General features: G+C 42.3%; 48 protein-coding genes (1 of these 48 running past the window's edge). 30 read left to right on the forward strand and 18 right to left on the reverse strand.

Going from position 1 to position 57671, the window contains the following annotated elements:
* Window positions 1-85: 85 nt before the first annotated feature.
* From NWP17_RS04520 to tpiA, 3 genes are all read right to left on the reverse strand, one after another.
* Window positions 86-1201, reverse strand: coding sequence for a type III PLP-dependent enzyme (locus tag NWP17_RS04520; RefSeq protein WP_280653722.1), 1116 nt, complete (start codon window positions 1199-1201; stop codon window positions 86-88).
* Between the two features lie 356 nt (window positions 1202-1557).
* On the reverse strand, window positions 1558-2406 hold the full coding sequence (folP, locus tag NWP17_RS04525) for a dihydropteroate synthase (protein ID WP_280653723.1): 849 nt from the start codon (window positions 2404-2406) through the stop codon (window positions 1558-1560).
* An 81-nt stretch (window positions 2407-2487) separates the two neighbouring features.
* Entirely contained in the window at window positions 2488-3225 is a 738-nt protein-coding gene (tpiA, locus tag NWP17_RS04530; RefSeq protein WP_280653770.1) for a triose-phosphate isomerase, read from the reverse strand.
* A gap of 117 nt (window positions 3226-3342) precedes the next feature.
* On the opposite strand from tpiA, the gene NWP17_RS04535 reads away from it, so the two are divergent.
* The 4 genes from NWP17_RS04535 (at window position 3343) to NWP17_RS04550 (ending at window position 8774) form a co-directional block, all read left to right on the forward strand.
* Window positions 3343-4803, forward strand: coding sequence for a GTP-binding protein (locus NWP17_RS04535; RefSeq protein WP_280653724.1), 1461 nt, complete (start codon window positions 3343-3345; stop codon window positions 4801-4803).
* Window positions 4804-5111: 308 nt separating this feature from the next.
* Window positions 5112-5564, forward strand: coding sequence for an SRPBCC family protein (locus tag NWP17_RS04540; protein WP_280653725.1), 453 nt, complete (start codon window positions 5112-5114; stop codon window positions 5562-5564).
* Between the two features lie 141 nt (window positions 5565-5705).
* The gene (locus NWP17_RS04545) at window positions 5706-7178 is read left to right on the forward strand and encodes a TldD/PmbA family protein (protein ID WP_280653726.1); all 1473 of its coding nucleotides are present in this window, start codon (window positions 5706-5708) and stop codon (window positions 7176-7178) included.
* A gap of 255 nt (window positions 7179-7433) precedes the next feature.
* On the forward strand, window positions 7434-8774 hold the full coding sequence (locus tag NWP17_RS04550) for a TldD/PmbA family protein (protein WP_280653771.1): 1341 nt from the start codon (window positions 7434-7436) through the stop codon (window positions 8772-8774).
* 135 nt (window positions 8775-8909) lie between these two features.
* Here NWP17_RS04550 and NWP17_RS04555 read toward each other — a convergent pair whose 3' ends face one another.
* The 3 genes from NWP17_RS04555 to NWP17_RS04565 all read right to left on the reverse strand — a co-directional run bounded on the left by NWP17_RS04555 (window position 8910) and on the right by NWP17_RS04565 (window position 12249).
* A complete protein-coding gene (locus NWP17_RS04555; RefSeq protein ID WP_280653727.1) occupies window positions 8910-9953 on the reverse strand; it encodes an aspartate carbamoyltransferase catalytic subunit in 1044 nt (347 codons plus the stop codon).
* A 213-nt stretch (window positions 9954-10166) separates the two neighbouring features.
* Entirely contained in the window at window positions 10167-11213 is a 1047-nt protein-coding gene (locus tag NWP17_RS04560; protein WP_280653728.1) for an N-acetyltransferase DgcN family protein, read from the reverse strand.
* A complete protein-coding gene (locus tag NWP17_RS04565) occupies window positions 11197-12249 on the reverse strand; it encodes a dipeptide epimerase (protein WP_280653729.1) in 1053 nt (350 codons plus the stop codon). Before NWP17_RS04565 ends, NWP17_RS04560 begins: the two co-directional genes overlap by 17 nt.
* An 85-nt stretch (window positions 12250-12334) precedes the next feature.
* Between NWP17_RS04565 and NWP17_RS04570 the strand changes: the two genes are divergently transcribed.
* The 4 genes from NWP17_RS04570 to minE all read left to right on the forward strand — a co-directional run bounded on the left by NWP17_RS04570 (window position 12335) and on the right by minE (window position 16033).
* On the forward strand, window positions 12335-13675 hold the full coding sequence (locus tag NWP17_RS04570) for a four-carbon acid sugar kinase family protein (protein ID WP_280653730.1): 1341 nt from the start codon (window positions 12335-12337) through the stop codon (window positions 13673-13675).
* Between the two features lie 113 nt (window positions 13676-13788).
* Entirely contained in the window at window positions 13789-14826 is a 1038-nt protein-coding gene (minC, locus tag NWP17_RS04575; protein ID WP_280653731.1) for a septum site-determining protein MinC, read from the forward strand.
* Between the two features lie 44 nt (window positions 14827-14870).
* Entirely contained in the window at window positions 14871-15677 is an 807-nt protein-coding gene (gene minD, locus NWP17_RS04580) for a septum site-determining protein MinD (RefSeq protein WP_280653732.1), read from the forward strand.
* Window positions 15678-15709: 32 nt separating this feature from the next.
* Window positions 15710-16033 carry a cell division topological specificity factor MinE gene (gene minE, locus NWP17_RS04585; RefSeq protein ID WP_280653733.1) on the forward strand — a complete coding sequence of 108 codons (324 nt, stop codon included), beginning with the start codon at window positions 15710-15712 and terminating at the stop codon, window positions 16031-16033.
* A gap of 243 nt (window positions 16034-16276) precedes the next feature.
* Here the strand turns inward: minE and NWP17_RS04590 are convergent, their stop codons facing one another.
* Window positions 16277-17557 carry a hypothetical protein gene (locus tag NWP17_RS04590; protein WP_280653734.1) on the reverse strand — a complete coding sequence of 427 codons (1281 nt, stop codon included), beginning with the start codon at window positions 17555-17557 and terminating at the stop codon, window positions 16277-16279.
* A 498-nt stretch (window positions 17558-18055) separates the two neighbouring features.
* On the opposite strand from NWP17_RS04590, the gene fmt reads away from it, so the two are divergent.
* On the forward strand, window positions 18056-19057 hold the full coding sequence (gene fmt, locus NWP17_RS04595) for a methionyl-tRNA formyltransferase (RefSeq protein WP_280653735.1): 1002 nt from the start codon (window positions 18056-18058) through the stop codon (window positions 19055-19057).
* Between the two features lie 11 nt (window positions 19058-19068).
* Here fmt and NWP17_RS04600 read toward each other — a convergent pair whose 3' ends face one another.
* The gene (locus tag NWP17_RS04600; protein WP_280653736.1) at window positions 19069-19440 is read right to left on the reverse strand and encodes a DUF6464 family protein; all 372 of its coding nucleotides are present in this window, start codon (window positions 19438-19440) and stop codon (window positions 19069-19071) included.
* Window positions 19441-19753: 313 nt separating this feature from the next.
* On the opposite strand from NWP17_RS04600, the gene psaC reads away from it, so the two are divergent.
* Entirely contained in the window at window positions 19754-19999 is a 246-nt protein-coding gene (gene psaC / locus NWP17_RS04605; protein ID WP_015215228.1) for a photosystem I iron-sulfur center protein PsaC, read from the forward strand.
* Between the two features lie 109 nt (window positions 20000-20108).
* Here psaC and NWP17_RS04610 read toward each other — a convergent pair whose 3' ends face one another.
* The 4 genes from NWP17_RS04610 to NWP17_RS04625 all read right to left on the reverse strand — a co-directional run bounded on the left by NWP17_RS04610 (window position 20109) and on the right by NWP17_RS04625 (window position 22965).
* Window positions 20109-20738 (reverse strand): Uma2 family endonuclease, encoded by a 630-nt coding sequence (locus NWP17_RS04610; protein WP_280653737.1) that lies wholly within the window; start codon window positions 20736-20738, stop codon window positions 20109-20111.
* A 117-nt stretch (window positions 20739-20855) separates the two neighbouring features.
* Window positions 20856-21683 carry a type I methionyl aminopeptidase gene (gene map / locus NWP17_RS04615; RefSeq protein ID WP_280653738.1) on the reverse strand — a complete coding sequence of 276 codons (828 nt, stop codon included), beginning with the start codon at window positions 21681-21683 and terminating at the stop codon, window positions 20856-20858.
* Between the two features lie 173 nt (window positions 21684-21856).
* A complete protein-coding gene (locus NWP17_RS04620; RefSeq protein ID WP_280653739.1) occupies window positions 21857-22270 on the reverse strand; it encodes a VOC family protein in 414 nt (137 codons plus the stop codon).
* A gap of 185 nt (window positions 22271-22455) precedes the next feature.
* Window positions 22456-22965, reverse strand: coding sequence for a TIGR02652 family protein (locus tag NWP17_RS04625; RefSeq protein WP_425332642.1), 510 nt, complete (start codon window positions 22963-22965; stop codon window positions 22456-22458).
* Between the two features lie 242 nt (window positions 22966-23207).
* On the opposite strand from NWP17_RS04625, the gene NWP17_RS04630 reads away from it, so the two are divergent.
* The 3 genes from NWP17_RS04630 (at window position 23208) to NWP17_RS04640 (ending at window position 25523) form a co-directional block, all read left to right on the forward strand.
* Entirely contained in the window at window positions 23208-23735 is a 528-nt protein-coding gene (locus NWP17_RS04630; RefSeq protein ID WP_280653741.1) for a gamma carbonic anhydrase family protein, read from the forward strand.
* Between the two features lie 222 nt (window positions 23736-23957).
* Complete coding sequence (locus NWP17_RS04635) at window positions 23958-24083, forward strand: photosystem II protein Y (RefSeq protein ID WP_280652054.1); 126 nt, start codon at window positions 23958-23960, stop codon at window positions 24081-24083.
* 189 nt (window positions 24084-24272) lie between these two features.
* The gene (locus NWP17_RS04640; RefSeq protein ID WP_280653742.1) at window positions 24273-25523 is read left to right on the forward strand and encodes a bifunctional folylpolyglutamate synthase/dihydrofolate synthase; all 1251 of its coding nucleotides are present in this window, start codon (window positions 24273-24275) and stop codon (window positions 25521-25523) included.
* Here NWP17_RS04640 and NWP17_RS04645 read toward each other — a convergent pair.
* Window positions 25506-26801, reverse strand: coding sequence for an ABC transporter substrate-binding protein (locus NWP17_RS04645; protein ID WP_280653743.1), 1296 nt, complete (start codon window positions 26799-26801; stop codon window positions 25506-25508). The two genes, NWP17_RS04640 and NWP17_RS04645, sit on opposite strands and share 18 nt — an antisense overlap.
* A 133-nt stretch (window positions 26802-26934) precedes the next feature.
* Here NWP17_RS04645 and pilM point away from each other — a divergent pair, with 133 nt between their 5' ends.
* The 7 genes from pilM to NWP17_RS04680 all read left to right on the forward strand — a co-directional run bounded on the left by pilM (window position 26935) and on the right by NWP17_RS04680 (window position 35391).
* Entirely contained in the window at window positions 26935-28041 is a 1107-nt protein-coding gene (gene pilM, locus NWP17_RS04650; RefSeq protein WP_280653744.1) for a pilus assembly protein PilM, read from the forward strand.
* 4 nt (window positions 28042-28045) lie between these two features.
* Window positions 28046-28816 (forward strand): PilN domain-containing protein, encoded by a 771-nt coding sequence (locus NWP17_RS04655; RefSeq protein ID WP_280653745.1) that lies wholly within the window; start codon window positions 28046-28048, stop codon window positions 28814-28816.
* Complete coding sequence (locus NWP17_RS04660) at window positions 28813-29583, forward strand: pilus assembly protein PilO (protein ID WP_280653746.1); 771 nt, start codon at window positions 28813-28815, stop codon at window positions 29581-29583. The genes NWP17_RS04655 and NWP17_RS04660 overlap by 4 nt, the downstream gene beginning before the upstream one ends.
* 27 nt (window positions 29584-29610) lie before the next feature.
* Window positions 29611-32046 carry a type IV pilus secretin family protein gene (locus NWP17_RS04665; RefSeq protein WP_280653747.1) on the forward strand — a complete coding sequence of 812 codons (2436 nt, stop codon included), beginning with the start codon at window positions 29611-29613 and terminating at the stop codon, window positions 32044-32046.
* A gap of 410 nt (window positions 32047-32456) precedes the next feature.
* Window positions 32457-32789, forward strand: coding sequence for an HU family DNA-binding protein (locus NWP17_RS04670; RefSeq protein ID WP_280653748.1), 333 nt, complete (start codon window positions 32457-32459; stop codon window positions 32787-32789).
* Window positions 32790-32815: 26 nt separating this feature from the next.
* Complete coding sequence (gene cobD, locus NWP17_RS04675) at window positions 32816-33901, forward strand: threonine-phosphate decarboxylase CobD (protein ID WP_280653749.1); 1086 nt, start codon at window positions 32816-32818, stop codon at window positions 33899-33901.
* Between the two features lie 35 nt (window positions 33902-33936).
* Window positions 33937-35391: a dihydrolipoyl dehydrogenase family protein gene (locus tag NWP17_RS04680; RefSeq protein ID WP_280653750.1), complete on the forward strand. Its 1455-nt coding sequence runs from the start codon at window positions 33937-33939 to the stop codon at window positions 35389-35391.
* An 85-nt stretch (window positions 35392-35476) separates the two neighbouring features.
* Here NWP17_RS04680 and NWP17_RS04685 read toward each other — a convergent pair whose 3' ends face one another.
* Together NWP17_RS04685 and NWP17_RS04690 are read right to left on the reverse strand one after the other, a co-directional pair.
* A complete protein-coding gene (locus NWP17_RS04685) occupies window positions 35477-37282 on the reverse strand; it encodes a DUF3685 domain-containing protein (protein ID WP_280653751.1) in 1806 nt (601 codons plus the stop codon).
* Between the two features lie 273 nt (window positions 37283-37555).
* A complete protein-coding gene (locus NWP17_RS04690; RefSeq protein WP_280653752.1) occupies window positions 37556-38002 on the reverse strand; it encodes a Fur family transcriptional regulator in 447 nt (148 codons plus the stop codon).
* A 262-nt stretch (window positions 38003-38264) separates the two neighbouring features.
* On the opposite strand from NWP17_RS04690, the gene NWP17_RS04695 reads away from it, so the two are divergent.
* Both NWP17_RS04695 and NWP17_RS04700 read left to right on the forward strand, forming a co-directional pair.
* Entirely contained in the window at window positions 38265-38732 is a 468-nt protein-coding gene (locus NWP17_RS04695; protein ID WP_425332643.1) for a CRR6 family NdhI maturation factor, read from the forward strand.
* Window positions 38733-39553: 821 nt separating this feature from the next.
* Complete coding sequence (locus NWP17_RS04700) at window positions 39554-43855, forward strand: DUF4347 domain-containing protein (protein ID WP_280653753.1); 4302 nt, start codon at window positions 39554-39556, stop codon at window positions 43853-43855.
* Between the two features lie 42 nt (window positions 43856-43897).
* Here NWP17_RS04700 and NWP17_RS04705 read toward each other — a convergent pair whose 3' ends face one another.
* A complete protein-coding gene (locus NWP17_RS04705) occupies window positions 43898-44035 on the reverse strand; it encodes a hypothetical protein (RefSeq protein ID WP_280653754.1) in 138 nt (45 codons plus the stop codon).
* Window positions 44036-44090: 55 nt separating this feature from the next.
* Here NWP17_RS04705 and NWP17_RS04710 point away from each other — a divergent pair, with 55 nt between their 5' ends.
* Both NWP17_RS04710 and NWP17_RS04720 read left to right on the forward strand, forming a co-directional pair.
* Window positions 44091-44480, forward strand: a complete 390-nt coding sequence (locus tag NWP17_RS04710; protein ID WP_280653755.1) for a hypothetical protein — start codon at window positions 44091-44093, stop codon at window positions 44478-44480.
* 452 nt (window positions 44481-44932) lie between these two features.
* Window positions 44933-47290: a WD40 repeat domain-containing protein gene (locus NWP17_RS04720; protein ID WP_280653756.1), complete on the forward strand. Its 2358-nt coding sequence runs from the start codon at window positions 44933-44935 to the stop codon at window positions 47288-47290.
* A gap of 12 nt (window positions 47291-47302) precedes the next feature.
* On the opposite strand, the gene NWP17_RS04725 is transcribed toward NWP17_RS04720, so the two are convergent.
* Window positions 47303-47683: a DUF6335 family protein gene (locus NWP17_RS04725; protein ID WP_280653757.1), complete on the reverse strand. Its 381-nt coding sequence runs from the start codon at window positions 47681-47683 to the stop codon at window positions 47303-47305.
* Between the two features lie 413 nt (window positions 47684-48096).
* Here NWP17_RS04725 and NWP17_RS04730 point away from each other — a divergent pair, with 413 nt between their 5' ends.
* The 3 genes from NWP17_RS04730 (at window position 48097) to NWP17_RS04740 (ending at window position 50019) form a co-directional block, all read left to right on the forward strand.
* Window positions 48097-48501 carry a DUF2267 domain-containing protein gene (locus tag NWP17_RS04730; RefSeq protein WP_280653758.1) on the forward strand — a complete coding sequence of 135 codons (405 nt, stop codon included), beginning with the start codon at window positions 48097-48099 and terminating at the stop codon, window positions 48499-48501.
* A gap of 35 nt (window positions 48502-48536) precedes the next feature.
* Entirely contained in the window at window positions 48537-49610 is a 1074-nt protein-coding gene (locus NWP17_RS04735) for a DJ-1/PfpI/YhbO family deglycase/protease (RefSeq protein ID WP_280653759.1), read from the forward strand.
* 67 nt (window positions 49611-49677) lie between these two features.
* Window positions 49678-50019: a cupin domain-containing protein gene (locus NWP17_RS04740; protein ID WP_280653760.1), complete on the forward strand. Its 342-nt coding sequence runs from the start codon at window positions 49678-49680 to the stop codon at window positions 50017-50019.
* A gap of 188 nt (window positions 50020-50207) precedes the next feature.
* On the opposite strand, the gene NWP17_RS04745 is transcribed toward NWP17_RS04740, so the two are convergent.
* Window positions 50208-55658 carry a translocation/assembly module TamB domain-containing protein gene (locus tag NWP17_RS04745; RefSeq protein ID WP_280653761.1) on the reverse strand — a complete coding sequence of 1817 codons (5451 nt, stop codon included), beginning with the start codon at window positions 55656-55658 and terminating at the stop codon, window positions 50208-50210.
* 295 nt (window positions 55659-55953) lie between these two features.
* Between NWP17_RS04745 and NWP17_RS04750 the strand changes: the two genes are divergently transcribed.
* The 3 genes in view from NWP17_RS04750 to NWP17_RS04760 are tightly spaced (at most 53 nt apart) and all read left to right on the forward strand, a layout consistent with a single transcriptional unit that may run on beyond the window.
* On the forward strand, window positions 55954-56388 hold the full coding sequence (locus NWP17_RS04750) for a DUF3110 domain-containing protein (protein ID WP_280653762.1): 435 nt from the start codon (window positions 55954-55956) through the stop codon (window positions 56386-56388).
* 53 nt (window positions 56389-56441) lie between these two features.
* Window positions 56442-57380 (forward strand): N-acetylmuramic acid 6-phosphate etherase, encoded by a 939-nt coding sequence (gene murQ, locus NWP17_RS04755; RefSeq protein ID WP_280653763.1) that lies wholly within the window; start codon window positions 56442-56444, stop codon window positions 57378-57380.
* A gap of 10 nt (window positions 57381-57390) precedes the next feature.
* On the forward strand, window positions 57391-57671 hold the start of the coding sequence (locus tag NWP17_RS04760) for an exopolysaccharide biosynthesis protein (RefSeq protein WP_280653764.1). The gene runs 343 nt beyond the window's last position; 281 of the gene's 624 nt are visible here — the first part of the coding sequence; it begins with the start codon at window positions 57391-57393; its stop codon lies beyond the right edge, outside the window.

The raw sequence follows: 57671 nt of genomic DNA on the forward strand, positions 1-57671 counted from the left end.
TATTTCTATGTGTTTGGTTTGATTCAATTTGTCGCTTTGCTACCGCGAAGCCCGCCCACTATTTGTGCTAGTTGTGTCACTTATTTCAGTACACAAATACTATAATATAGCGATCGCCTGTGCCAGTTGCGTAAGTCCTGAGTTCATAATGGTTCTTTTCGTACAGAACATCAACACTGTCGCAAGTTGGACCAGCTATGACTACTTTCTCAGTACAACCATTGTATTTGGGAGCAACAATACGATATCTGATACATTCGTCCATTGTTTCAATCAAACCTCCAAATTTACCAATATCAACAAAGACCCAAGAAAGATGCTCGTGTTGAAAGCTTTTTTTGCTGATCAACACAACTTCTGTCAAGATTGTACCTGCATCAGCAACTAAAGACCTTCCAGGCTCCATCATGATTTCTGGAATTGAATTTCTAAAGTGACGATTCAATGATTCTTTAATTACATCCGTATAACTGTTGGTGTCTAAAATAGGTGATTGATAATGAGCAGGAAACCCTCCTCCCAAATTAATCATCTTTAACTCGACGCCTTCTAAACGCAACCTAACAAAAAGTTGTGCCACCTGACTGATAGCTACATCAAATTGATTAGGATTGCATTGTTGTGAGCCTACATGAAAAGCAACACCATAAGGATATAAACCTAATTCTTTGCTCTGCAAGAGCAAATGATGAGCCGTCGAAACTTCACATCCAAACTTTTTAGATAGTGGCCATTCTGCACCGCAGTTATCAACAAAAATACGACAAATAACTTTTGAGCCTGGAGCTACAGTCGCAATTTTTTGCAATTCCTCTAAACTATCAAAAGTAAATAACCTAATTCCTGAATTGTAGGCATAGGCAATGTCTTGAGTTTTTTTGATAGTGTTGCCATAAGAAATTCTATCTGGAGGTATATTAATTTCTAGGCATTGGTCTAGCTCACCAATACTGGCAATATCAAAACAAGAACCTAAATTCGCCAATAATCTCAATATCGGTTGAGCAGGATTAGCTTTGACGGCATAATAGATTTTGGCACTAGGAAGCAGAGTAGCTAGATTTAGATATTGTTGTTTAACTTCATCTAAATCAATAACTAAATAAGGAGTAGGAAGATTCTTTTGCAGGAAATCATCAATTTTATTTTGATGTTGCGTTCTACCACTATTACTGAGTGTTGATGTATTAAGCACAGTCACATTATTTACCTCTAAATGTTCACATTAACCAGTATATACTCCTTAAGTTAAGAGAAGGTTAAGAACAGGTTAACAAATAGTTAAATTTTGTACTGAATTCTTTATAGTATTAATTGATGCTAAGACTTATCGCTCTAATTCACGCGAATTCAGGGCTAATGTAAAAATAAAGAACCTGTTGGCACAGGTTCAAATAACTATCTTTTTTATTAGTTCAAGTTGCTAGACCTTGATTATGTGTAAGTAAATTATGTTTACCTAAAAATCTTTAGAGGATGTTTAATATAATCGCTAACGTGATGATCTGGGGTGCGATCGCCTACGACACTGGCAAAGCCAATGGCTGTGAGAGGTGGTCAAACTTCTGGTCGTAACAGTGCATCAGCTACCAGTGATACATCGCGCATTTCTTCAACATCGTGAACACGGAGAATATCAGCACCATGAGAAATAGCAGCACAACAAGCGGCTGCTGTTCCCCAAACCCGTGCTTTGGGGTCTGGTTGATTTAGGATGCGACCAATAAAGCTTTTCCGGGATGGTCCTACTAAAATAGGGCAATTTAGGGCTTTTAATTTACCCAAGCGCCGGAAAATTTCTAAATTCTGCTCATAGTTTTTGGCGAAACCAATCCCCGGATCAATAATAATTTTTTTCTGATCAACCCCTACACTTGTGGCGGCTAAAATTTGTGCTGCTAAAAAACTAGAAATCTCCGGGATTAAATCTTGATAATTAGTCATTTGCTGCATTGTCTCTGGTGTTCCCCGGATGTGCATCAACACAATTGGCACATCTAAACTGGCCAGTGTGGGCAGCATTTCTAAGTCAAAGGTGCCACCGGAAATATCATTAATCATATCCGCCCCCGCTTCTATAGCTGCCTTAGCTACAGCAGACCTAGTAGTATCTACGGAGATGGGAACTGTAATTTCTGGTCGGAGAACTTGCAATACAGGTATTACCCGATTCAGTTCTTCTGCAAGAGTGATTTGCTTGGCTCCTGGTCGAGTTGATTGACCACCCACGTCGATAATGTCAGCGCCGGCTGCTACCATTGCTTTTGCCTGTGCTAAAGCCCGATCGCTATGATTAAACGCCCCGCCATCGCTGAAACTATCGGGTGTGACATTTAAAACACCCATAAGATAGGTTCGCTGTCCCCAGATAAAACAGCGTTCTCTAATAATTAACTGGTTTGACATAATGATTTCCGCAAAACTCATTAAAACTCATGGATGCACGCCTTCCCCAGCTTGGCCAGGGAAACAGCGTGAGACATGAGATTATTTGTAGTTGACTTTGTAGTTGACAATGCGAGCAAAACTGGCAGGTTCAAGACTTGCACCGCCCACGAGAGCGCCATCAATTTCTGGTTGAGCCATAATCTCATCAATATTATTGGGCTTTACTGAGCCTCCGTATTGAATAGAAACATGGGGATTATTCAACTGACTACGAATTAAGCCAATTACCCGATTAGCTTCTTGTGCTTCACAAGTGTCGCCAGTACCGATGGCCCAAATTGGTTCGTAGGCAATTACTAGACTGTTCTGATCCACATCTATCAGGTCTTTATCTAGCTGGCTGGTAATTAGTGATTCAGTTTCCCCTGCATCGCGTTGTTCTTTAGTTTCGCCTACACATAAAATTGGTGTGAGACCGTACTTTTGAGCGGCTTTCAGGCGCAGATTAACCGTTGCGTCTGTTTCACCAAAGTATTGTCGTCTTTCACTATGACCGACAATGACAAAACGTACACTAAGTTCTGTCAACATGGGGGCAGAAATTTCACCTGTGTAGGCTCCATTTTCCTCCCAGTGAACATTTTGCGCTCCCAACTGGATGCGACTACCATGCAAACTTTTGGATAAAACGTTTAAGTTAGTGAAAGGAGGACACAATACTACTTCTCGTTCCGGGGGTGTTTCCTCCAAGTGGGGCAGAAATCCCTGTAAAAAGTCTTGGGTTTCTGCCTGGGTTTTGAACATTTTCCAGTTACCGGCAATAACTATTTTCCGCACAGGTGATTTAGTCAAGATTCTCAAGCTACTAGATGCAATTTTCAGTTTATGACGTTTTGTTGGTAATTGGTCATTGGTCATTAGCCCCAAATTTTAAATTTCACATTTCAAATTGATATGACTTCCACATTACCTTCTCCTGAACCATCACATGGCCCTTCGCCCAACTGGGAAGAAGAACTAGATAGTGCTATTTTCAGTTTTGACCATATTCAAACGGAACTCAACTATAAACAAGCACAAACGGCACTACGCCACTTAGTCACTAATCTTGACCTGACTCCCCAGGAAAAGAGAGGATTGGAAATTGAACTGGCTGATTTAGAAGCTATGCTGGGTAAGTTAGACAGGATGGTGGTGCAAATTGCTGCTTTTGGCATGGTGGGGCGGGGTAAGTCCTCTCTATTAAATGCCTTGGTGGGACAATCGGTGTTTGAAACTGGCCCCCTGCATGGAGTCACCCGTGATGCCCAAAAAGTTAACTGGTGTATTAGTGAGGAAACTATTGGCCAAAATGAACGGGCTTTACGGGTAACTTTACCTGCCGGTGGTGAATCTCAGGTAGAACTAATTGATACTCCTGGCTTAGACGAAGTAGATGGTGAAACCCGGGCGGACTTGGCTGAACAGGTGGCAAAGCAAGCAGATTTAATTTTGTTTGTTATTGCTGGGGACATGACTAAGATAGAACATGAGGCTTTGTCTCAATTGCGGGAATGCGGTAAACCGATAATTCTGGTATTTAATAAAGTAGACCAATATCCTGAAGCTGACCGCATGGCAATTTATCACAAAATCCAAGATGAAAGGGTGCGGGAGTTGCTCACCCCTTTAGAAATCGTCATGGCAGCTGCTTCACCATTGGTAAAGACGGCAATTATTCGCCCTGATGGTACTAGGGCAGCACAATTACGCGCTAGTAAAGCCCGGGTTGAAGAACTGAAGGTGAAAATTTTGGAGATTTTGCACCGTGAAGGTAAAGCTTTGGTGGCTCTGAATACCATGCTTTATGCTGATCATGTCAATGAGCGGTTAGTACAAAGAAAACTGATAATTCGTGAAGAAAATGCTAATCAGTTGATTTGGAAGGCTGTGATGACTAAGGCGGTGGCTATCGCTATCAATCCAGTTACGGTAGTAGATATACTGAGCAGTATAGTTATTGATATTTCGCTGATTTTAGGTTTATCTAAACTCTATGGCATCCCCATGAGTGAAAGTGGTGCTGTGCAATTACTACAAAAAATCGCTCTGAGTATGGGCGGTATCGGTTTTAGTGAGTTGTTGGCAAATTTAGGTTTGAGTGGATTAAAAACTCTGTTGGGTGTTTCTGCATCGGCTAGTGCCGGCGCTACCTTTGCCCCTTATGTATCTGTGGCTATTACTCAAGCAGGGGTGGCTGGGGTTTCTTCCTATGGTATTGGACAGGTTACTAAAGTTTATTTGGCTAATGGGGCAACATGGGGGGATGAAGGACCCAAAGCAGTGATTAGTCGGATTTTAGCCAACCTTGATGAAAAATCTATCCTTAACCGTATTAAAGAGGAATTACAACGGAAGGTAAGACTTAAATACTAAAGCGGTGGGAAAAATTAGGTTTCTAAAAACTCTTTGGTAACAGAATTATTACTCACTCTTGCTATTTCTTATTACAAGATTGACACTCCCCACCCAATAAGGCGGGGGATTCCAGCATCACTGACGCTCCTTGCTTTCACAACTGTAGTTTTAACACCTAGGGTATGGTATATTAGAGGTACTAAATGCCCAAGGCGATTAAAATCGCCAACAGCTAACCCCCATGTGTGAAGCCATTAGCTCTGCTCGCCGTTGATATTTCGGTCATAAGTTGAAATACTAAACAGGAATCAAAATCAAAATATAGAATGTCCCGAGTTTTTGAACAATCAATTCAAATTAATGCCGCAGCTTCAGTGGTAGAACGCTGCATTACTGATTTAACACTCATGCACCGTTGGCTAAATCCAGCCTTGTGTTGCGAACCTGTGGGGGAGGCTTGGAGTACTGAGCTTGGCGGTCAAAGTCGCTTTGTGATTCAAATTCCTCTACTTAAACCCAGTTTATATAGTGTGGTGGTAGAACGGGAACCTGGTTTAGTTGTTTGGCAATTTCAGGGATTTTTCCAGGGGCGCGATCGCTGGGAATGTCAACCAATACCACAAGGAACTCTTCTTGTCAACCGTTTTGAGTTCCATATTCCTAACCCGATAGTTAGTTGGGGATTTAACAATTTTGCTGCTGCTTGGACTCAAGCAGATATGCAAGCCCAACTAGGTCGCTTGAAACGAGTTGCGGAGTCATTAGTCATTAGTCATTAGTCATTAGTTATTGGTTATATACTATGTAGTAGTGGGAGCATCCTGCTCCCTAGCGTTGAAAAAAATTCTAGCTAACCCCCAACCCAAAATCTAAAATCTAAAATCTAAAATCTAAAATTTAAACAAAACAAGAGGCTATCCATGCTCATAAGTACGCTACTTCAGTCCAACCAAATCCCCACACTACAATACTCATCCACCAGCGAGCGATTCGATGACACATGGGAAGCCCCATTGGCTACCCTTCTAGGACTAGGACGCGCCGCAGGTGCTGACTTCATCGAATTATTTTTAGAACGTCGTAACTATATTAGTTGTTTAGCCGAAGACGACGCAATTACAAGTATTTCTCCCAGTTTAGTTACAGGTGCGGGAGTGAGGGTATTTCGTGGGAAAGCCGATTGTTACGTCAGCACCAATGATCTTTCCTTTTCTGGTTTAAAAGCAGCCTTAGAAAAAGGTCTTGCCATTTTGGGATTAGAACTACCCAGCCATAACGCCTTCATCCCAGAAATTAACCTAGAGTTACTCAGAGACTACGCCACAAAAAGAGGTAAAGATGGATGGCTACCTTTGTGTAGTTCCATTCGAGAAATGGGAGAAATTCTGCTTGATGGAACTAGCCACCTCCAGCAAAAAGCCAACCATGTACAATCGCGCCGGGCTTCTTACTTCCGAGACTGGCAAGAAATTTTAGTTGCTGGTAGTGATGGTACATTTGCCCGGGATATTCGCCTCACTCAATCGGTAGGATTTAACCTGTTGTGTGCTGATGGTGCCCATCGCGCCTCTATCGGCGAACGGGCTGGTAATACGAGTGATCCTAACTTCCTGAAAACTTGGGATTATCAACAAGCATCAGAGCAAATTGCCGAATCTGCCGGAAAAATGTTGTATGCAGATTATGTAGAATCAGGTACTTACCCCATTATTATGGCTAATCACTTTGGTGGGGTAATCTTCCACGAAGCCTGCGGACATCTGCTAGAAACTACCCAAATTGAACGTAAAACTACTCCTTTTGCTGACAAAAAAGGTGAAAAAATTGCCCACGAAAGTTTAACAGCTTGGGACGAAGGTCGGACAGAAAATGCCTTCGGTACTATTGACATGGATGATGAAGGAATGCCAGCCCAAAGAACCTTATTAATTGAAAAAGGTGTTCTGAAAAACTTCTTAGCCGATAGAGCAGGCTCTGTTCGCACCGGACACCCCAGAACTGGAAGTGGTCGCCGCCAGGGTTATACTTTTGCTGCTGCTAGTCGGATGCGTAATACTTATATTGCTCCTGGGGAATACACCACAGAAGATTTATTAAACTCTGTTGATAAGGGCATTTACTGTAAAAAAATGGGTGGTGGTAGTGTTGGCGCTACAGGTCAATTTAACTTTGGTGTAGATGAAGCTTATTTAATTGAAAATGGCCACATCACTAAACCACTAAAAGGGGCAATCCTGATTGGTGAAGCCAAGGAAATCATGAACAAAATTTCTATGTGTTCCCAAGATTTGGAAATTGCTCCCGGCTTTTGTGGTTCTGTTAGTGGTAGTATCTACACCACAGTTGGACAACCCCACATCAAGGTTGATTCCATCACCGTTGGTGGTAGATGAATTTTAGCGAATTTTGCCCAAGTGAGCTACATCTTTAGGGAAGAGGCCTGCACTACAAGACTTTTACCATTTACATTTGTATCTCACTTGTTTAAGAAATTCTATCGTTGAGTCCGGTTGAATCACAGCAGATAAACTAAAAAGTTTGATGCAAGAATCCACGGAAACTTTAGCCCTGACTCTTCCATGAATCAAAACCCTAAAACAAAAACACAACAACTAAAACACAAAAACTAAAATCCAAAATTTATGACTATGCGTAACATTGGTGAAATCGCCAATAATGCCCAGGAAAATGCCACTAAGCTTGGCATTAAGAAGTTTGATATTTATGGTTCCATCATTGATGAAACTAGCGTCCAAGTAGACCAAGGTGAGCCAAAACAGGTTAAAGCCTCAAATCGTTCTGGGGTAACAGTTCGTGTCTGGAATGAAGAAAATACAATGGGTGTCACCAGCACCAGTGATGTAGATGCTAAGGGGCTAGAACTAGCTTTAAAAACAGCCTACGAAGCTAGTTTTTTTGGGTTGAAAGAAAATGTCCCTGATTTTAGCCCAGAAGCAACTGTTCCCATACACAATACACATCAGGAAAAAGCCCCCCAAGCGCCTGTGTCTGAGTTGATCAATAGTTTAATCTCAGCCGAAAAAGAACTGTTAGCGGCTCATGAGGCAATTAAGGGTGTGCCTTACAACGGTTTAGCTCAAAGAGATATTGACAGATTTTATCTCAATAGCAATGGCGCAACTAGGACTGAATCTCATTCTTTGGCATCAATTTATCTATATAGCAAAACCGAAGAAGAAGGGAGAAAACCCCGCAGTGGTAGCGCTTTTAGAATTAACAGGAGTTTAAATAATCTAGATATCAATGGTTGTATCAAGGAAACAGCGGAGAAAACCATCAGTCATTTGAATTATGAAAAAGTTAAATCTGGTAAATATCTAGTTGTTTTTTCTGCCGATGCTTTTTTAAGTTTGTTAGGGGCATTTTCTAACTTGTTCAATGCTCAAAACATTCTAGATAACCAGAGTTTATCAAAGGCTGATGATTTAGGTAAACAAATTGCTTCACCCCTGCTGTCAGTTTATGATGATGTTCTGCACCCTGCTAATTTTGGGGCGGAAAGTTTTGACGGTGAAGGAACTCCCACTCGTCAAGTTGCGCTGATAGAAAATGGCATTTTAAAAAGTTTCCTCCACAGTGCGGGTACTGCTAAAAGAATGAATGCCCAACCCACAGGTAATGCTAGTATTGGTGCAAAAGTTAGCGTCAGTCCTCACTTTTATCATGTTTTTGCAGCCAATTCACCTGAACAGGCTTTGAGTTTGGATACTGCGGAAAATGTGATTTTCATTGATGATTTGCAAGCTCTCCATGCTGGAGTAAAATCTTTACAAGGTTCTTTTTCTCTGCCTTTTGATGGTTGGTTAGTTAACAAAGGTGTGAAGACTAGTATTGAGTCGGCAACTGTGGCTGGTGATTTCTTAGACTTGCTGAAGTCAATAGTTTATGTGGACAAGGAAGTAGAGCTTACCCCTGGTGGGGTGTGTCCTAAAATTTGGGTTGATCAACTTTCCATTACTGGGGAGTAATGAAGTACAAATATCAATGATCAAACTCTTATGGTGCGGGCATCTTGCCCGCTAAGAGTATGATTAACTTCATCAAGTGGCTTTGGCTGTGGGGGTTTTGGGGAAATGGGGAGGACTGAAGTCCTGAATGGGAACTTAACGGTCTTTACCGCTAGCTAACAGGTACAACAAGGCCATGCGGATGGCGATACCACTGGTAACTTGGGACTGAATCAGGCTAAATTCTGGATCATCCATTAAGTCTGAGCTAATTTCTACACCCCGATTCACTGGACCTGGATGTAATATTTTTACGTTGGGCTGGCATAGTTGGAGTTTTTTCCTGGTGATGCCAAAGCTTTGATGATATTCTCGCAAACTTGGCAGTAGGTGACCTGTCATCCTTTCTTTTTGCAGGCGTAAGGTCATGACAAAATCGGCATTCTCTAAGGCGGGTTGTAGTTGCCAATGTAAAAATAGTTGACGGTTGACGGTGGCTGATGAGGGTGTGTGATGATTTAACAGGTTTTCTGTTTCACCTGTTTGTAACACAAAGTCAGCAAATAACTTGGGTAACAGGGTAGGTGGTGCGGCTAGATGTACTTGAGCGCCACTGGCTGTTAAACTCCAGATATTCGATCGCGCCACGCGGGAATGTAAAATATCTCCAACGATGGCAATTTTTTTATCTTTTAACAGTTCTAAGCGGGGCTGACTGCTGTCAATTAAGTTACAAATTGTAAATAAATCTAGCAGTGCTTGGGAAGGATGCTCATGTTGACCGTCACCAGCATTGAGGACACTCACCCCCACCCCCAGACGTTCCATTTCTTGGGCGATGGCGTTGGGTACTCCTGCTTCTCGGTGGCGAATCACCATAATATCAGTTCCCATGGCTAGATAGGTCTTGGCTGTGTCGAGAATGGTTTCTCCCTTGGTGATGGAAGAACTAGCTGCGGCAAAGTTGAGTGTATCTGCACTGAGGCGCTTGGCGGCGAGTTCAAAACTGCTGCGGGTGCGTGTGGATGGTTCAAAAAATAAGTTTGTCACCACCTGTCCTTGTAGGCTTGGTACTTTCTTGGTTCTTCGTGATAGCACTTCCTGAAAACTAGCAGCAGTTTGTAAAACAGTGTTGTATTCGGTAGTTGTGAAGTCAGCTAGGGATAAAACGTGATGACGATTCCAGGTGGTAGTAGGCATAATTCATATTTCCCCTGGTTGAAACACAGGGGATTGTAATTAGGTTACATATGCAGTGCAAATCATAACACTTGCCTTGTATGTGAATACATAGTTGTTTTTACCTTGTTTTCCAGCCTATTAGCCAATTTGAGACGGTTCCAAACTTTTTATTAGTTCTATTAATTTAACTTTTGTCAACCAATTGTAGGAAATATTTACTTTTCTAGTTCCTTAATTGCTGATGATAGCGTCTAAGAGGAGACTAGCGCCAAAACGCAAGGGGTCATTGCAAGGTAAACCTGTTTCAGCTGTGGTTTGAGCGATCGCCTCTAATGCTGTAAATTCATCTAAATGGGCTGTATTCAAAGCTATACCCACCACTGACACATTACCAAAAGCTCCTTCCCCACTAGCTACAGTTTCATAGAGGCGAATTACCCTTGGTAAAGAGGGAATCACCACATGGGAATGATTACGCACTTGTACTTGTCCAGCCCGATGTGCCAAAATCAAGTGAGTTGGTTGGGAACCACGGATTAAAGGCAGAGTGGCGGTGGAACCAGGATGAAGCAGTGAGCCTTGTCCTTCAATGTGCAGAATATCGTAATTGTGACCATAACGCATCACCATTTGTTCTACAGCACCAGCTGCAAAGTCTACCCGCACAGCATCTAAGGGTACGCCTTCCCCTTCTAACATTACCCCTGTTTGACCAGTGGGCAAAAATTTGGAACGCCAGCCCCTGTGCAGTGACTCCCTATGTAATTCTATGCTAGTTGACATTTTGCCGATGGCCATGTCAGTTCCTACAGTCAGCACTCGCCGACAGGGAAGAGTTTTAGCCAACCCACTAGCCACAGCTAAATTAGCTGGTTCTTTGCGGACATCCCAAATTAATTGTCCTGGTTTTAGCAGTGCATTTAACTCTGGTATGTTGGCCAATGGTGTATGTAAACCATTCACCAAGGACATTCCCGCTTGTAAAGCATTTTTCACTTCTAGCCAGTAATCTTCCGGTAAAGCGCCGCCTTTGGGTGCAATACCAATTACTAAAACTTCCGGTTTATACTCCAGTGCTGCTGTTAATGATGCTACAATCGGCACATCACGTTTAATTCCTGTTAATTCTGACAGAGATTTGCCAGCAGAATCACGATCAATCACAGCAACAATTGGCGATTCACTGTAGCGTAAAAGTGATAGCCCTGTTTTACCCTGAGTCCCTGTAACTCCTTGATGTAGGAGAATGGCTACTTTTTGATTAAGCGGTAAATGCACTGTATTCTACCCCCAAGCCAGGTAAATCGTTTGGTAAAATTTTTCCTTCTTGTACTAATGCACCCTGAAACGGGTCATCAATTAAGTTAAGGTGACTGTCTAAATCTAAATAATCTGCCAATGGCGCTAACTGGGCTGCGGCCGTGTTGGCTAGTGCGCTGTTAGAATAGCAACCGAACATCACTTGTAATCCATGGGCGCGGGCTGTATGTATCATCCGTATGGCCTCTGTGAGTCCCCCTGATTTCATCAATTTGATATTGATACCATGCACATAGTTGGCTAAATGGGGAATATCGCTGCTGGTAAAGCAACTTTCATCAACAAATATTGGCAGGGGAGATTTTTCCTTTAGTTGGAGTAAACTCTGTTCCTGACCTTGTGATAATGGCTGCTCTACATATTTTATACCTAAATCAGCTAACCAGTTACACATATAAATAGCATTTTCTAAACTCCAACCCCCGTTAGCATCTACAAATAATTCTAAACCTGGTGCTTCTTGTTGTACTGCTAACAACATTTGCTGATCTGCATCAATACCATCAGGACTACCCAATTTAACTTTAAACAAGCGCACATCAATTAATTGTAACCAGTCCCGCGCTCTAGCCCTAGCTTTGGCTGGTGAATTAATGCCAATTGTCACCGAAGTTGGTACTATAACATTAAGATCAAGTCCCCAAATTGCCCACAGTGGTAATCCCACACCCTTACCCAGCCAGTCATACATGGCCATATCTAGCGCAGCCCTCACTGATGAAGGAACCTGGTGTTGTGTGAATATTTGTTCTATTTGCTGGCGTTGTAATGGGTGGAGTGTTTCTAATACAGGAGTAAGTTGCTGTAAAGAACTCACGATCATCTCTGTTGATTGAGCATGAGTGCCAACGCCAAAAGGTGATGCCTCACCCCAACCTGCTATGCCATCTTGTATAATTTTTACCCATATATTTGTGGTTTGCGCTGTTGTACCACGACTAATAGTCAGGGGAAATCTTTTATTGACCGTAAATAAGTTTACTTCTAATTTCATAAATATATTCAATATCTGTCTACAGCAAAAACAGTGTAATATCACATTTTACCCACAGGACTATCATGAGGATGTTTCTAAACACATGAGCAACAAACCAAAAATTATTGTCTTAGATGATGACCCCACGGGTTCACAAACAGTCCACAGCTGCTTACTACTAATGCGCTGGGATGTGGATACCCTGCGCCTGGGTTTGCAGGATGATTCGCCAATTTTCTTTATTTTGACAAATACCAGGGCATTACCGCCAGAGTCAGCAGCATCTGTGACTAGGGAAGTTTGTCAAAACTTAAAACAAGCCTTAGCTACAGAAAATATAACTGATTTTTTGATTGTCAGCCGTTCTGATTCTACCTTGAGGGGACATTATCCCATAGAAACAGATGCGATCGCCGAAGAACTTGGCCCTTTTGATGCTCATTTTCTCGTCCCAGCATTTTTTGAGGGGGGACGCATTACCCGGGACAGTGTGCATTATTTGATTATTGATGGTGTACCCACCCCAGTACATGAAACTGAATTTGCCCGTGATTCGGTGTTTGGCTACCATCACAGTTACTTACCTGAATATGTAGATGAAAAAACTCAAGGGCGTATTAGTGCGGAATCAGTAACTAGGTTTTTACTGAGTGATATCCGTGGTGGTAGTTTAGAACGCTTACTACAACTGAGTAATAATCAGTGCGTGGTGGTAGATGGTGAAACTCAAAGGGATCTCAACTGTTTGGCCGTGGATGTGCTAACAGCAGCCAGTGAAGGAAAAAAATTTTTATTTCGCAGTGCTGCTAGTATTCTAACGGCTTTAGCAGGTTTACCTCCCCAACCCATTGCTCCAGAAAATATGGCTGAATATGTCCGCAATGGTCAGCCGGGTGCAGTGATAGTTGGTTCTCATGTCAAAAAGACAACGCAGCAATTAGAAAAGTTATTGCTAGTGGAAGGAACTCAGGGTATCCAAGTGGACGTAGCCCGGTTACTCAATGATGGGGGCAATGAATCTGCTAAACTATTATCTGAGATTTTAGCAGCTGCCCAGGCAGTACATAATGCCGGGAAAACACCAGTGGTTTATACCAGTCGTCAAGAACTTACTTTTAAAGATGTCAGGACTAGATTAGAATTTGGGGTGAAAGTTTCTAGTTTATTGATGGATGTTGTCCGGGGCTTACCATCTGATATCGGATTTTTAATCAGTAAGGGGGGGATTACCTCAAATGATGTCTTGAGTACGGGTCTATGTTTAAACTCAGCCCGTTTGCTAGGACAAGTTTTACCTGGTTGTTCAATGGTGACCACAACTTCAGAACATGGTCAGTTTCCCAATTTGCCAGTGGTGCTGTTTCCTGGCAATGTGGGCGATGCTGATGCCTTGGTGACAATTTACCAAAGATTAACTAAAAATAGATACAGCCCATTTACATAAACTGAGTTACACTTTTTAGCGGGCAAGATGCCCGCACTACAAGAGTCCTCAATCATTTATCATTGGTTTTTTAATACTGATAATTATTTGGTGTATCTTTTAGCTGGTGCTGCATGACTTCTGATTCTCATATCTCTAATTTAGAGTCAAATTCTGCCCCGACAGATGCTGGATCCATCTCTCAACTTGCGGATTTAGAAGTAAATCCTACCATTACTGAGAATGGGTCGTCAGATTTGTCTATGTCTGGTGCTGACTCCCAGGATATTATCCCGGATAAAGAATTAAATTCGGTTCTCCTTTATTTACAGTCAAGTTCTAACTCTGATCATGTGGAGTCCGTGGCTTCAATTGACAGTATAGATTTAAATAAAGACTCTCTTGAGTCATTCACAGGAGAGAATAAGTTAAACAAACATATTCAGGTGCAGTTAAAAACTCAGGGGGAAAAACTGTTAGTAATTTTGCCCACAGAATCTCAATTACCAGCTTCTGAACTGGCCTGGTCTGATATTTGGCAACAATTGAAATTACGGTTAAATGCCAGCGATCGCTTGCGGACATCAACCACGCCAGTAGATTTAATTGCTCAAGACCGTTTATTAGATGGCAGACAATTACAAGAGTTTGCCGAAGCCTTTCGAGAAGCCCAATTAGAGTTAAAATCTGTAAGTACCAGTCGTCGGCAAACAGCCATCGCCGCAGTTACCTCTGGCTATTCTGTGGAACAACTCCAGCCAGAAACTTCTTTGCATTCCCAGTTAAAAACTGCTACTACAGCCCTAACAGATGCCCTGTATCTGGAAACAACAGTACGTTCTGGGACTGAAATTCGTCATCCCGGAACAGTGGTTATTTTGGGAGATATAAATCCAGGTGGTATCGTAGTTGCACAAGGAGATATTGTAGTATGGGGGCGACTGCGTGGAATTGCTCATGCGGGTGCCGGAGGCAATCGTGAGTGTCTGATTATGGCCTTGCAAATGGAACCAACCCAGTTGCGGATCGCAGATGCTGTAGCTAGGGCACCAGATAAACCACTGATGCAAGTTTTTCCAGAAGTGGCGCACATTACGCCCGGAGGAATTCGCATCGCCAGGGCTAATGATTTTTCCAGACACCAATTAAATCGGTTAAGTCAGGTTCCATAACTACTTACTATATTTCCTCAACCCTCATTGCTCGCAACTCTACCATGACTCGGATTATTGTGATTACCTCCGGTAAAGGGGGAGTGGGTAAAACCACAGTTTCTGCAAATTTAGGTATGACCTTAGCTAAAATTGGCCGTCAAGTTGCTTTAGTTGATGCCGACTTTGGTCTGAGAAATTTAGATTTGTTACTAGGACTAGAAAACCGCATTGTATATACTGCGGTGGAAGTCCTGGCTAGGGAGTGCCGATTAGAACAGGCATTAGTAAAAGATAAACGACAACCAAACCTAGTATTACTACCAGCAGCGCAAAATCGCTCAAAGGATGCAGTAACTCCAGAACAAATGAAGTTGCTAGTAAATGCACTAGCGCAAAAGTTTGAGTATGTGATTATTGATAGTCCAGCAGGCATTGAAAATGGCTTTAAAAATGCCATTGCCCCCGCAAAAGAAGCCCTTATTGTCACTACTCCAGAAATTTCTGCCGTTCGTGACGCTGATAGAGTAGTGGGGTTATTGGAAGCACAAGGCGTTAAACGTAGTCATTTAATTATTAACCGCATTAGACCCGCAATGGTACGGGCAAATGATATGATGTCTGTGCAGGACGTTCAGGAACTTCTGGCAATACCCCTAATTGGGGTAATACCTGATGATGAACGTGTGATTGTTTCTACCAATCGCGGGGAACCTTTAGTATTAGGGGACACGCCCTCTTTAGCTGCTATAGCCTTTGATAATATTGCCCGTAGATTGGAAGGAGAAAAAGTCGATTTTCTCGATCTCGATGCACCTCATGACAACATCTTCGCCCGTTTGCGAAGGTTGTTATGGACAAAAATTGTTTAACTCATTTTCCAGTCTCCGCATAACCATTGGCAATGATTCTTGAACTTATAGAACGATTATTTGTACGTAACCCTGACAACAGTCGCAGTCAGGTGAAGCGTCGTCTACAACTGGTGATTGCTCACGACCGCGCTGATTTAGACCCACAAAAGTTAGAAAAAATGCGGCAAGAAATTCTAGATATAGTTTGTCGCTATGTAGAAATAGAGACTGAGGGACTAGAATTTTCTCTAGAAAGTAACCAACGCACCACAGCGTTGATTGCTAATTTGCCCATCCGTCGAGTCAAAGAAACCATAGCTGAATTAGACAACAGCGAGAAGTCAGAAAGTAATACTGAGGTCAATAAATCGTAAAAAGCTTACGGTTAATCAATAAGTTAAGCTGTTACATATTTACAGCCAATTTTAGTTGTGCTAGGTAGGATGGGGTGGTCAGGATGCCCACCCTACAAGGGTTTTGTAATTTATATTGGTAATTTATATTGGTAATTTTTGCTGCGCTTACTTAAAATCAAGTTACTAGCTTGACTATAAAAGAGAAAAAAACCCCCGTTGTTTTTAATTTTGACAACGGGGGTTAAGCAAATTTCACACCAACTATCTAAAAGCAACTTGCGGTCCTGCCCAAAGTTCTGTAATTGTTTTACCAAAGGTAATGGGCTGATCGCCATCTGTCGTGTCTAGAGTCTTACCATCGCTGGAAACCTGCACCAAAGGCCAGTTTTCTTCTCCTATTTCACCCGCGCGAAACAGTGCATGATCAGGTTTGTTTTTACTCCAACCCAGTAACACTGCTATTTTTTCATGCTCGTCTTTCCTACGAGTCGGGGCAACGGTATTAATATGATTTTTTTGACTATCCCAAATAACTGCTTGGTCTGTAGAATCCCCTGTGTTGAATTTACCTTCAAACCTGCGTGCTAAAAAGCGATCGCTTTGTTCTGACCAGCTGACAGGAACTAAAACTCCTATTTTCCCATGATCATCAGTATTTATTAATTTCTGGGATGAGACATTTCTGTTTAACAGAGGGTCGCTGATGGCTCCACTGGAAGTCATCACCCGCAATTTTTTGGTTTGTCTATCTTCCACAAACAGCACACTGGTAACTTTGCTGTTGTGCATTTGGGGTTTTACTTCCAGCTGCACCCGACTGTAAACCACATATCTACCATCGGGAGAAGTCACAGGTACACTACGATAATGGCGAACTCCCGAACCTCCATTAGCAGCAACAGCCTCCTGAGTAGCAACAATCCATTGCCAAGGAATTGGGTGGGGACTTCCTATAGGATCAATCTGTGCTGCTTGTGCTTCGTCAATTTCTTCTACCACAGGTGTTTCTGGTGTGAAAAACGGTGGTAATTGTCTAGGAGTTGTTTTCAATGACTTAGCACTGAGGAATTCATTGGTCACCTGACCATTAAAGCCATGACTATAGCCATTATTAGGCAATGGAAAGATTCGCCATAAGTTCAATTCACTAACAGGAGTTGATGGAATTGTTGCTAATTCCTCTGTTGTGAATTTATCTGCCTTAATATTACTTCCAGAGAGAAAACCATTTGCTACTAAAGAATCAATTTTGCTGATTTGTAATCTTGATGGTTTCTCAATAGCAGCCATTAACAATGGCACAGAATCAGCACTCTTGTTTAAAGAGGTTAGACTGGGTGTTGTTAATAATTCTACTAAATAAGGTTCATTCATAGTAGCCACCGCCTTTGCAGAAGTATTTTTTGTGACTACTTTTGATGGTTTTGCTGAGGTAGACTGATTAAGTACCCCTAATATGGGGGCAATCAGCATGACAAGAACAAAATAATTAAGAAATGGTTGAAGGCGTAACCATCCTGGCAGCAAGAATAGTTTGAGCATATGTGGACTCTCTAGGAAGGGCGGGTGCTGTGTGAGGAGCAACGCTTAGGAAGCAAGACAAGAGGGGATAATTATTAGATGTAACAAACCAATCAGGAAATTAACGAGTTGAACTGGATAATTTATTCAAAATTTGCATAATTTTACAAAAATTGAGTATCATGCTTCACGCCTCATTAATAACCTATTGTTTTTGGTTGTAAACTGCCACGTAAAAGCACCGCAGATTAACTAAAAGTTACTGCATCAAATATACTGTGACCTTTACTCTTGACACCCGAACTAGCAAATAACAGGTGTTAGTGAGAAAGCAGTCATTATATATTAACTCTATCAAGCCACCCTGGTTTTTGCCAATGTGCTACTACTCTAACATCACAAAAATTAATTGAGCAATAGTTAATTAATCTTGGCAGCGATCAAATTTCTCTCCGGTGTAAATGGTCTTAAAAAGTCTAAAATTCTACAATATTCAACATACATAATCAGCAAGCACTAATGAAAGTAGTATTTTTTGGAACCCCTTACTTTGCAGTTCCCACTCTAGAAAAACTCTTGAATCACCGGGATATTGAGGTTTTAGCAGTTGTTACCCAACCTGATAAACGTCGGGAAAGGGGTAACAAACTTATACCTTCACCAGTAAAAACAGTTGCTATTAACCATAACTTACCTGTCTGGCAACCACAAAGGATTAAAAAGGAAAGTGAAACCTTAACTCAACTCCGAGAGTCTGGGGCGGATGTTTTTGTGGTGGTAGCTTATGGGCAAATTTTGTCTTCAGAGATATTAGATATGCCTAGGTGGGGTTGTGTTAATGTCCACGGATCCATTTTACCCAAGTATCGCGGTGCTGCACCAATTCAATGGTGTTTGTACAATGGCGAAACAGAAACGGGAATCACCACCATGTTAATGGATGTAGGCATGGATACTGGGGCAATGCTATTAAAAGCAACTACACCTATTAAATTGTTAGATCATGCTCAGGACTTAGCTCAAAGGCTATCTGTAATTGGTGGAGATTTATTAATAGAAACTTTATTTAAGTTGGCCAGTGGGGAAATTGAACCTGTGCCGCAAAATGACTCACAAGCAACTTATGCGCCTTTAATTAAAAAACACAACTACAGTTTAGATTGGTCAAAAAGTGCTATTCAGTTACACAATCAAATCAGAGGTTTTTACCCCAACTGTACGGCAAGTCTTCGCCATCAAGGAATAAAAATCATGGCTTCTCTTCCCCTTGGTGATGCTTACAGTTACGAGTTAACACCTGATTTAACAGAAGTTTACCAAAAGTTGCCTGACTTATCAACTATATCCGGTAATCCAGGAGAAGTGGTAAGCATCGCCAAAGGAATTGGCCCTATAATCCGAACTGGTGAGGGTTTGCTACTCTTACAAGAGGTGCAGTTAGCTGGTAAACGTCCCCAGTCGGGATGGGATTTTGTCAATGGTAACCGTTTAACTGTGGGTGAAGTCCTGGGTAACGGTTAACTGCTGGTTAGTTATTGCTGAGTCTTCACTTCTAAGTTTTCGTAGAAACGGCAAGACTCACAAGGACCCTCTGGGTTGACGGCACAGCGCATGATTTCAGAACGTGCATTATAGCTACAAGTAGCATCACCAATGACCCAACGTCCCTGGAATAGAGTTTTCTCTGTTGGTTTTTGTATGGGCTGGACGTAAAGGGCGATGTTTCGCAAATGGTAACGACCTGATTTAAACTGGTATCTATGGCGGCGTTCTAATACCGCATAGGTTTTACCCTCAAAATCGACGTAGTTTCCTGGTTGGGGTGTCCAATCAAGTTGAACTTTGCCGAGAGACCGAGTAGGATGCGTCAGAATCACCTCGCTTCCTAAAGAATCTAGTTCCATAAACTTATGTCATGTGATTTACCATGATTATAAGAGAAATGCCGAAAACCTCTGTGGTAATTTTAGATTTTGGATTTTAGATTAAGCGGTTAACCTTAGCGGGTATTTTTCAACAGTAGCGAGGAAGATGCTTGCACTAGAACACTATATCAAGTGAGGCTGGAATCCTCCGCTTAAAGGCGGGGGAAGTGTCAATGTTACATTGTTTGAAGTTGTGTAGCCTTTTGATTACAGACCATAGGCTACTGCTGTACACTAAGCTTTGATATATGATTCTTTTGCAGAGAAGAACACTGGAAAGGAGCCTTTTTTAATGTCTCATACCGTAAAAATCTACGATACCTGCATTGGCTGTACCCAGTGCGTCCGGGCTTGCCCCACGGACGTGTTGGAGATGGTTCCTTGGGATGGCTGTAAAGCTTCTCAAATTGCCTCTTCACCCCGCACTGAAGACTGCGTAGGATGTAAGCGTTGTGAAACCGCCTGCCCCACTGACTTTTTAAGCATCCGAGTTTATCTAGGTGCTGAAACAACTCGCAGCATGGGTCTAGCTTATTAGGGAGTTTTGAGTAAATTCCTGATTTGATACATAACTGAGTGCGTTCATAGCAAGTTGCTTGAGGATTGTAGGGTGGGTTATACTCACCCTACTAAATTTTAGTCCTTCCCTATATCCTCTCATCAATTCCTGCCTGAAAAGCTTGTTTTGGAGTCAAGTTTAAATGTGGGAATGTTGGTGATTGTATGCTTTCGCTACCTTGAAATAAATTAACTTGATACTCACCTTCTATTAGTTTATATATAGAAATAGTGGGTTGTTTAGGACTACCGATAAATTTTCTTGCCCCTAAAGCTAGATAATCTACTACCCAGTATTCTGGCACACCCATTGCTTCATAATCAGCTAATTTTTTGTAGTAATCATCTCGCCAATTACTACTCACCACTTGAATTACTAATGGCACTGATGCCCCTTGGGTCACAGTTGATTGTTTTTTCCATAACTCTTCATTGACTAAATTAGCACGGTTCAATATTAAAACATCTGGTAAATAAGCTGATTCGCTTTGTGGTGGTTTAACCAATGCTTGTTTAGGGATAGTGTAAGGAAGATTTAGCCGTTTAATCTCCGCGGATAATTCCAGGGTCAAAAATCCACCTATATTTTCATGTTCTCCCAATGGTTGTAGCATCTCAAAAATTACTCCGTCATGTAGTTCATAGCTTGTGCCTTCAGGCTTCCAGGCTACAAATTCCTCATAAGTGATTATTTTATGCTTGGTGATGGCTTGAGTCATAAAACCCCATGTAGGTAATGTGAACTACTCCCCCTCAGCTGAAGCTATAGAGGGAGATGACAATTTTTAATTTAAACTTTTTTAAATTAAACTTTTTTGAACTTAAACTTTTTTAGTTTAAACTTTTGTCCGGTCTGTTAAAATTTCATAACCGGTTTGTGTCACTAAAACTGTATGTTCAAACTGTGCGGATAGTGAATTATCTACAGTTACAGCTGTCCATCTGTCAGATAATATCCTGGTGTGTTTAGAACCTGCATTTAAAATCGGTTCAATGGCTAAGGTCATCCCCGCTCGCAGTTTTACGTTGGGCATTTGTTGGGTGCGGAAGTTAAAAACACATGGTTCTTCGTGTAAGTTACGACCAACACCATGTCCGGTAAATTCTTCTACTACACTAAAACCATTGGCTTTTACATGGTCTTCTATTGCTCCGGCAATGTCTAGTAAATAAGCGCCTTCTTTGACTTGTTCGATACCTTTATACAGGGTTTCTTCAGCTACACGAATCAGTTTAGCTGCATCTGGGGTAACATCACCCACGGCAATGGTAATGCAGGAATCACCATGGAAGCCTTGATAATAAGCACCTGTATCTACTTTTAATACATCTCCTGTGCGAATTACTTTTTTAGCGCTGGGGATACCATGAACGACTTCATTATTAATACTGGAGCAAATAGAACCCGTGAAGCCGTGATATCCCTTAAAGCTTGGTGTAGCATCCATTTCACGAATACGTTTTTCTGCATAGATGTCTAAATCTGCCGTGGTCATACCAGGCTGCACCATATCAGCAATTTCTCTGAGGACAGTAGCCACAATTTTGGCTGATTGCCGCATAATTTCAACTTCACGCGGCGATTTTATTTCAATTCCTCGGCGTTGTTTTTTTACAGGTTGAGGTCGGGTTTTTTGAGTAAGCAAGTTAGTGAGGATGTTCATGGGGATTTAATAATTACTGGTGATGTACTGCTACAGTGGCAGTGTTTTTTTAGTTGACTAAAACAATGGAATTATAAACTAGTCCTAGAAGGACTGCTTTTTAGTGTGTTATTGTGAAAGGACGCTTAAGTTTTTCCGCCACGCTCCTACACCGAACCTCAAGGGTTTTCAGCCTATTTTCTGATAAATTCCAGGGGTAAGCCATCAGTATCAGCAATAAAAGCCACTTCCCAGAGTTCGTCGCCTATTTGCTGCTGTGTCGGTTGTAAAAGTATCTTTAGGGGTGGTAAGTCTGTTATAGAACTTATACGTGATTCTAAACTACTCAACCAGCTAGGTAAATCTGATGTGATTTCAGTTAGATCAAAGGATAAATGATAATATCCCACATAATGTTCATCAGCAAAAGCATCTGGCGCTGGTTTGGGTTGAGGAATTTGGATTAATTCAATTCTGCCGTTTAAGCCTTCCATCCAGCAAGCTAGAGTATAACCGGTGGTGAAGCGTTCACAAACTGTAAACCCCAATTGTTCATAAAAGGCGATCGCTTGATGAATATTTCCTGTGCGAATGGAGGCGTGGTGCATGGTTTAATTGAAGATTTTGATGGTATTTTGGATTATTCCTCTGTTCCTTATTCCCTTTATTATAGCGGTTATTAACAAGCAGGATGCTTGTGTTACATCTCACGTGTTTATTAAATGCTATATCATAGAGACGCTCCTGGGAACGCCTCTAGGTTTTTTATCAGCGATATTTAACGACCACCGACTTACTCAAATAATCGGAAATAAGGATAGCGTACAGGGACACCAGGCTCTTTTTCCAAATCAAAATTAATTACGTCCCAGCAGGGTTCTTCTGTGGCATCGGGACTAAAATCCACAGGTAAGCCGTATAATCGTGCGCCGACGGTTTCTGACTGTCCAGAACGCCAAGGGGTGCTGCGTTCTAAATAGCCGGTCATCAATTCCTGATAACGTTTAGCAATAATTACTCGTGTTGCTCGGTAACCTTGAGTGTATAGCTTATCCAGTGCCTCGTGGATTTCAAAACGAATGCCGTCCGGGTGGGTGTGCTGTCTATACCATTCATCATTCCAGCGTCGCCAATGACGACCTGACTGTAGATGAACTAATTCTCCTGTTTTAGGATCAGCTTCAAAAGCACCATGACGCGGACACAAATAAGTATCCGTCAGGGTGAGGGCTGGTATAGTCTGACGACAGTGAGGACACTGAATTTCAGAGCCAAATATGGGGTACTGCAAGCCTGGATTCATCATGAAGTGAGTACAAACATAATTTTGTCTTCATCAGCACCAGTGAGTTGGATATTACACTTCGGCTCCTCTAGTTTAGAGGCTTGCTCGTTGCTGCAAAGAAACGGAGTTTCAAAGTGAACAATCTTCACTAGCATCTGACTCTGTTCAGAGACCTGACACTGTGATATCTTAGTTGGGCAACCAGCCTCAAAATTTAGAGTTTCTCCAGTGTTCCTGGGTACCATAATATATATTCTATCGTGTCTACAGCTTCTTACTGGCCATCTCCCGATTTTTCTCAAGCAGCCTTCATCGCTGCCAATGCCGTGGTCATGGGTTGGGTGAACATCAAACCAGGGGCAAGCATTTGGTATGGTGCTGTGGTCAGGGGAGATGTGGAAAAAATTGAGATTGGCGAATGTACAAACATTCAAGACGGGGCAATTTTACACGGTGATCCTGGTTTTCCAACTATTTTAGAACATCATGTCACTGTGGGGCATCGCGCTGTGGTACATTCAGCCCACATTGAAAGTGGCTGCTTGATTGGCATTGGCGCAATTATTTTAGATGGGGTGAGAGTGGGTCACGGTAGCATTATTGGTGCTGGGGCAGTGGTGACTAAAAATATTCCTCCCCGGTCTTTAGTGGTTGGTGTTCCTGGTAAGGTGGTGCGCCAAATTGAAGCCGAGGAAGCCGCAGAACTAATAGAACACGCTGAACGCTACCAAAAGTTAGCTTTGGTTCATGCTGGTAAAGGTGATGATATCGGCTTTCAACAAAGCTAGTAACTTAACAATCAGCTGAAAATATTGTAGTATGAGGATATTGTTGGTAAGGCATAAGGCTTGTAATGCTGATAATAGTCAGCATACTGGCGTGACCTTGAGTTAACTGTGACACAAGGTCACATTTTTTTTTCGGCTAAGATTGGAAAATTTCACCAATTCAGTTAAAAATAAGAATAAGTAATAAAACTTTAATTTTCGCAATCAAGAGGAATTGTAAAAATGGATATTGATTACCGCATTGCCATTGTTGTTGCACCCATTGCTATTGCTGGTGCTTGGGCGGCGTTTAACATTGGAGCCGCAGCACTCAGACAAGTGCAAAACTTTTTGAACAAACAGGCTTAAAGTCAATAAAAGTCATCCTAAAGCCGACTGTAGCCCTGATCAAGGACGGTCGGTTTTATAGCATTTCTTAAACCCGTGAGATACAAATGTACATGATCTTCTTGTGGTGGGGGCATCTTCCCTAAAGATATACCTCACTTGGGCAAAATTTGCTATAATTTTGTAATTTTGTAATTTTGTAATTTTACTGTGGATATAAATTCTTTACTCCAACCTTTTCACTATTTCGGCCTTCATCTGGGAGTGTGGCGCATCACCAAGTTATTGGGAAATCTTGGTAACCCTCACCACCAAGTACCAATTATTCACGTCACCGGCACTAATGGCAAAGGTTCCGTTTGTGCTTACCTTCACTCTGTACTCACTGAGGCTGGTTATAAAACTGGATGTTATACTTCTCCTCATTTAGTTCATTGGACAGAACGCATTTGTATTAATAAACAGCCAATTTCTTCTGAGAAATTTAGCCAATTAATACAACAAGTCCAAGACGCTATTCGCCCTGATGATGAACGTCCTAGTCGGTTTGAAGTTATTACCGCAGTTGCTTGGTTATATTTTGCTCAAGCTCAAGTTGATGTGGCTGTGGTGGAAGTGGGTTTGGGCGGTCGGTTAGATGCTACTAATGTTTGTGATCAGCCGCTAGTGTCAGTTATTACTTCAATTAGCAGGGAACATTGGCAGCAACTCGGACCTACTGTGGCTGATATTGCCAGAGAAAAAGCAGGTATTATTAAACCTAAATGTCCGGTGGTGGTGGGACCATTGCCAGCTGAAGCAGAAGAAGTGGTGCGATCGCGTGCTGAAGAATTACAATGTCCATATATTGCTCCCGCACCAGCACATCAAATTGATGCTGTGTGGGCTGAATATCAAACTCAGCAAAATAAAGAGGTGATTAGGTATCCCCTAGCACTACAAGGGCAAATTCAACTCACTAATTCTGCTGTGGCTTTGGCTACTGTAGAAGTTTTGCAAAGCTCAGGCTGGGTAATTCCCACCACAGCCATTGTCAACGGTATGGGCAAAACTCAATGGCCGGGGCGGATGCAGTGGGTAAAGTGGAAAAACCAAAAATTATTAATTGATGGCGCTCATAACCCAGCAGCAGCCCAAGCACTGCGGAGTTATTTAGATAGTTTGGATATCAGTAAAATAACTTGGATTATGGGAATGCTGGATACTAAAGAGCATGGAGATATTTTCTCAGCCTTATTGCGATCGCCTGACCAATTATATCTCATCCCTGTACCGGATCATAGTTCAGCTGATCCTCTGGAATTAGCTCAAATAGCTAATGAAGTTTGCCCACAAGTCTCTATTCAAACTTATCCAGATTTATTATCAGCTTTAGATGGTATTGGCAATTCTAACCATAATCAAGTGGTGTTGTGTGGTTCTCTTTACTTAATTGGGGATTTTTTAAGTATTCCATTGTGATGCTGCATCTTCTAAGGCTTTATCCACGGTCTTTTGTCCTAACATTGCTGCTTGCAAGTTCTCATAAATTGCCTTTTGCAGAAGTTTGTAATCTTTCAAAGTTGGGGTTAAAATCTCTGCTTGCTGTAGTTGGTTAGCACTGATGATTCTGGCTTTTTCCACAGTGGAAGCAGAATCAGGAACATTTTTAAAGTAATTATCACCCAGTGCTTTAATACTAGATGGTAAAACATTGGCAGCTTTGGCAAATGTTAACTGATTTTGGTCATTGGTGAGAAATAAAGCAAATTTAACTGCTGCATCTGGGTGTTTACTAGCACGGGGAACAACTACATTCATCACAGCTACATTTTTTTTACCAGTATCCCCACTGATTTGGGGGGCTATGGCTGAATTTTCGGCAATTTGTGGCGCGTTTTTGGCAATGGTTTTCAGAAACTCTGGACCAGAGGCTAAAAATGCCGTTTGTCCGGACTGGTATAAATCAATTGCATGGCGATGACCTTGGGTTAAAACTTCTCTGGGTAGTAGACCTTTTTGATACAAATCAACCCAATATTGGAAAGCTGCTTTACCTTGTGGAGAATTAAAAGCCGCTTTACCTCCACTATCTACTAAAGTAACTCCCATTTGTACCAATGATTCTAAAACTTCACCGGAATCTTGGGGTACAAAAGTGGCAAAAAAAGCATATTTACCGGTTTTATCTTTAATTTTCTCGGCAACATCTGCCAATGCTGCATAGGTAGCTGGTGGTTCGTTGACACCCGCCTGTTTTAATAAATCCATGTTATAAATAGTTAACCGTGTGGTCAAGTACCAGGGAATACCAAAACTCTTACCATTGAGGGTGCTAGCTTTCCAGATGTTCGGCAAATAGGAGGAACGTTGTTCAGGGGAAATTTTTGTGTCTAAATCTAACCAAGCATTTCTTCCTGCTAGTTGAGAAGCAAACACTGGGTTAAGGTTAACCACATCAGGAGGCGTATTTGCGGAAACAGCTGTTAAAATCTTATTCTCCATAGCTGACCAGGGTATATCAACCCAGTTAACCTTGATACCTGAATTTTCCGTTTCAAAGTTCTTAATTAGGCTTTGGAAGTAGTTAGTAAATTCCGGTTGCAGTTGCATTGTCCAAAACTCAACTGTTGCGGCTCCTGAAGTAGACTGTTGTTTATTGGCGGTTATGTTACCAGGACTGCAACTTATCAACCAACTGGTAAATAAGCCCATCAATGCCCAAAGGGTAAGTTGTTTAAATTTTTGTAATTGTCTCATTTTAACAGTGTTTCTACGCTTGATTAAAGTGACAAAGTTATGGAAAATTGTTGAAATTATAGGATAAATCAGTTACCTAGTGATAAAAAACGTATAGTGTAATTTGTTATTTAGCATCTTAACGGGTATAACTGTGGTGAAAGGCTTAAAAAATCTGTTGGGTAAATCTAATCGGGGTGTGGGTATTGAACTAGCACCGGAACGGGTGAATGTAGTTCAGCTACGTAAGCAGCGTCAGGGCTTAAAGATACAGTCCCTGGCATCAATACCAGTTCCCGATGGAGTAATGGTAGATGGTCAAATCGTGGACATTGTGACCATGGCGGATTTAATTAAACAAGCATTAGCTGAAAGTAAAATCAAAGCTTCTGCTGTGACTACTGGTATCCCAGGGAGAGATACCCTCGTGCGGGTCATACCCATACCGGCTGAGTTAGATGACCAAGAACTCAGGGATATGGTGTTAAAGCATGAAGCGGGTTTGTATTTACCTTATCCTCTGGAGGAAGCTGATATAGATTATCAAAAACTTGGGTATTTTCTAGATGAGGACGACATTGAAAAAGTACAGGTTTTGTTAGTTGCCACCCGCAAGGAGGTGACAGATACCTATCTTACTACTTTTGAACAGGCAGGACTGCAAATCAATACTTTAGAAATTAACAGTTTTGCTTTAATTCGCACAATTCGTGACCAACTGCGACTATTTGGGATGCAGGAAGCGGCAGTATTAGTTGATATCGAGTTTGATAATACAGAAATAGCCATTGTCATTAATGGAGTGCCGCAATTTTCCCGCAGTGTACCCATTGGTACTTATCAAATGCAAATGGCTATCTGTAGGGCAATGAGTTTACCAACATCACGGGATATGGAATTATTAAAAGAAATGGTAATTCCTCCCAATCCTATGGATGGTGGACAAACCGGAGTTACTACAGCTAATCCCAGCATGGCAGCTTTATTGAGGGTTTTGGGAGAACTCACAGATGAGTTACGCCGTTCTGTGGACTTTTACCTTAGCCAAGTTCAAAATCTGGAAGTGGCGCAGGTTTTCTTGGCAGGTCCAGGGGGCGGACTGCAACAACTAGATGAGTTTTTTGCCCAAAGATTAAACTTACCCACTAGCCAAATAGATCCTTTTGAATCTTTGTCTTTACAACTTGATGAGGACAAATACGGGACTATAGAACGGTCTGGGTTGGGGACAGTACTTGGTTTAGGAATGCGGGAGGTGTAAGTAAATGTATAGCTTAGATGTTAATTTTCTCAAAAATCGCCCAGAGTACCAACTAAAAGACCCCAAAAGACCAAAAACTAACCAGCCACAGGGGGACTTAACAATCATGTATGTGGCATTTGCCATTGGTTTGAGTTGTCCGGCTTTTGTGGGCGCTGGTTGGTGGTTTTTACAGTCCCAGAATACTCAATTGCAGGAAAAAATCACACAACTAGACCAAGAAAACCTGCAATTAGATACAGAAATTGGCAATATTAATAAAATACGGGAGGAAACCCAAAAAATAACCACAGAAACACAAGGTTTAGTCACGGTGTTTGACCAGATTCGCCCTTGGTCTGCTATGTTACAAGATTTACGCGATCGCATCCCCACCAGTGTACAAATTGAAAATATCCAGCAAATTGCCTCCACTGCTGAATCAGAGGGAAAACCAGCCAGCAGTAAGGCGGGAGAATTAGAAATTACGGGGTTAGCTCGTTCTTTTAGCGATGTTAATGATTTTGTCTTGAGTTTGCAACAGTCTCAATTTTTGCAATCTTCCTCCAGCATAATTACTACCGCTTCCTTAATAGAATTCCCCTTACCTCCTGGTAGTAATCAATCCCCTAATGATGAAAAAATTAAGCTGCCTAAAGTAGTTAAATATACTATTAAATCAAGAGTGAGTGATGTTCCTGCTTCTCAGTTAATCAGAGAATTAGAGAAAAAAGGCGCAGTGGGGTTAGTAGCTAGAATTCGTAGTATCCAAAAAATAGGAGCCATTAGCCAATGACGGCGAGTCAAGATTTTAATTTTGATCAACAAAGCGGGGAACTTGGTCAACCGTCTTACCCCGTGGTTTTTGGTGTCTCCCTCAACCCCAAAAACATCAGTATTGCAGTGGCAGTTTTAGGGGTGCTGGGGGCAGTATATATGACATTAAATATGGTGATGCCAGCATGGGATATTTATCAGCAGAAACGAACACAAGCTAATGATTTACAAAGTCAAGTTGACCAAAAAAAAGTCAGTATTCAACAAATTGACCAAGTAAAGGCAGAATTAGCAGCAGCAAAGCTGCAAAGCTCCCAGGTGTTAAGTTTATTTGCTAATCCAACCAGTTTAAATACCCTGTTACTGGACCTAAACCGTTTAATTGAATCTACCAATGCTCGAGTTCGTGCTAATGGAGTTAGAGCTAGATTACAGAAGTTTGTACCTGTTTCATCAGAACCAGAAATAGTGAAAGATGGCTCACTAGGGGCTACTGTTGATGGCAAATTGAAACGCAGTATTATTAATGTGGAAATTGAAGGTACTTTTGAACAAACCCAATCAATTATGCGTAATATTGAGCGGTTGCAGCCATTGTTAATAATTAAAAATTATCAAGCCAGTTTGTCTCCTCCACAACCGAATGATTCAAAAGAAGACGTGATTACCACAGGACCAGCACCCATTACTACTTCTTTTGATATGGAGGCATTAATGCCACTCACACCAGAAGAAATGGCGGCGGTGGCTGCGGCGGCGGCCGCTGAAGCTGAAAAGAAACCATAAATAGTGTTTTATTATGAGGAGTGAACTGTGAAACAAATTAATGGTAATGTTATTCTAGGTTGTGCTGCTTTGGTGTTGATAGCAAGCCAACCAGCTGCGGCACAAACTAACCAAATCACTGGAGTTAAAGTCGTTTCTGTTGACGGTGTAGTTAGGGTGATCTTACAAACTTCTTCAGGGTCGCGATCGCAAGTTTTCACCACCAAAAGAGGTAATGCCTTAAGCTCAGATATTATTAATACTCAACTGCGTTTACCCCAAGGTAATAGTTTTCGTCAAGATAACCCCACTGGGGGAATTGCCTCAGTGGAAGTGATACAACTTGATGCCAACAGTGTGCGAGTGGTGGTGACAGGTAGTGATAACACCCCGTTAAATCAACCAGTAGCCCGCAACGACAACGGAATTACTCTCAGCTATACTCCATCTTCCACAGTATCAGCACCTCCCCCAGAGCAACCCAGCCCCAGGGTCTTAGTTCCTAACCCAGAAATTAGCATTGATGGCAGACCAGCCCTACCAGCCAGCCCTAATCAACCCCTCAGTCAAGCCCCTCCCTTTTTACCCAGAGCCGTCGCCCCACCAGTGGGAGATATTTCTGTTTCCACTACAGATGTATCTCCTACCACCATTGATTTAGGCACTCAGCAAAGTTTACCCCGGTTAGTGTTGAGAGATGCACCAGTGCGCGATGTTTTGTCGTTGCTGGCTCGTGCTGCTGGGATGAATTTGGTTTATGCAGGGGGTGAAAAAGCTGCTAGTACTGAAGGCCAGCCCATCTCAGAAACAATATCCTTAGACATAGAAAATGAGCCAGTGCAAGATGTGTTTAACTACGTTTTGCGCCTCAGTGGTTTGGAAGCTAACCGCAGTGGACGCACCATTTTTGTCGCGTCTAGACTACCTAATTCCACCCGTGATGTGGTGATGCGTAGTTTGAGACTAAATCAGGTGACAGTGGGAGTTGCTCTTAATTTTTTAGTGGGCTTGGGGGCAGAAACAGCTGTTAGCCGAGAACGACAACTTACCAGTGCAATACCTATACCTGTGGGAGGTGCTTCTAATACCGCAGTCACCCAAACCCAGACAACTACAGAAACCAAAGTTGAAACTCAACGGGCTACCTTTACAGACTCAAAACCTTTACTGGGAGGTTTACAAGCGTTAGGAGACGAGCGCACTAATTCTCTGACCTTGATTGGTACACCCAAGATGGTTGAAATGGCCATAACTCAACTAACTCAGCTTGATATCCGTCGCCGTCAAGTTGCAGTTAACGTGAGGATTATTGATGTTAACCTTGCAGGTGGGCAAAACCAAAATGCCAGTTTTTCTTTTGGTGTTGGCAATAATTTCTTTGTTAGTGATGGTGGAGCAGCTAGTTTAAACTTTGGTGGTGTTAATCCTCCTACTCGTTCACAAACAGTTAATAGTTTAACCACTCCAACAGTTATCCCAAATCCTTATTCACAATTTGAGGGTTTTATTGATCCAAATAACCCAATTCCCGTCCCAGGAACCGGCGTAGGTCAAGTAGTTATTGATAATGGGCGAATTACACAAAATCAGCCCGGAGGATCTGCATTGTTTCCCAGACCGGGTAGTGGGGTTTCAACAGATCCTTTTCAAGTAGGGATCAGGAGTATTACACAAGGAACACCCACTGTGACAACTATTACTGATGTTCCTGCTACTCCTCCGACTTTTGATGCTAATGGTAATATGACCAACCCTGGTACCCCCGCCACTACACAAGTTGAAACTACTCTGGGAACCCCAGGGACAATTGCAAATTCTTTGCCATCACTTTACCAGTACCCCAAACGTCTCCTTGCTACTTTGCAAGCTCAAGTCATAAGCGGTAACGCCAAAATTTTGACTGACCCCACCTTAATTGTGCAAGAAGGTCAAGAGGCTAACTTAAAGCTGACTCAAGAGGTTGTAGGAAACATTAAAAGCGAAGTCACCCGTGGTGATGGAACTTCCATTCAAACTGTTACAGCTGAGAAAACAGATGTAGGTTTAAGTCTAGCTGTAAAAGTTGAGCGCATTGATGACAATGGTTTTGTTTCTTTATCAGTAGCACCTATTGTCAAAGCACCTCAATCTTCAGCTGTCATCAATGTTGGAGATAACAGCCAAACAATATTTTTGGTTTCAGAGCGATCGCTTAGATCCGGTGTAGTTCGCCTGCGAGATGGTCAAACCCTCATTCTTTCCGGTATCATTCAAGACCAAGACCGAACAACCGTTTCTAAACTGCCTATTTTAGGTGATCTTCCCCTCATTGGTTCCCTGTTTAGAAGAACAGAAAGAACAAATGAGCGTCGGGAAGTAATAGTTTTACTTACGCCTCAAGTTATGGATGACTCGGAAAACTCGGCTTATGGCTACAACTACACCCCCAGCCCACAAGTCCGGCAAATACTTGAGCGCCGTGGGTTAAACACTCCCAGGCGTTAACATAAGCTAAGAGGAAATCCCCAGATATCCTGGTAGAGATGTTCCATAGAACGTCTCTACATCACCAAATCAAACCAAGCCCGCATAAGCGAGTTTAATATTGTCAAGGCGGGATGTGGGCTTGATGAAATATTCCTCCCGACCGCTTTTTTATGTATTTATCACACTTTTTGTATAATCTAACTCAGATTAACTACTGAAAAAATAAAAAAAATGCTGAAATCTATATAAATTCATAGTTTCATGTATCCACTTCAGGCTACAACAATTTAGAATGATTCATTGAAAAGTCGAGCCTATGGGATGTATAGCCATTTTTTATGTGAATATTCCCAAAGGACGACTTTTAAATAAATAAGTCCCTAGGGTGTAACGGTAGAAAATCTGAAGTAAACATCAAGGAGTTTGATATGAACAAGGGTGAATTAGTTGATGCAGTGTCCGACAAGGCAAGTATCACTAAAAAACAAGTTGATGCGGTGTTAACTGCCGCTTTAGAAACCATTATCGAAGCCGTGTCTTCTGGCGATAAAGTAACGCTAGTGGGATTTGGTTCTTTTGAGTCACGGGAACGTAAAGCCCGGGAAGGTCGTAACCCCAAAACCAACGAAAAGATGGAAATTCCCGCCACTAGGGTTCCTGCCTTCTCAGCTGGTAAACTGTTTAGAGAAAAGGTTGCACCCCCAAAAGCAACAGCAGAGGCCACAGAAGCCACAGAAGCCACAGAGGACACAGAAGAGTAGATGACGTTTTAAAGGACTTGTTATTGATGCGGCAACCAGTTCACGGAGGAAATTTAGCTTGGGCGGCAGCAGTAGCTGGCTGTCCACCTGAAGCTATCCTGGATTTTTCTGCCAGCATCAGTCCACTGGGTCCACCAAATACGGTCATTGCTGCTATTCATGCGGAAATTAGTAATCTTAGGCACTATCCACCACCAGATTACAGTGAACTGAAACTTGCTCTAGGTTGCTTTCATCAACTACCGCCAGAATGGATTTTGCCTGGTAATGGTTCAGCAGAATTACTGACTTTAGCAGGTAGAGAGTTAGCAAATTTATCTACCACAATGTTAATTACTCCAGCCTTTGGCGATTATTACCGCACACTTAAGGCATACAACGCTAAAATTCTGGAGTTTCCTCTTTATTTACAAACTGGCCAGTGGGGAGTAGGGAGTGGCCTTGAAAAGTTTATTCCCTTATCCCCGGCTACCAATTGTGGACTATTGCTGAATAATCCCCACAATCCCACAGGTAAGTTATTCTCAAAAACGGAAATTTTGCCTTATTTAGAACGATATGCCTTGGTCGTGGTGGATGAAGCATTTATGGATTTTCTCCCCCCCCATGCAGAACAAAGCCTGATTGGGGAGGTAGAGAAATATCCTAATTTGGTAGTATTGCGATCGCTAACAAAATTTTACAGTCTACCAGGACTGAGATTAGGATATGCGATCGCACACCCTGACCGTCTTTCTTTGTGGCAAACATGGCGCGACCCTTGGCCAGTCAACACCCTAGCAGCCGCAGCCGCAATTGCGGCTATCCAAGACCAAGAATTTCAACACCTCACCTGGGAATGGCTAACACCAGCCAGAAACCAACTTTTCCAAAGTTTAGCTACCATTCCAGGTTTACAACCCCAACCCAGTGTTGCCAACTTCCTACTAATTAAATCACAACAGTCTGGCTTGCACCTACAGCAACAACTACTCCAACATCACCAGATTTTAATTCGTGATTGCCTCAGCTTTAAAGAATTAGGTGATGGTTTCTTCCGGGTTGCTGTCCGTTGTCAGCTTGACAATCAACGTTTATCAACAGCACTACACGCCCTCACCCTCACCCAATAACCAATGACTGTTCGCTGTTCCCTTTCTTTTCATCAATGACAATTGATTACGACTTAGTAATTATTGGTGGTAGTGTTGCTGGACGCTATGCAGCCCTAATAGGAACCCAACTTAAAGCCACTGTCGCCTTAGTGGAACCTGAAATAAATTATGGATTTGCCCAACACCAAGCCCTCAGCGAAATCACCAACACATACCATAAAATACATGACCTGACTGGTTTGGGTATATACACCGCACCATCGAACCCGTCAGAATCTTCTCAAATATCCCTGAGCGGTCCACAAGCCCACCTCTACACAGAAAGCGTCATTACCAACATCCAAGCCCAAACCTCTCCCCCCAACTTAGCAGCCCTGGGTGTAGATGTAATTTTAGGCAATGGTCAATTTCAAGCCTCACGCCATTTAGCCCTTGCAGTCAACCAACGCCTACTACGGGGGCGCACTTATTTACTAGCCAGTGGTTCCATCCCCACCATACCAGAAATCCCCGGATTACAAACCACCGGCTACCTCACTTTATCTAACCTTTGGCAAACTCTCCAGCAACCGACATTACCGCAAAATTGGCTAATTATTGGGGGTATTCCCCAAAGTATTCCAGCAGCCCAAACCCTAGCCCGCTGGGGTTGTCATGTGACTCTAGTAGTTAAATCTACATCTATCTTGCCCTACGCCGACCCAGAAACAGCCCACCTACTCCAAGCACAACTAGAAGCTGATGGTGTCCGCGTCCTCACCCAAAAACCAGTAACTCAAGTCAAACTGATAGACAATCAAAAATGGGTTCAAGCAGGAGATAAAGCCATTGCAACCGATGAAATCTTACTAGCAAGTGGACAACAACCAAACCTAGAATTTCTCAACTTAGCAGCAGTGGGGGTAAAGTGGCGGCAAAAGCGTTTATTGGTCAATGATAAATTACAAACCACCAACCCCCGTATTTATGCCTGCGGGGATGTGATAGGCGGTTATGATTTTACCAATGTTTCCTACTACGAAGCCAGAACAGCTGTCAAAAATGCTTTGTTTTTTCCCACATTAGCAGTTAATTATGGACACATTCCCTGGTCTCTGTATTCTCATCCCTGTATAGCAGAAGTAGGTTTGACAGAAGCCCAAGCCAAACGCCAATATACACCAGATAAAATTTTAATTTTGCGCCAACATTATAAATCAATAGCAGCAGCCCACCTGAAAGATGAAATTGTAGGTATATGTAAATTAATAGTTCTTCCCAACGGGGAAATATTGGGAGGGTCACTACTAGGGGGAGAAGCAGCAGAATTAATTAACTTAATTTCCTTAGCCATCTCCCAAAAAGTTCCCATTCAAGAACTAGCAAATTTACCTTGTGTTTATCCCAGCTACTCAGAAATCATCACCAACACAGCTACACAGTGGAGTCAACAGAAATTAAACACCAACACCGCTATACAAGACCTTCTGGAAGGTTTCTTTTATTTCCGCCGCAATTGGAATTTATGAACTCAAAATAGGCGAAACTCTATTGGAGCCAGTGGTAAGCTAGAGTACAGAATCTCTGACCCTTTACGCCGGTGAGTGTCAATCCTTACTTACTCCGCTCACCATTGCGCTTTAAATTCCTTTCTGTTAATGATACACTGCCAATGCCTTGTAGAATACCCCGACCAATTAAACCCAAACCCCGACCAACTATTTTTGTCAGCACAAAAACAATACCGCTACCTATGATAGATAATAAGGATTGCAACCGTGGTGCGATCGCATCTCTAAATTCTAGTATTAGTGTCACTAATAAAGGAATACCAGAAAGTTTTGCTAGTTCCTGACCACGGGGGGCGTAAATAGCAGTTTTAGCAATACCCCGCGGTGTAAACACAAATAACTCATAGCTACTTTCAAATATTGCCTTTGGTTCATTAATATACTTGTTTAAGCGATATTTCCATGACAAATCATTACGGAAACGTTCTATTTCTCGCGTAGAGATTAAGCTGCGGTCGTAATATTTCTGTTTAATTTCTTCCACATCTGCTAAAGAGTTCAGCAACGGTTGTAATACACTATTCCCCAACTGAATTAATAAATTTTCTAAAATTATTAATGCTTGGGACTGGGCTTCAGCAGTCCCAGCACTATAAGCAGTATTATCAACCTGGAAATCTGTCTGAAATACCAAATAAGCCAATAATTCCACCACTAAGGGAATTTTATTGATAATTTCCGTTTGTACCCCCCGGTAATTTGGCAGCAGTAGTTTTACAACTTCTATATTTTGGTTATCTAGCCGCACTTGATAGAATTTACCAAAAAAATCTGTAATTACCTCTTGCCATAAATCATATAGTATGGTATCCTTTAGGCTATCTAAATGATCAATTGTGACTTGAGAAACCCGTAACTCATCCAGTCTTTGAGTTAGTTTTTGCAGAATTAAATATAGTAACTCTCTTTTTTCATCTTCCCGAAAAATATCAATTTCTAAACATACATCTGTGATATTTTGTAAGGGGAATTGTAACTTAGTCACACATAATGAAAATAAGTCAGATTGTAGCGATCGGGGACTAAGTAAAGGCGCATTTATTGGTTGTGTTTGTAACTCCAATGTTGTACCGGTGGCACTTACAGCCGGCATTACAGCAGGTATTACAGGCGGTTGTGGCGCAGTAGCAGGAGACATTGAAGGTTGTTGTTCTTGTTTTCTCTCCTGGGGTGAAACTAACAACCGACCCAGCAACCAACGAGCTGCTAAAAGTTCTCGTCGGTGTCCAGCCAAAACCGCTCTGTCCATTAATGGCAGTCCAGGGATTTGTAATTGGGCTGTCACCTCAGCTAAACTAGCTTCAATATAGCCAACCCCTGACAAATACCAATTTTTCCGCACCCCAGCCAAAGGAAGCCTAGGGGATGGAGTGATGGGGATCTGGGTAGTTATATCTCCCCATGGCTGACCGGGAAACCAATAAAAACCACCTCTAGCCACTTCTTCCATAGCAGCCACTAACTGAGTAGTGGGAGTTCCTTTAGGACAGTAGCCATTCACACCAGCAGCCCGCACAGCTAACAATAATCCTGGTGTTTGCACAGAACTAAGTAAGAACAGTGGTAATTGGGGGTATTGAATTTTTAATTGTTGACAGAGTTGTAAGCCTTGTTGCTGACTGACAACCGAGCGACTGTTACCCAACTCTAAAACCACTAAATTAACAGAGTTGGGGTCTTGTTGAGCCAATGCTGCCAATTTTTGTAAACTTTGTGTATCTGTTTCCGCTTCCCCCACCACTTGAATGTCAGGTATTGCTGACAAAGCCAACCGCAGCCCTAACCGGAAGATGGGGTCTTGGTCAACTAACAATAGTTTTAGGTGTTTATTTAGGGGTTGATAACTCATAGTTTCAACAAATACATCAATACCGTTATTTCCCGATCAGAAAACAGTTCAGTCCCCGCTTATTATTACATTTTTCCCACCCTATAACATTTATCATATTTACGACACTTTGTATATAATTTTTTTGTAACTACATTTTCTCTGAGATAATCAAGTTATTCGAGGTCAACAAAATACTAGATACCAATACATAGTATTTTATCTTTGAAAAAACCCCGTACACGTTATTTATTTCCGCCTGTTCCCTGTTGCTCCCTTGAAGTGATTAAAAACTCATGGTTGTACTGGTGAATGGAGATAACCATAAAAATTAATACTATATTCAGTAATGTGTACTCCTGTCTTTTCCTCAACTTCACGGATTAACTCCGGTGGTAGTTGTATGTGAACATCCAGAAGTTGATTAGTATCAATACAGTTGACGTGACTATGGGAATCACTGATATTACCGTACAAACGCCCGTCAAAGCGTTCAATACACTCAATAATCCCCTGACTGGATAACGCATCTAAATTTTGATAAACAGAAGTGTGACCAATATCTTTACCTTGCTGACTAAGGCGATCATAAATTTCTCTGGCGGAAAGATGCTCCTTAGCTTCCCAAAGCAACTCTAGGATAAACCGACGCTGGCGACTGACCCGCATACCCAGGAGTTGACACCGATCTAGCGCATCTTCTAAAGAACGAATTGGTTTTGGTGTTGGTTTGTTGTCCATAGTTAAGTTGGTTAACTATTAGGGGTGTTCCCGTTTCAATGTTGACATTTTATCTTAAACAAACTCATTACAACTTTAGCTTAAAATTATCATAAATTTCCATCTAGAGACGGGTGTAATGTCTGCAAAAAAGTATCGTCACAGAAATACACCAAGAAATTAACCCTAAATTAACCCTGTGTAAATGTGGCATCACATCCTCAAAGCTGCTACCCTAGATACTCAACTTGCCTTGATGATCCAACAACTAGCCCCGGAATCAATGATCATTACTATCGACAACGATTGCGTTGATAATCTGGATATTTCACCTGTTCTTAAGGTGATTGATCCACTACTACAAGAAAACGCGATCGCATCTTATGAACAGCAGTTACGCTTTGATATCAAATATGAGTTAGAACCAGGCGACATCCGCGAACTTGCCGAGATACCCCAATTAAGGCAGTGGTTTTTACGTTTAGATGCCAAATACCCATGGTTACCATTTTTACTCAATTGGACATCGGGGGAATTAGTCCGTTATGCAGCCATGATTATTCCTACGGAATTTAGCCAGAAAAAAGGTATTATTTTTAATGTCGAAGCCTTAGAAATATTCCTGATGCACAAAGTGTTTATATTAAACGATTGGCTCAAGCAACAAGGCATCCCCAGTAAATATCGGTTAAAATCCATGGGGGAAATGTTCGGTTATGAATTAGAAGATCCCTTGTTCGAGAAATTATAGCAAATTTTCACCAAGGGAGGTATATCTTTAGCGGGCAAGACTTGTACTGAGCGCTTAGTAATGAGCGTAGTCAAAGTATAGTCGAGGTATGCCCGCAATAGTTATGTTTATGAAATACAGATTATTGGATTTAGCAGCACAACAGATTAGTGGATAACACTCCCTTCAATTTCACATTAAAACCATATCCGAAAAACTTTATCACTTAATTTCTTAACCTCCCCTTAACCTATCCTTAACCTATTCTTAACCTAAGCTATAAAACCCAGTCATATAAGCACATTCCAGCTATATTAGTCAGTTTAAATAGCCCAAATTCAGACTAAAAAAAATATTGAATAAGGGTAGACAAATCTAGACAATGCAGCTAGTATATTGTTGGATAGTAAAACCTATAAGGTTAACCGCAAAAAAGGTTTTATATCCTCGTACTCACCCCTTTCAATGGCGCAATAGTAGTTAAATCCTGCTTGTTAATAATGAGCGTCTTGTAACACAAGCATCCTGCTTGTTAATGATGAGCGTCTTGTAACACAAGCATCCTGCTTGTTAATAATGAGCGTCTTGTAACACAAGCATCCTGCTTGTTAATAATGAGCGTCTTGTAACACAAGCATCCTGCTTGTTAATGATGTACCTCACTAAGCAGCGAAAACCGCCATATTAAAAATCGGTTGTCAGGGTTACAGGTTCCGTACATGGGCACAAGCCCTTAAGATTAAATGCCCCATGGGTTTAATCCTTTTTCACAGGGCGCAAAATAATCAGCAATACTCTATCCGTTCAAATAATCAAGTCAAGACTAGGAGTGCAACCTACCAATGGTAACCATGAAACTTTCTCCAGCAACTACAGCAGATCAGATTCCGTCTCAAGAAGTCCTGTTTATAGACTCCCAAGTTCCCGCAGTGAGTCAACTCCTCAGCGGAGTTAAACCAGGAATAGCCGTCATCCTGATAGATAGTGGTAAAGATGGGGTAGAACAAATTACCGCAGCACTAGCCCAATATCCTGTAGTTACCACTGTTCACCTAGTCACCCACGGTGCGCCAGGTTGCTTGTATGTGGGAGACACTCAATTGAGCCTAGATACCCTGCACCGCTACAGTAGTGAACTACAACAGTGGCATATTACTAACCTGCTACTCTACGGCTGTAACGTAGCTGCAGGAGATGCAGGAGAAGAGTTGATCCAGTACCTAAGTAATATAACTGGTGCTAAAGTAGCAGCATCTAAGAGTTTAACTGGTAGTGCGGCACTAAAGGGGGATTGGAATTTAGAAGTAACCACCGGGGATATGGACTTATCCCTGGCCTTTACCAGCGATGCCCTGTCTAGTTATGGGGGATTGTTGACTCCCACCTTTGCCTGGGCACAAAAAGCGGGTGGTGGTTATATGGACTTCGGCAGAAGTATTGCAGTAGATAGTAGTGGCAACGTTTACACCATTGGAAGGTTTGGGGGTACAGCCACCTTTGGCAATACCACCCTCACAAGTGCTGGCAGTGATGACATATTTATAGCGAAACAGAATAGCGACGGCACCTTTGCCTGGGCACGAAAAGCTGGCGGTGGCGGTACCGACACCGCCATGGACATTGCAGTAGATAGTAGTGGCAACATCTACACCACAGGATATTTCCAGGGTACAGCCACCTTTGGCAATACCACCCTCACAAGTGCTGGCAATGATGACATATTTATAGCGAAACAGAATAGCGATGGCACCTTTGCCTGGGCACAAAAAATTGGGGGTAGCGGTTACGACCTCGCCAGAAGCATTGCAGTAGATGGTAGCGGCAATGTCTACACCACTGGAAGTTTAAATAGTACAGTTACCTTTGGTACTACCACTTACACGCCTGCAGGCTTTGACGCATTTATAACTAAACATAATAGCGATGGCACCCTGGTTTGGGGACAACTATCGCGCGGTACTGGTACTGAATCTGCCAATAGCATAGCTGTAGATAGTAGCGGCAACGTCTACACTACTGGGTTTTTCACTGGTGCAGCCACCTTTGGCACCACCACCTTCACTAGTTCGGGTAGTCAAGACACATTCATAGCCAAACAGAACAGCGATGGCACCTTTGCCTGGGCACGAAAAGCAGGTGGTAGTGGAGGTGACGATGCTGGCGGTGGCATAGCTGTAGATAATAGCGGCAACATTTACACCACTGGATATTTCAACGGTAACGCTACCAGCGGTGGTACAGTTACGTTTGGCACTACCACCCTCACCAGTACCAGCAATTGGGAAATATTCATAGCTAAACAGAATGGCGACGGCACATTTGCTTGGGCACAAAAAGCGGGTGGTGGTACTGGTCAAGACCAGGCCAGAAGCATAGCCATAGATGCTAGTGGAAACATTTACACTACTGGATATTTTAATGGTACAGCCACCTTTGGTACCACCACCCTCACCAGTGCGGGCCAGGGTGACATATTCATAGCTAAACAGAATAGCGATGGCACCTTTGCCTGGGCACAAAAAATGGGGGGTACTGGTTATGACGAAGGTTATGGCATAGCCCTAGGTAGTAGTGGAAACATCTACACCACTGGACTTTTGACCGGTCCAGCCACCTTCGGCAACACCACCCTCACCAGTGCGGGCGGTTATGACATCTTTATCGCTAAATTAACAGAACCAATTCTTCCCACCCTAAGTTTAACCCCCACCACGGATGCAGCAGAGCCAACCACCAACGGCCTTTTCACTCTGACATTAAGCACAGCAGCGGCAGAAAACATCACTGTCAACTACATCGTCAGTGGTACAGCCACCAACGGAACAGACTATACCACCCTACCCGGTACTATTGTCATCCCCGCAGGTCAAACCAGTGTGACAATTCCCGTCAACGTCATCGACGACACCATTTACGAACCTACTGAAACAATCACCATAGAACTACAAGCAAACCCCAGTAAATACACTCTATCCACTGGTCAACAGACTATAAACCTTACGGATAATAGTGATACCTTAACCAAAGTTGGTAGCGAATTTCGGGTTAACACTTATACTTTGTCATTTCAAAATTACCCATCAGTAACCGCCCTCGGTGATGGTGGTTTTGTGGTTACTTGGCAATCAAATCAGCAAGATGGCAATGATTATGGAATCTATGGGCAGCGCTACAATGCAGATGGTACTCCCAATGGCATCGAGTTTCGTATCAATACTTATATTACGGGCGCTCAGACTAAACCATCAATAGCTGCACTCGATAACGGTGGCTTTGTCGTCACCTGGACCTCATGGACACAATCCACCTCTAATAATGAAATCTATGGGCAGCGCTACAATGCAGATGGTACTCCCAATGGCATCGAGTTTCGTATCAATAATTACAGCACAAATAATCAAGATGAATCATCAGTAACAGCCTTAAAAGACGGTGGTTTTGTAGTCACTTGGACATCAACAGAACAAGATGGGTCTGGTTGGGGAGTTTACGCACAGCGCTATAATGCAGATGGCACAAAGAATGGCACTGAGTTTCGCGTCAACACTCACACTACCAGCAATCAGTTTCAATCATCAGTAACAGCCCTCAGCGACAGTGGCTTTGTAGTCACTTGGACATCAGATGGACAAGACAAACAGGGTGTTCTCCTCGGGGAGGGTTATGGAATCTACGGGCAGCGCTACAATGCAGATGGAACTCCCAATGGCACTGAGTTTCTGGTCAACACTCACACTAACAATGCTCAGCAGGAGCCATCTGTAACTGCGCTTACTGACGGTGCATTTATAGTAACTTGGCAATCAACAGGAGGACAAGATGGTTCTTTTACTGGAGTCTACGGGCAGATATTTAAACAGCCTCTAACTAACAAAGCTCCTACAGTAGTAACCCTCAACAATCAAGCCACAACCTTAGCAGAAAACACCAGCACCACAACCCGCGTTCAAGTAGCAGAGATTGACATTACCGACGATGGACTAGGAACAAACGCCATCACCTTAACTGGTGACGGTGCAAGTAGTTTTGAAGTAGCTGGAAATATCCTATATCTAAAAGCAGGTACAGTCCTCAACTACGAAGCCAAAGCCAGTTATAACGTCACAGTCAACGTAGACGACACTACAGTGGGGAATACACCAGACCTAACAACTAACTTCACCCTCACCGTCACTGATGTTAACGAAGCCCCTACAGCAGTAACTTACAAGGTAAACACCGCCACCACAAGTATCAACGAAGGTGACAGCGGTAGTCAACCGCTCACTTTTACAGTCACTCGTGAAAACGCAAGCGGGGAGAGTAGTGTGGGATATGTGTTTATGGGTAATACAACTTATAACAGTGACTACAACAACATACAGATAGGAGGAGTCGCAGGTGGTGTGGAAGGAGTGATTAACTTTGGCGCGGGTGAAACCAGCAAAACCATCACCCTGGATTTACTGGGAGACACAAGGGTAGAAGCACATGAAACCATTGTTCTCAAACTCCGCAGGCCATCCTTAACCAGTCCACAATCGGTCATCAGTGTTGATCAGGCCTCCATTACCGTCAGGAATGATGATGCTCCCATCAGTGGGGAAAACCCCACAGGTGATAATGGCAGTAACCTTTTGAGAGGAAATGCGAACAATAACACACTTACTGGCTTGGGAGGTAATGACCGTTTACTAGGATTTGCAGGGAATGATACATTAATTGGTGGTCTTGGTGCTGACCTGCTAGATGGTGGCGATGGTGCTGATATCTTTGTCTACCAAAACCTGACGGACTCTCTACTCAACTATACAGATAACCTGATTCAATTCGATCAACGAGAGGGCGATCGCTTCCAGTTGACCAATGGTAACCCAGACCCAGTAGGGTTATTCAACGCAGGTAGAATCAGTACTACAAGCATAGCTGAGGCGGTGAATGCTGCCTATACTGATGCAAATCAAGCCACCCCCGGCGCACAGCCGTTAGGAATTAACTCTGCTGTGTTCTTTGGTTGGAGAGGGCGACAGTATTTATCCATTAACGACGGTACAGCAGGTTTCCAATCCAATAACGATTTAGTTCTGTACGCACAGAGGTTTACCTTCGCTGCTGGTGATAACAACGCCGGTACTCTCACTGTGGGTGACTACTTTACCTCCTGATAGATTTTAACTTCTCATGTCATGTGGGGCTTTTTCGCCCCACTACCCAAATCTACAAACCACAACCTCAACCACGCCAACAGCATCTTCTGCAAAATTCCCTACCCACCCCTCTGGACTCATAGCCGCAATGTTGGCAAAATAGGCTGATACTATTGCTTTGATAGATTCTTGTGACATGATGTAATTTAATTTGAATAATCGCTGACTAATAATAGTAGTGTAGGAGGAAAACGTGAAAAAAGCCGTTATTACCAAAATATTAATTTCATCACTCAGTTGCTTACCTTTATTATTCCCTAGTCAAGCATCTGCTCAGTTTTTACCACGACCTTGGGTTTCTGTAGGTGAAAAAGATGGCGAGGTTACCTATGCTGTAGGAGTTAGAGCTTTAGGTTTTGGCGTTGAGCTAGGAAAAGGACCCGACGACGCTGTGGGAGGAGATGTTTTAAAATTTATCAGTTTACCAATTATTTCCCCCTATGTAGGAGTTGGCTGGTATTCAGAAGATAAAGGAGTAGCTTATTCTGGTGGTGTTCATGTTGGTGCTACTGATAACATCTTTCTAGGTGCTGGTTACAACTCCGTACGGGGAGTCAACGGACAAATAGGAATCAAATTTTAATTTGTGTAATTGTTAAATGATTGACAGTCCCCGGCGTAAACGCAGGGTGATTCTACCAACCACAGTAGATATCCCCACTCCTGTAGCGTTACTTCGGGGATGCTCTCCCCTGGTTTGCTTGGCAAGATTTAAAATATTTACTGCATTTACATCTCTTTGAAGTTCGCAACCACATCAGCAAGCAGGATGCTCCCGCCACAACATGAGCATTTATATTAGACTTTTCTTTGGTTTTACAAAAATGTTTCTTAAAATAGTAGTATAAGCAGTATGCACTAAACTATTAATGCACAAAAAAAGCGCCAATTATTATATAATCCATAATCCACCTTTTATAACCACTTACCAAGCATTAGCTTGGATTTTCCCAACCCTAACCCGGCGCAAAACATAAATCATACTGCAATTAAGCAGCGTCCATAACTTCATTTACATAAAACCGGAATATTAATATGGAGCAAGGATTAAGATTACTCACTAAATTAGTGATAGAATTCACACCAGTAATAGTCACTTTAATTCAAAAGCGTACTCAAGAAACCCTCTCCCAGAGCGACTTTCAATTTCATCAAGTAATTAAAGAATTAATCAGAACTTTCAACTTACCCCTAGAGAAAGATAGTGGAATTACAGAATTTGATCAACAAAAAATCCTACAACAGCAACTAGCTCTTTACCAACGAGAAACCCAACTACAAATAGCTAACCAAACCAAAGAAACATCTGTAAAACTGCCAGAAATAGCCAAAATTATTGAAAGCTGGCCATTAAGACTTTATCCTTCACAAATTTTAGATTCTGGGACAAATTATCAACGTACACCCTTAAAAATTTTTCTCGCTCCTCCACAAATTAAATTTGACAAATTTGAGCAAAACAATCTAGAAAATTCGCAAATTGAGCCAATATTGGCTGAAGGTTTACGAAAATTTCTTCACAAATATTATTCCCTCCACAGTCCCATGAGACCAACAGAACTGTTAGCAGGGGCCTGGGATAGTAAGCGGTTTCATAGTGAGTCTAGTATCAAAGCTTTGTTTGGGATGTTGAAAACAGAGCCGATTTTAATTTTAGAATCAGAGCATGACGGGGATTATCTCAATTTTCGCATTGCTTACTGGGGCTTAGGTCAGGAAACCTATTACTACAAAACAATTTTTCGCCTACCTTATCGGGAAATTCTGCACAACTCAGCCAAAAGTCGGGCTTTAGAATGGAAGAAAGTCAGGGATGAGTTATTATTCATGGGGGAGGATACGGAAGAAATCAATAATTTAGGCGGGGATAATGTCTCTAACCTGGCAATTTTAGAAAAAGTAGAAAAATGGCAAGAAAAAGGAATTGATATCAGTAAATTATCCTTAAACTATCAAATTAACCATCAAGATTGGCAGAAACTTTGTCAAGTACTAATTAATTGTCATTGCTTGGTGGTGGCTTGGGTGGCGGATGCTTATCATTTAGTTGACTATGATGTTCCCCCTCTATTACCCCAGGTGCTGCCTAGTTTACTGCAAGAAACCTCTAACCTACAATCTGTAGAAGAGTTTCTGCGGGTATGCGCCACAGGTTATCAAGAGGTTTATCAAGCCCTGGAAAATCAGCGCCATTACTGGGTTCCAGAGTTAGCTTTGCAACTAGCCCAAAGTTTATCTTATTTACCCGATCGCTCATGGTCACAGTCCCAGGTTGATTACTCTATTAACACATGGTTGAAATTGCGTCAAGTGCCAGCAGAGGAATTTATCAATCCTTTACAGGCGATGCAATCAGCAGTGAAAATAGAAGATAAAGCATATCTAGAAAAGTTAAAGGATTATTTCACAGCCATAGGTAATAACCAGGGTATTTCCGAAGTAGACCAGCTGTTAAATACCATAGCGGAACTAGAAAAAAATTCCCCCCTACCAACCCCCAGCCCCAAGCATACCCTAACTGCACATTCTGGCAAAATAACATCCTTAGCCATTAGTTCAGATGGAGAGGTTTTAGTCAGTGGCTGTACAGACAAAAATATCAACCTGTGGAATTTAGAGACTGGGAAACAAATTCGCACCCTCACCAGTAACGAAGGGGGAATTTCCTCTGTGGCCATTAGTCCCGATAATCAATTTTTAGCTGTTGGTAGTTGTGACCATCCCAAAAGTAACGTTAAAGTTTGGCACTTAAAAACTGGTAAACTACTACATACCCTGTTAGGACATCAAAAACCAGTTAATGTAGTAGCCATTAGCCCAGATGGGCAAATTCTGGCCAGTGGAAGTAATAAAATCAAAATCTGGCATTTATATACAGGCGATCGCATTTGTACACTTTGGCATTCTTACACCGTTCATGCTATAGCCATTAGCCAAGATGGAACAATTCTCGCCAGTGGTAGCGCCGACAGTAAAATTAGATTGTGGAACCCGCGCACTGGCGATCCTATCCGCACTTTAACCGGTCACTCAGGTGAGGTCAAGTCAATTGCCATCAGTCCTGATGGTAAAACCCTTTTTAGTGGTAGTGCTGATACAACCATCAAAATTTGGCAACTTTCCACAGGTGAACTGCTGCAAACATTAACCGGTCACTCTGGTGAGGTCAAGTCAATTGCCATCAGTGCTGATGGTAAAATCCTTTTTAGTGGTAGCGCTGATACAACCATCAAAATTTGGCAACTTTCCACAGGTGAAGTACTACACACCTTAACCGGACATTCAGGAAGTGTAAATACTATTTATTTGAGTCTAGACGGTCAAACCCTGGCCAGTGGTAGTGCTGACAAAACTATCAAAATTTGGCATCAAAATTTGGCAAATAGCCACTGAATGAGCCAAAAATCAATCCCTGCGTTCAGAGTAATCATCAGAAGACATGGGATCTAATTCCCAGCGAGAACGATCACGTTGTTCTAAAATATCCTGGGTGTGGAGAAAAGCCCGGTCTTCCATAGGTAATCCTACTGCTTTTCCTATTTCATCAGTCACATTTTGATCAGGAGTAGGAGCAGTACCACCTACAGCCTCATCTCCCACCGTATCTTCTAGTTGCCATTTAGCATCAACATCTCCACCAGTAATTTCTGGACTAGTATGTTTATACTCTCTTCTTCTTTGTCTGAGAGTCCGTCCACCAATATTGTATCCCGGTAGCTCCTTAACACCAGTACCGTAGGATTCCGTCACTGCTTGATCTAAATCATCAGGATTAATTTCTACCATTTTTTTACTATAAATAATACTTACTAATTTATCCACTCATCAATCATAACCTTTCCAGATTACAGCCTTGTATCACGGGAGATGTATTACTAAAGTCATAAAAAACATATCTCCTAAGAACGACGATAAAACACTTGTTGAGTCCTAAGCTAGTAAATAAGTATTGGGATAACAAATAGATAACAATTGCTGCGGGCATCTTGCCCGATTATAGCCGGTTTTGCTGCCAATTTTGCTTAATTGAGGTACAGAAGTACATCATCAGCAAGGTGGACGCTTGCCTTACAAGGCCATAGTTTACATGATAATTTACATGATAATTTACATGATAGTTTACATTTGTATCTCACGTGTTTAATAAGTGCTTTAGTAACTAATTAATGAGTTAGGAAAGTTAGGAATCGGAGGTTAAAATGGAATATCAAGAATTTATTACTCATGTACAAAGCCTAGCTCAATCCAATTCCCGCGAAGAAGCAGAACAGGCTACCCATGCCACTTTAGAAACCTTAACAGAGCGCATCCCCAGGGAGGAAACCAAGGAAATAGCTGCACAATTACCACCAGAACTCAGCCAATATTTGCAAACCAAAGAAAAACAACCAAGTGAATCTTTCAACCTGCAAGAATTTATTACTCGTGTTAGTCAAAGAGAAAATATAGAACCAACAACTACCGCTATTCATGTCCGGGCTGTATTTGCAGTGTTACAAAATGCCATTAGTCCTGAGAAATTCGCCAAATTTCATCATTACTTCTCTCACGATTACGAAGAACTCTTTACTACATCGCCAACAAGTGAAATTCCCGCAGTTTAAGCAATAATTAATCAGGAAATTAATTAGGAAATCTTATGAGCAATAACAAAAAAGTTGCCATCCTCATAGAAGATGGAGTAGAAGATATGGAATTTACCATCCCTTGTAATGGCTTAAAACAAGCCGGGATGGAAGTACTTGTCCTTGGTTCACGCATGAATCAAAGATATAAAGGTAAACGAGGGAAACTCGCAGTACAACCCGACGCTACCACCACAGAAGCTGTAGTTGAACAGTTTGATGCAGTAGTTATTCCCGGTGGTATGGCTCCCGACAAAATGCGCCGCAACCCCAACACAGTCCGGTTTGTCCAAGCAGCGATGCAACAGGGAAAATGGATAGCAGCCATTTGTCACGGACCACAACTGTTAATTGAAGGTGATTTACTCAAAGGTAAACAAGCCACTGGTTTTAATGCTATCCGCAAAGACATGATCAATGCAGGTGCAAATTATCTGGATGAGCCGTTAGTGGTAGACGGTAATTTAATTACTTCTCGTGAACCCGGAGATTTAGCAATTTTCACCACAGCCCTACTTAGTCGTTTGGGTTACGGTGGTAAAGATGCGGGTCTTCCAGACGAACAAGACACCAGAGCGGAATGGTGGAAATTAGCCGATGCTTGGGGAGGTTCTACTAAAAATGACATCACCAGAGCTTTGAATACAGCATTAAGTGGTGAGCGTTATTCCTTGGAAGCCTTGGAACATTACACAGAAAAAGAATCAGATCCCCAAACGCGATCGCATTTTCAGGAGATGATTAGTAATAAACAGCAGCATATTCAGAGGTTAGAAACCTATCTGGACACCCTCGGTCAAAAACCCTCCATACTCGCCAACATCGCCCACCAATACGCCAAGGTAAAAAGTGCTTTCACTGGTAGCGATGACATATATCAATTACGTTGCGCCCTAGGGGATGTGCAAACAGGTATTGGTGACATTAGTAACCTGTGTGCCATGTACACTGACCCAGTAGCAACGGCAATTTTTAAGAAAATTCACCAAGATTTGCGGAACTATGAACTGCAATTAGCACGGCTATATCAGCAACGAGTAGCAAATGAAATTCAGCCACCCCAGCCCACCACAGGCGCTGCTGTGTAGATAACTGTAGCGGGCATCTTGCCCGCACATATGATGTTTATGAAATACAGATGATTGGATTTAGACCATGACCGACACAAGTGTAAAAAAAATCGACTCTAGCCATTCCCCCAAAGGTCAACTTGGTCAGAAATACTTAGCCTCTGGTAAATCTGTTTCCATGCGTCTTTGGGAAAACGAACAACCAACAGGAGATAAACAAACCACTGTCCGCGACTATGAAACAGTGGGCTATGTCATTAACGGACGTGCAGAACTGCACATAGAAGGGCAAATGATACTATTAGAACCCGGCAGTTCTTGGGTAGTGCCAAAAGGTGCAAACCACACTTACAAAATTCTCCAACCATTTACCGCAGTTGAAGCCACCAGTCCACCCGCTCAAATTCATGGACGAGATGACAGTTAAATGTTAAACCTAAAAAAAAGTAGAAACGTCTGATGTAACGCTCCTACACGGGTTAGTAAAAACCCGGATTTGAAATTGGTATACGTGCCAACAACACATATAACAGACAGTTGTATGCTTTTGCAACATTTTATCCTGATCAATGATAGAAATTTACCATAGAAACCATAGATAAATCCAATACTGATTTACAGCCTCCGTTGAAACTCCACCGTCACACGACTATCATTTTCTAAATTTGTGGAAGCACGCAGACGAATTTCATCATTGATGCGGTAATTTACCCCCCACTGAAACGGGTCATTAGCTGTCAAAATTTTAATACTGGAAATAGACACTTTAGGAGAAACATCCATCCCAGCCTCCGCTGCCAATTCTAAAGTAGAATTGCTCCTTGCTCCTTCGGGATTATTAGAAATAATCGTGGGAAATATACGCAATTCGCTTAAACCTAAAGCAGTACCAAGCTCATTAAAAGCTGACTGAAAATTGCTCAACACAGCTGAACCCGCGATATTAATTAGACCTAAAGTGCTATCTCCACGTTTCTGTCCATCCACAAACCCACCCCCCAACAAAGCCACAATTTCAGTTTCTGACCGGGCTGGACTGCTGGTTAGTTCCACTGATTCATTAAGTTGACTCGCAAAACCTTGGACATTGGCTTGAACTTGGACATTTTCTAAAGCTGCTAACCCAAAAGTATTTGCTCTTGAAAAATCACTACTTTGCACCACATCTAGCACCTTAGCCACCAACCGCACATCTAATTCCGGGTCGCGGGGTTGTGATGGTCTAAAAGTCGCCTTATTGTTGTAACCACGAGCCAGCTTAAACCGTGTAGTAAACAAATTGACCCCACCCCGCTCCAGTGTAATAGTACCATCAGGTATTGGTTGAGCAAAGGAACCGTTAACAGTCAGGTTTCCTGTAGCCAAAAAGCTGAGAATAGGTGGATTATTGATTTCTACGTTTTTACCCAATTGTATATCTAAATTATTAAAAATAGCTAAACTTTCGCCACTGACTGAATTATCTTTATTATTATTTTTTCCCCTAGCATCTCGAAGCATAGATGACAAGTCATTGCTACTATTCCCTGGTGCTGGTGAGTTAGCCCCATTTGCTAGTAAAACTTGACCATCGAATAAATTTACGTGACCGCCAATTTGCGGCTTCAGCGCTGAACCTGTAATGCGTAAATTACCATTAGCGCCCCCTTGGTACAAATCTTTCAAATTTAAAACTAGTTGGTCGATTTCAACAGTGAGGGGATTGTCAGACTTTTCTCGTCTGTTGTTGAAAATAGGAATTTCTCCAGATGCTACCACATTACCTTGGCTAAATTGACCTTGTAGGTTTTCTACTAAAATCCGGTCAAAATTAAACAGCACTTTTCCTGTAACACCGCTTATTTTTTCCGGTAGAGCCTGGGCTGTAAAAGTTGCATTATTAACAGTAGCTATGCCATTGACTACTGGTTTTTTGCTTGTCCCCCGCACTTCAATGTCTACCACTCCTTCCCCCTTCTCAAACGCCGCTTGATCAGTCAAAAAATTTAATATTGCTAATCCCTCATTTTTCACCTTGATATCCAAATTAATTTCATCGCTGTTTGGTGCAACAGCAGCAAAAGGTAACTGATAGGGAATACTACCAGTAATATTCACTGGTTGGGTTTCCACAATGGAAACAGTGCTGCCAAAATTCAAGCGTCCGTCTGCATAACTGAAACTAGCAAGGGCTGACTCAACTATCTGCTGATTTAATTTTCCTTCTTTAACTACTAACTCTCCTTTACTTTGGGGATTGGCAATACTACCTGCTATTGCAGCTGTACCATTGAGATTACCTGAAATACCAACTGGTAAATTAACAAAATTATTCAGTAACTCTAAAGGAAAGTTTTTCACTTGCAGTTGACCAGATTGATCATCACCGCCAAGATTACCCACAAAAGCCAAAAGACTATTTTCTAACTCAATTCGTAAAGGTCGTAATTGCAAAACTCCATTTTCTAACTTGCCTTCAGCAACAATATTATTAGCATTAGAAAAACGTTGGGTTTCTGTTTCTTTACCCCAGGTGAAATTTTCACCCTTTAAATTAAATTGTACAGATAAGCCTTTAGCAGTGGCAGTATCTAGGGCAATTTCGCCGTTAAAAGTCCCTTGCAAATCTGCTAAATCGGGAATTGGATTAGACTCCCGCCGTTGTTTTTCTTGTTCTTTTACCAGGGTATTAATTTCATTAAAGCGTTTTAGTTGAGTTAACAAAGGCTGTTCCGGTAATCCGGGGGATGTAGTAGTTAAATCCTTGGCTGTGCCATAATCGGATTCTGTTACCCCCTGTTGAAAATCTTGTAACTCAAATATCCGCCCTGCTGTCAGCACATCTTGGATCTGACCCTGATTAATATTGATTTTACCTTGTACTTCCGGACCTTGGGGAGTTTGACCAACATTACCAGCAAAGGTATAACGACTTTGGCCTTTAACCAACTCACTGCTAATCACCATAGCTTTACCATCACGGTAACGGAATTGGGCTGCTAAATTATCCCCACTAATGCGGCCAATTTGGGGTGATGCGATCGCTAAATTTCCTTGTGCTGCTGATGTTTGCAGATTAACCTGTAAACTTCCACTTAACAACCCCCCCACTGAACTTGCACCCAGGCGCACATCAGGCGGTGGTGTTAAATTTAAAATTTGTAAAGGAAAGTTAGCAACTTTGATGGCTAAATCATTTCCTTGTGTTTCACCTGTAGCTAATGCTTGTTGGTGTTTGATAGTAAACCATTGGGGGCGGTTTTGGGCATCCAGATTTAAAGCAATGATATCACTATTACCTTTTACATCTAAATTTAAACCTTGACCGGCTGCTGATGTAATTTTCCCCTTTAACAATGGCTCAAAAGCCACATTTTCTACTACCAGTTCTCGTAGATCCATCTTCCCTGCCACATTAGGTACAGGTAGATTACCAGTGATTTTTCCCTGAAAATCTGCACTTCCCGCCACTGTCAACTGATTAGGCAATTGAATGGGTAACTGTTGTAAGTTGTAATTTTTCGCCTGTACATCTAGATTTAACTGCGTAATTTTCGGTAAAGACCCCTGAGCAGCATTAATTAATATATCACCACTGAGATTTAAACCCTCAGCCCTAGCTCTTTCAATAGCCAGCTTTGCACCAGTCCAAGTCACAGCAGCAGTCACAGGTCGCTCCATTCCAGGGATACCTTGAGACAATTGTACTTGTCCAGCAGCCCGTACATCTGCTAATTTCCCAGAACCCCAAATGCCAGCCACTTGTAAAAACCCTGTCAAATCACCCCGTAACTTTTCATGAAAACGATTTAAAGCCAAACCAGAAGCATTAACTACAGCCTGATAGCGCCCCCTAGCCAACTTGATCTGAGCAGCCCTCATCATTCCCCCGGCAACATTTAACTGTCCTTCTCCACTAGCTTGGATAGTTTCTGGACTAAAGGACTGCAAAGACCCAGCCACATTTAATTTACCAGTTAACCCCCCCTGAAATTGTGGTGGTACTGCCACCAACTCTTGCACGGGCAGATTATTGGTTTGTAGTTGTGCTTGATACATACCATTAGCTAAATTTATCTGAGTAGCTGTCACAATTCCACCCGCCAATTTTAGCTGCGCGTCACCAGTACCACTTAAAGTATTGAGTGTAAAATTTTCTCTATTCCCTGCTATTTGCAACCGCCCCCCCAGGGAACCATCCAAAGCCCATGGGGATGCTGTCAAGATCCGCCCTAACCTGACATTATTAGCCACCAGGTGCGCTGAAAAGTTGTTCTTTTGTAATTCAATATTAGAAACTGCAACAGTGCCACCACCAATGTTTATTTCTGCCTCCTCCGTGTCAATAGTGGCAACTTGAAAAGGTTCCGCCTTGCCCTCTAAGGTAATACCACCATTAAGTTCTGCTCCAGCCAAAGAAATATTTGCCAGTTGACCTTGGTCTACAAAAGGTGTTAAGCCTACACTGGCAGCCTGGGCAACAGCCCGCCAACGCCCTTGAGCAAAACTACCACTACCCCGCACCATACCACCCCCCACATTCAACACCACGTTACGGAAAGTCAAACTACGGTCTGGGGCAATTACAGTTTCACCTGTACCGGGATAGGTGGCTGCGGGGGCTTGCCACTGTACCACCGTTTGCACATCATTGGCAGCACCAGTTAATTGGGCCGTGGCGGAAACAGTACCAATTTCTATGGGAGGTACTTTTTTATAAAGTTTAGCGATGGCATCTCCAGCAATTTTTTTGGCGGCAAAATTAAAATTGAGTTGGGGAACTTTCCCTAGTTTGACTAGACCAACACCTGTAATTTCTCCCCCTACCACAGCACGTCCCTGAATATCTCTCAAGGTAACTAGATGATCACGAGGAACAAATTCAAACTTACTACTGATATGATTAAAGTCAATTTTATCAATTTGGGCAGTTTTGATAGTGGCAACTGAGCCAGAAAGCACCGGCTTAGTAATGGCTCCCTGCATTTGCAAATTAGCTTGTAATTGCCCTTTTATTGGTACTGGTGCAGTAATATTCAGAGTTGCTTGGGCATTGGCTACACTCACAGCATGAACACGCCCTGCCAATTTATAGCCTGTTGAGGTGTTAATGATCCCTGTAACTACCAGGGGAATTTCCCCGTAATTAGTAGCAATATTATCTAGTTGTATTTCCTTGCCCTCAAACCGAAGTCGCCCCTGGGTATTGATAAAGGCTTCAGGAATTTGGGGAACTTGCAGCTTTACCCCTTGTAAGTCGGTAGCCCCAAATAATAGAGGAGGTTTTTCTGGTGTGAGTTGAATTTGCAAGTCGCCACTAACTTTACCAGCCTGTAAGTTAAAGGGTAATTTAATCAAGCGGGTAATTTGAGCAGCTAACAAATCTTGCGATCGCAGTTGTAATTTAGCTGTTAATGTTTGGGGAACTACATCTCCTTGAATAGCAACATTACCCCCACTATCTGCCCCACCCCTGACTTTAAACTTAATTAATTGGTTTTGTTTCAGCAATTGTGCAGTGCCGTTAATTTGAGAAAACCCGACTTTATTAGTGCTATCTTGGGGTATTAATGCCAACTTGGCATTACGAAACCGGAGTTTATCTAAATTAACCGAAATCAGTTCTTGTTTAGCAGGCGGAGCTATTTTAGTACTAATCCAGCGTCCTTGAGTATCTTGCTCAATGTAAATATCTGGATTAACTAAGGTAACATCCAGCTGGAGTTGACGCTGAAAAATCAATTCCAACGGATCAAAGCTCACTTGTACAGCATCAACTTTTACTTGATCTGGATCTGTGGGTGTGGCTGGGATGCTAGAATCAGCGAATTCTACTCCCGTCAAAGAAAACCCCGTCACCTTTCCCAACTTAACCGGACGGTTGAGTGTATTGGTGATGCTGTTTGCTGCTAGGGGCGTTAATTCTGTTTGGGCAAAATTCCACAACCGCCAAATACCACCCACCATTCCCACTAACAACAGTCCGCCTAGGGTAATGCCTCCGCGACTCAACAGCAGCAACCAAAAACCCTTGCGGTGGTCGGCATGAAAATGATGATCTTGATCTTGATGGGAAGATTTACTCATTTAATTTAACTTAAGGCTGGGTCTAGAGGGGTGACTACTAGCACCATTTCACAAATATAAATGCTTATTTTAGAATACAAACCTATTTTAGATTTGGGGATATGCAATTATTTAAAAAATGGGTTGAAAACCCCGGCATAAAAATGGTCGGCATGGGGCATCGGCACGAACTAAAATGGACAGGGAGTGACTGTAAGACTGTTTCGGCAGCGAGTTACTGTGAACTGTCAAGAATCACCGACCTTCAAGGTCGGTGAGTATGTCAAAAGATAGGTAAGTCGCAGAACAACAGGACATGATTACGCCTATGCGTGTATTTGTATTAATTTTCAATCCTAACACAGAAAACGAGGGCATCCACTCAATTCGTGTGGTGGATAATTCAGCATCCGCCTTAAGATATGTACGCAATAAAATCTTGATGTTTGAGTCAGAAGACGACGCTCTCCGCTTTGCTCTATTATTAGAAGCTCAAGACTTCCCAACTCCCAGTGTAGAAATGATTGATACTGAAGAAGTTAAGGAATTTTGTGCAAGTGCTGATTATGACTGGGAAATTATTCCCGCTAACAGCGATTTAGTGTTACCCCCAGAAACGAATGTCGAAGAAACCGACTGGCAAGTTGAGGATGAGGATAGCTACCGCTCTAACGATGTGCCATCAGCAGCACCAGAAATGTCTGATTCTGAACTAGAAAATATGCGGCGCAAATTAGAAGGGTTATTATAAGCTAAACCAGAGGATGGGGAGACCAAATCTTATTATAGTTATTGATGTGAATCATGGCAAACTTGGACGAACGCGGCTATCTTTTAACTGAACAGGTCAATCCTGATAGTGTCAACTTAGACCAGCTTAGTTCTGTTGAGTTGGTGGACTTGTTTAACCGCGAAGACCAAAAAGCAGTGGCCGCGGTGGCTGCGGCTCAAACCCAGTTGGCTGAAGCTATTGATTTGACCGCAGCAAGTCTACGCCAAGGAGGACGTTTATTTTATGTGGGAGCCGGGACAAGTGGCAGATTAGGAGTGTTAGATGCTGCTGAATGTCCACCTACATTTTGCACATCCCCAGAGTTAGTACAGGGAATTATTGCCGGGGGTGCTGGTGCTTTAGTCCGCAGTTCGGAGGACTTAGAAGACCGTAGCCCTGATGGTGAAGCGGCCATAGCCCAACGACAGATTACTCAGCTAGATGTGGTAGTTGGCATTACCGCCGGGGGAACTACACCTTTTGTCCACGGAGCTATCAATGCTGCCCGTCAACGAGGCGCTAAAACTATTTTTATTGCCTGTGTACCTAGTGAACAAGTCCCTTTTGATGCTGATGTTGATATTCGCCTATTAACGGGTCCAGAAATTGTCGCTGGTTCTACACGCTTAAAAGCTGGTACAGCCACTAAGCTGGCCTTAAATATCCTTTCTACAGGGGTAATGGTACAACTGGGCAAGGTTTACGGCAATCGCATGGTAGATGTGGCTGTAACTAACCACAAATTACGCGATCGCGCTTTACGTATTTTACATGATTTAACAGGTTTAAGTCGCGAAACCGCCGGCTTATTACTAGAACGCAGTGGTAACTGGGTGAAGTTAGCCTTACTCATGCACTGGACTAGTTTAGACAAAGATGCAGCCCATGGCTTGCTAACAAAACACCAAGGTAATCTCAGGGTAGCTGTTGCCAATTACAAAAATCACCAAGAATTTAACAATACACACTGATCCCTTATCTATGGCTAAACTATCCACAGAATTACAACGCTATTTTTTTGACCAAGACCGCCCAGCACAAGTCACTTTAGCAGAAATTATGCTGTTAGCAGAAGAAAGAGTTTTTGGGTTTTTGCTAGTTATTCTGTCTCTTCCTTCAGCTTTACCAGTTCCTGCGCCTGGTTTCTCCGTCCCCTTCGGGGTGCTAATTTTTTTACTAGCTATACAGCTGATGATTGGGGCAAGAATTCCTTGGCTACCGCCCAAAATGCTCAACCATCCCATCAAACTCACCACAGTACA

Source organism: Chrysosporum bergii ANA360D (assembly GCF_029891735.1).
In the GTDB taxonomy this organism is placed as follows: Bacteria; Cyanobacteriota; Cyanobacteriia; order Cyanobacteriales; family Nostocaceae; genus Umezakia; species Umezakia bergii.

Excerpts from the sequence above, each read along its gene's own strand:
- folP (WP_280653723.1), bottom strand. The coding sequence starts at position 2,406 with ATGTCAAACCAGTTAATTATTAGAGAACGCTGTTTTATCTGGGGACAG.
- NWP17_RS04535 (WP_280653724.1), top strand. The coding sequence starts at position 3,343 with ATGACTTCCACATTACCTTCTCCTGAACCATCACATGGCCCTTCGCCC.
- NWP17_RS04540 (WP_280653725.1), top strand. The coding sequence starts at position 5,112 with ATGTCCCGAGTTTTTGAACAATCAATTCAAATTAATGCCGCAGCTTCA.
- NWP17_RS04545 (WP_280653726.1), top strand. The coding sequence starts at position 5,706 with ATGCTCATAAGTACGCTACTTCAGTCCAACCAAATCCCCACACTACAA.
- NWP17_RS04550 (WP_280653771.1), top strand. The coding sequence starts at position 7,434 with ATGCGTAACATTGGTGAAATCGCCAATAATGCCCAGGAAAATGCCACT.
- NWP17_RS04555 (WP_280653727.1), bottom strand. The coding sequence starts at position 9,953 with ATGCCTACTACCACCTGGAATCGTCATCACGTTTTATCCCTAGCTGAC.
- NWP17_RS04565 (WP_280653729.1), bottom strand. The coding sequence starts at position 12,249 with ATGAAATTAGAAGTAAACTTATTTACGGTCAATAAAAGATTTCCCCTG.
- NWP17_RS04570 (WP_280653730.1), top strand. The coding sequence starts at position 12,335 with ATGAGCAACAAACCAAAAATTATTGTCTTAGATGATGACCCCACGGGT.
- minC (WP_280653731.1), top strand. The coding sequence starts at position 13,789 with ATGACTTCTGATTCTCATATCTCTAATTTAGAGTCAAATTCTGCCCCG.
- minD (WP_280653732.1), top strand. The coding sequence starts at position 14,871 with ATGACTCGGATTATTGTGATTACCTCCGGTAAAGGGGGAGTGGGTAAA.
- minE (WP_280653733.1), top strand. The coding sequence starts at position 15,710 with ATGATTCTTGAACTTATAGAACGATTATTTGTACGTAACCCTGACAAC.
- NWP17_RS04590 (WP_280653734.1), bottom strand. The coding sequence starts at position 17,557 with ATGCTCAAACTATTCTTGCTGCCAGGATGGTTACGCCTTCAACCATTT.
- fmt (WP_280653735.1), top strand. The coding sequence starts at position 18,056 with ATGAAAGTAGTATTTTTTGGAACCCCTTACTTTGCAGTTCCCACTCTA.
- NWP17_RS04600 (WP_280653736.1), bottom strand. The coding sequence starts at position 19,440 with ATGGAACTAGATTCTTTAGGAAGCGAGGTGATTCTGACGCATCCTACT.
- psaC (WP_015215228.1), top strand. The coding sequence starts at position 19,754 with ATGTCTCATACCGTAAAAATCTACGATACCTGCATTGGCTGTACCCAG.
- NWP17_RS04610 (WP_280653737.1), bottom strand. The coding sequence starts at position 20,738 with ATGACTCAAGCCATCACCAAGCATAAAATAATCACTTATGAGGAATTT.
- map (WP_280653738.1), bottom strand. The coding sequence starts at position 21,683 with ATGAACATCCTCACTAACTTGCTTACTCAAAAAACCCGACCTCAACCT.
- NWP17_RS04620 (WP_280653739.1), bottom strand. The coding sequence starts at position 22,270 with ATGCACCACGCCTCCATTCGCACAGGAAATATTCATCAAGCGATCGCC.
- NWP17_RS04625 (WP_425332642.1), bottom strand. The coding sequence starts at position 22,965 with ATGAATCCAGGCTTGCAGTACCCCATATTTGGCTCTGAAATTCAGTGT.
- NWP17_RS04635 (WP_280652054.1), top strand. The coding sequence starts at position 23,958 with ATGGATATTGATTACCGCATTGCCATTGTTGTTGCACCCATTGCTATT.
- NWP17_RS04645 (WP_280653743.1), bottom strand. The coding sequence starts at position 26,801 with ATGAGACAATTACAAAAATTTAAACAACTTACCCTTTGGGCATTGATG.
- NWP17_RS04655 (WP_280653745.1), top strand. The coding sequence starts at position 28,046 with ATGTATAGCTTAGATGTTAATTTTCTCAAAAATCGCCCAGAGTACCAA.
- NWP17_RS04660 (WP_280653746.1), top strand. The coding sequence starts at position 28,813 with ATGACGGCGAGTCAAGATTTTAATTTTGATCAACAAAGCGGGGAACTT.
- NWP17_RS04670 (WP_280653748.1), top strand. The coding sequence starts at position 32,457 with ATGAACAAGGGTGAATTAGTTGATGCAGTGTCCGACAAGGCAAGTATC.
- cobD (WP_280653749.1), top strand. The coding sequence starts at position 32,816 with ATGCGGCAACCAGTTCACGGAGGAAATTTAGCTTGGGCGGCAGCAGTA.
- NWP17_RS04680 (WP_280653750.1), top strand. The coding sequence starts at position 33,937 with ATGACAATTGATTACGACTTAGTAATTATTGGTGGTAGTGTTGCTGGA.
- NWP17_RS04685 (WP_280653751.1), bottom strand. The coding sequence starts at position 37,282 with ATGAGTTATCAACCCCTAAATAAACACCTAAAACTATTGTTAGTTGAC.
- NWP17_RS04690 (WP_280653752.1), bottom strand. The coding sequence starts at position 38,002 with ATGGACAACAAACCAACACCAAAACCAATTCGTTCTTTAGAAGATGCG.
- NWP17_RS04695 (WP_425332643.1), top strand. The coding sequence starts at position 38,265 with ATGATCATTACTATCGACAACGATTGCGTTGATAATCTGGATATTTCA.
- NWP17_RS04700 (WP_280653753.1), top strand. The coding sequence starts at position 39,554 with ATGGTAACCATGAAACTTTCTCCAGCAACTACAGCAGATCAGATTCCG.
- NWP17_RS04705 (WP_280653754.1), bottom strand. The coding sequence starts at position 44,035 with ATGTCACAAGAATCTATCAAAGCAATAGTATCAGCCTATTTTGCCAAC.
- NWP17_RS04720 (WP_280653756.1), top strand. The coding sequence starts at position 44,933 with ATGGAGCAAGGATTAAGATTACTCACTAAATTAGTGATAGAATTCACA.
- NWP17_RS04725 (WP_280653757.1), bottom strand. The coding sequence starts at position 47,683 with ATGGTAGAAATTAATCCTGATGATTTAGATCAAGCAGTGACGGAATCC.
- NWP17_RS04730 (WP_280653758.1), top strand. The coding sequence starts at position 48,097 with ATGGAATATCAAGAATTTATTACTCATGTACAAAGCCTAGCTCAATCC.
- NWP17_RS04735 (WP_280653759.1), top strand. The coding sequence starts at position 48,537 with ATGAGCAATAACAAAAAAGTTGCCATCCTCATAGAAGATGGAGTAGAA.
- NWP17_RS04740 (WP_280653760.1), top strand. The coding sequence starts at position 49,678 with ATGACCGACACAAGTGTAAAAAAAATCGACTCTAGCCATTCCCCCAAA.
- NWP17_RS04745 (WP_280653761.1), bottom strand. The coding sequence starts at position 55,658 with ATGAGTAAATCTTCCCATCAAGATCAAGATCATCATTTTCATGCCGAC.
- NWP17_RS04750 (WP_280653762.1), top strand. The coding sequence starts at position 55,954 with ATGATTACGCCTATGCGTGTATTTGTATTAATTTTCAATCCTAACACA.
- murQ (WP_280653763.1), top strand. The coding sequence starts at position 56,442 with ATGGCAAACTTGGACGAACGCGGCTATCTTTTAACTGAACAGGTCAAT.